This is a genomic window from Pseudomonadota bacterium, assembly GCA_008501635.1.
Taxonomy (GTDB): domain Bacteria; phylum Pseudomonadota; class Gammaproteobacteria; order QQUJ01; family QQUJ01; genus QQUJ01.
The window spans coordinates 1-57,671 of record QQUJ01000027.1 but is presented as its reverse complement, the minus strand read 5'-3'; the positions used below and the strand labels follow the sequence as shown (position 1 = coordinate 57,671).

Below are 57,671 nucleotides of genomic sequence, written 5' to 3'. Positions count from 1 at the left end.
GTGGTTGGGTGGGGGGCTGTTGTTCGGCGTGTTGCTGTTGCTATGGCGTTCAAGGCCCAGAGCCGAGGCGGATCAGGAGGAGGCGTTGGTCGAGTGGCAGTTGGATCAGCTGGTCCCCGCGCCGGTCGGGGCGGCGCCGGGAGCGGGAACGCTTGGCGGTGAAGTGCCGGACCTTGCGCACAAAGAGACGGCGTTTCAGCTGGATCCCCTGGCTAACCTCCCCGAGCAGGATGAATCGCCGGAATCCGCGGCTTCTGCTGAAGAGGTTCCCACACTCGATCACGAATTGACCGCGCAGATGGAACAACGGGATCTCGTGATCGAGACCTTCGATTTTGAAGAGCGTGATGCCGCCGCCAAACCCGAGGTGGGCAACGTTCTGGTGCGCGCTGAATTCTACCTGCTGCTGCGCCAGCCGGAGAACGCCATCAAACTACTTCGCGAGACCATCGAGGGCGATGAACCGCTGGCCCGCGAACCCGCGCTGTGGCTGATGCTGCTGCGAATCTATCGTCAGGAGCGGATGCGCGAGAGCTTCGATCATTTGCGAGCCGAGTTCGCCAAGCTCTTCAACATCGCGGTGCCGGAGTGGGGGGAGATCACCAAGCCCGCAGCAGATGCGGCCTTGGAGCACGATTTCCCGCGCATCCTCAACCGCATCGTAAAATTATGGGATTCGCAGTTCTGCGAGGATTTTCTCAACGGCCTGCTGCGCGACGATCGTGAAGGATCGCGTCACGGCTTCGATCTCAACGTCGCCGAGGAGTTGCTGCTGCTAAAGGGCGTCTGGCGTATTCGGCGAACGATGTAGTTCAGTTCATCCAGGTGTTGATCTGCCGCAGATCGATCTCTTGCAGACTGCCCGCGGCCTGTTTCAGGCGCAGGCTGTTCAGTACGTAGTCGTAGCGGGCGCGATCGACGTCGCGCTGGGCACGGAACAGCTCACGCTGTGAGTCAAGGACATCGACGATGGTGCGGGTTCCCACCTCGAATCCCGCCTCGGTGGCTTGCAGCGCACTCTTGCTTGAAACCAGCGCCTGTTCCAACGCTTTGACCTGGCTGATGCTCGCTACCACCCCCAGGTAGGCGCTGCGGGTCTGCCGATCGACGGCACGCCGCTGCTGCTCCAGTCCCTCGAGCGCCTGCGTGTAAAGCTGCTCCGCCTGGCGAATCTGCGAACTCACCAGGCCGCCTTGGTAAAGAGGTACCATCAACTCCAGTTTCAGGGTCGAGGTATCCGTCTCCCGGGCGCCTGAGATGCCGCCGCCCACGTCACTGTGATTGCGGCTTGCCACCAGGTCCACGGTGGGATAGTGGCCGGAACGGAGGCGGTCGATCTCGGCACGCACACTCTCGCTGCTGAGCCTGGCGGCACCCACGGTGGGATTCTGCTCCAGGGCGGCTTCGCCCCAGGATTCCACATCGGCCGGGTCTGGCGTGGCCAACGGCACCTTCGCCGACAGACTGCGCAGATCCTTGTGATACTGTCCGGTCACCTCGCGCAGGCTCTCTCCCGCGTTGGCCAGCTGGTTGGTGGCAACTATCTTCTGCGCCACGCTCAGGTCAAACCGCGCCTGCGCCTCGTGGACATCGGTAATCGCGATCAAGCCCACCTCGAAGCGCTGCTTGGTCTGGTCGAGTTGACGGCGGATGGCTTTCTCCTCGGCCTGCGCAAACTCCAGATTGTCGATGGCGGCGAGCACATCGAAATAGCGTTCGGAGAGCCGCACCATCAGTGCCTGCTCGGCCGCGGTGAGATCGAGCTGTGCCCTCTCGGTCTGCAGATCACTTTGCGAGACTGCGACGAGACGGTCGCGACGAAACAGGGGTTGAGTCAGTGCCAGCGTCCAGCCGTTGCTCGAGTAGTCCCCGCTATCCTCGTCGATCTTGGCGGTGTTGGCGGTCAGGCGAACATCGGGATAGAGCACTGCTCGGGCCTGGTTCGCTCCCTCGCGCGTCACTTCGAAACCGGCACGCGCACTACGCAGCTGCGGATCGCTCTGTCGTGCGAGCTCGTACAGCTCGAGCAGGTCTGCGCCTGGTGCATTGAGGGGCAGAGCAGCGGCGAGAATGATCGCCAGGTGGAACAAGGTCGTGCGCATCATGGCTTCCTTATCAAATGAGAGTGGCTTGGCCCTCGGGGCCGGGCTCCAGCCGGTGGGTGCTACACAACTCGCCTCCACGCATAGCGTTGACAGGCCCTAGAACACAAAGCTTTGAGGCTGGGGAGCATTCACCAGTTCCGGTAGATCGGTTTCAAAGAGAGCCTCGGTGGACCAAGCGTTCTCTCCGGTACGGGTAATCAGCAACGCCTGGCGCACCGGTGAGGCGCCGACCAGTGCGATCAGGCGACCCTCGGGTCTGAGCTGGGCTTGGTACGCCTCCGGGATCAATCGCAGCGCGCCGGTAATAACGATGGCGTCATAGGGGGCGTGATCGTCCCAGGCAACCGCTGCGTCACCCGTCTCCAGCGTGACGTTGTGAACCCCTGCGCTGTGCAGTTTCCCGGTGGCCCGGCCTGTGAACTCGTCATAGATATCGACGCTGTAGACGTGCGCGGCCGAGCGGGCGAGACAGGCGGTCATATAGCCACTGCCGGTGCCGACTTCCAGCACGTGATCCGTGGGTTTGAGCGCCAGTGCCTGGAGAAATCGTGCCTCGACGCGCGGTGCCATCATTACCTGGCCATTGCCCAGGGGAATCTCGGTATCGGCAAAGGCCAGTTTGCGATACTCCTCGGGTACGAAGTGCTCGCGTGGTACCTGCGTCATCAGTTTCAGTACATCGTCGTTGAGTACCTCCCACGGACGGATCTGCTGCTCGATCATGTTGTATCGGGCTTGATCCAGGTTTGTCTCGGTCATTGGCGCTCAACCTTCAGAATATTAGCGAATTCTAATATAAATACTATGCGGCAATAAAGAGTACGGAGTTTGCCCAATCCTGACAAGGTAGCAAACCGGCACACAGGTGCTTTTTCCCGTTCCGTGTCGATGCCCGTGGCCGATGGACTTCGCCCTTGCATTGACACCCCCCATCGGCTAACTTCGTAGTGTCGTGGAATCCCGACCATATAGCTCTATTTTTTCATCTGGCGGGGGATCCATGACGGCTGAGCTGGGGGTGCTGCGCCCGTACGGCGGAGCTGAGAAAGACCCTTGGAACCTGACCCGGTTAACACCGGCGTAGGGAAGCTCTTTATCATAGAGCCTCCTCGCTTTCCCGCCCACGCCACCCTGCGCCACCTCCGCCACCCGCAGCTGCGAGAGGATTCGTCATGAGTGCCATTCCCCAGGAGTTCGTCAATAAAACAGACCGGTTGTCGGAAGAGGTTACGCGTCCATTTGTCAATTCGCGCAAGATTTACGTTGCCGGAACGCGCCCCGATGTGCGTGTGCCGATGCGTGAGATCGCTCTGAGCCCGACGCATACGGCCGAAGGTGCCGAGGAGAATCCGCCGCTCTACCTCTACGATACCTCGGGCCCCTATACGGATCCGGCCGCCAAGATCGATCTGCTCCAGGGCCTTGCCGATCTGCGTACCCCATGGATTGGCGAACGCGGCGACACCGAGCGTTTGACCGGTCCAAGCTCCGCCTACGGCCAGTCCCGCCAGGGTGATCCGGAACTTGCGCATCTGCGCTTCGAGCATATCCACAGTCCACGTCGTGCCAGGGCCGGCGCCAATGTGACGCAGATGCACTACGCAAGGCAGGGTACGATCACGCCCGAAATGGAGTTCGTCGCCATCCGCGAGAATCAGCGTCTCGACGAGTTGCGTCGCGATGCGCGCTACCAGTCGCTGCTGCGCCAGCATCGCGGCGAGTCCTTTGGCGCCAATCTGCCTGAATCCATCACTCCGGAATTCGTGCGCCATGAAGTGGCCGCAGGCCGCGCCATCATCCCCGCCAACATCAATCATCCGGAGTTGGAGCCGATGATCATCGGCCGCAACTTCATTACCAAGATCAACACCAACATCGGCAATTCCGCGGTCACCTCGTCGATTGCCGAGGAGGTGGAGAAGATGGTCTGGTCGGCGCGCTGGGGCGGCGACACGCTGATGGATCTCTCCACCGGCAAGAATATCCACGAGACCCGCGAGTGGATCCTGCGCAACGCCCCCATGCCGATCGGCACGGTGCCCATCTACCAGGCGCTGGAGAAGGTCGATGGTAAACCGGAAGAGCTCACCTGGGAGATCATGCGCGACACGCTGATCGAGCAGGCCGAGCAGGGTGTCGATTACTTCACCCTCCACGCCGGCGTGCGTCTGGCCTATGTGCCGCTCACCGCCAACCGGCTTACCGGTATCGTTTCGCGCGGTGGTTCGATACTCGCAAAATGGTGCCTGGCGCATCACCGCGAGAACTTCCTCTACACCCACTTCGAAGATATCTGCGAGATCATGAAGGCTTACGACGTCTCGTTCTCACTGGGTGATGGTCTGCGTCCCGGCTCGCTGGCCGATGCCAACGACGCAGCCCAGTTCGCCGAACTGCGCACCCTGGGCGAACTTACCAAAATCGCCTGGCGGCACGATGTACAGGTGATGATCGAGGGCCCCGGTCACGTGCCCATGCAGATGATCAAGGAGAATATGGACAAGGAGCTGGCCGACTGTTTCGAGGCACCGTTCTACACCCTCGGTCCGTTGGTCACCGATATCGCGCCCGCCTACGATCACATCACTTCGGCCATCGGCGCTGCGCAGATCGGCTGGTACGGTACCGCCATGCTCTGCTACGTGACGCCCAAGGAGCACCTGGGCTTGCCCAACAAGCAGGACGTGCGGGACGGCATCGTCACCTACAAAATCGCCGCGCACGCCGCCGACCTTGCCAAAGGGCTGCCCGGCGCGCAGCTACGCGACAATGCGCTCTCCAAGGCGCGCTTCGAGTTCCGCTGGGAGGATCAGTTCAACCTCTCACTCGATCCGGATCGTGCCCGCGAATTCCACGACGAAACCATGCCCAAGGAGGCGCATAAAGTGGCGCACTTCTGCTCCATGTGTGGTCCCAGCTTCTGTTCCATGAGGATCACCCAGGATGTGCGCGACTATGCCCGCGAGCACGGCATGAACGACGAGCAGGCGCTGAGCGAGGGCATGAAGGAGAAGGCCGAGGAGTTCAGAGCACAGGGTGGCGAAATCTACAAAGAGATCTGATCCGGTCTATCCGCTGTGCGACGGGGCCTGCCGGTGCAGGCCCTTTTGCCTATCAGGCTTGAGCGGCTATCCTGCCGCGCCCGGACAGTATGCGTCTGTCCCCCTCCCGGGTTCGGCTGCATCACCCCTGTTGCCGGTTTCACGCTTTCAAACCTTCGGGTTTGCACGACCCGATGATGTCCCGCTGTAACAATTTCGTAACAACTTCTCACAACCCGTAACCGGCGCGACACGTAATTCCCATGTCTACGCCGCAGCCTCCTAGCCAGGAAGGTTTCCGCTGCAAATGACCGCAACGGGGCGCGTCCAATACGCGCGGGTGATCATGCCGGGGAGCTGTCGCGCCGTGCAAGCACCCGGTCCACCCGCTTCGCATGGGAAACCCTCGGGAACTTTCCGCGTTCAGGTTCGTTTATATACCCAGGCGTGGCTGATGCCACCGATGCCGTGGCAAGGGCTGCTGAGGTTCACAACGCGTGAATGAGATCGTCCAGATCCTTTCCGATGACTGCGAACGATCGGCAGTCGAGGCACCGGCACGCCTGTCAGACGAACAGTGCGTGTTGCGTTCACAGCGAGGCGACCCGGATGCATTCAGTGAGCTTGTGCGCCGCTACCAGAACAAAATCTATCGCTATGTACTGCGGGCAACCGGTTGTCCCGAAGAGGCGCGCGATCTCACGCAGGACACCTTCGTCAAGGCTTTCTGCCAGCTCGGACGGTGGCGTCCGCAGGCGCTGTTTCGAACCTGGCTTTTTCGCATTGCAAGCAATGCCACGATAGATCTTTTGCGGCGCCGCCAGGTATGGAACTGTGTCCCAATTGAGGAGATCAGCGATGCACCCGGTCATGGGGTCGACATCGGGACGACGCTGGACAGCCGGGATCGGTTAGCGCACGTGATTGGCGCATTGTCGGAGCTGCCCCCGGCTTTTAGGCAGGCGTTGTTGTTGCGCGAGTTGGAGGGAATGTCCTATGCCGAGATCGCTGAGGTGCTGGCGGTCGCAGAGGGCACCGTTAAATCGCGTGTCGCGCGAGCCCGTCGCATGTTGCTGGCACGAGTAGAGGCCGTGGTGGAGAGTTAAGGAGATGACGATGGAGCGTAGCGAGTGTCCCGGTTTCGCAGATCTCTCAGCCTGCATCGATGGCGAACTCAGCGCGGATCGACGTGCCGCGGTGGAAGAACATTTACGTGGGTGTGATGAGTGTCGCCACCAGGTGGGGGAATTGCACGCCGTATCCCGGGCAATGAGAGCCTCGCTGGAAGGTATAGCCGCGATCGATGTGGTGGAGCAGGTGCGTTGGCGTGTTGCCGAACAGTCACGTGATGTTGGGCGTCGGTATTCGGCGTTCGGCCTGGTGCCGCTGGCGCTCACGGCCTCGCTTATCCTGGGCGTGGGCGTCACACTTGGAAGTCGTCTGGCGAGTCCACTGCCGAGCGCAGATATTTCCACAGCGGCGCGCATGGCCCCATTCGTCGCTGTACCGCCAGGCAATGTCTGTCTGAACTACCCCTCCTGCTATTTGAGGTAAAGGATGATATCGCGTCGAAATCTGCTTCTGCTCCTTGCGTTGTCGCTGCTGCTCAACGTGGGTGTGATGGGCGGCGTGGTTCTCCAGGCTGTCGCCAATGACGACGCTGAACAAGTGGCGCAGCGCGGACATACGTTTCTCGCCAACTATCTGCAGCTCAGCGAATCGCAGCTCTCTTTGTGGCGGGCGAAGGAGGGACGTTTTTTAAGCGAGCTCGACATGGCTTGGCAGGATATCGCCGCGCATCGGATGCGCATGATCTGGGAGATCTTTTCCGATCAACCCAATGCCGAGCGCGTGGAAGCCGAGCGAGCGGCTATTGCCCGGCTTCAGGAGCAGCAACAGCGCGCCGTGATCGCACAGCTGATGGAAGAGCGCGAGATCCTTAACGCGGCGCAGCGCGACGCGCTGGCCGACTATCTCATCGAACAGAATCCGTTCGGTTCGCTGGAACAGATGCTTCACGAAAGACCCAATTCAAAGTGAGGTAGTGGGGCACATCGCAATTTTCGGGAACTTTTCTTTAGTCTGTTCGTTTGCAAGTTAACACTCCGTAAGAGGGTGTCACGGCGCAGGGTATGCGTCACCGAATAACACAATGAAAACATTCAGAGGGGGAGTTATGCAGAAGAAGACTCTGCTCATGCTGCTCGGCCTGATGGCGGGCAATCTGCTCAATGTTGCTCATAGCGCCAACTGGATCATGATCCAGGGCACTGAACCGCCCAAAGTCAAGCATCGTTTCTTCGGTGCAGTGGCACTTACCTACGCCAACAACCTGGGGTGTGATCGCCTGGAGGGGCTGGCGGCACCCAACGGCACTCCGACCGGCAATACCAATGCCGGACCGGGCTTGAACAACGGGTATTTCGTCAATAACTGCCGGGTCGGTCCCGAGCTGCGCAACAGGCGCGACGGGGTCAATCTCGATGCGCTGGTCATGGGCGCACGCGGTAACATCGTGCCTTCGCGTATCAACTATCTGATGGCCGCAAACTTCGGTCAGAATGCAGCGACATACAAACCGTTGAAGACCGATCGCGAACGCATGGGGACGCTCACCGATGCCAGCGTGACATTCAGCTATATTCCCGGCGTAAGGGTGCGGGCCGGTTTGTTTCAAAAACCCGGGCCTGAAGAACTGACGGAGTCCCTGCAGGCCAAGGATTTCATTTTCCCCACCGACTTCGTGCGTCGCGACCAGATCGAGCGGTTTATCGAGGGCAACGCCAAGGGAACGAATCCCATTGCCGGACAGGGGTATGTCGACAATGTATCCACGTATGGCTACGACACCGATGTGGGGCGTGATTGGGGCGTGCAGTTGTTCGATTCGTTCAAGACCGGCAAGTGGACGCACACCTACGCGGCGATGCTTGGCAACGGCAACGGCATCCATCAGACCGATAACAATAGCGAGCAGGATCTGAACCTCTTTTTCTCCTCTGAATACGATCTGTCCGGCGGCAAGGGTCCGCACAAGAACGGGGTCAAGCTCTACGCCTATCATCAGAAAGGCGTGCGCAACTTTATCGTTGATGCCGCCGGTACACCGAGCGCCGATTTTGACCGAATCCGCTACGGTTTCGGCGTTCAGGCACTGGGGCGCTTTTTTGGCGAAGACGGGCACAAGCACCGTTTCGGGATGGAGTTGATGTATGCCGAAGGCATGGTGTTGCAGGCGGCGACCACCAGCTGTACCGACTGCCCCTACGGTGGCCTGATTCAGATTGCGGCCGAAAAGGAGAACAAGGCCCGCGGTTTGACCATGGAGTACGGCTTCTATCTCAACAAGAAATGGCAGTTCGATGTGCGCTATGCGCGTAACGACCTCTTGTATGAGACGGTCAACAACAGCTACTGGTCAGCGTCTGACGAGCGCGTGATCGAAGAGCTGGCTCTTGGTTTCAACTACCACATCAGCCCTAAAACCCGTGTCACGGTCAACTACGTCTTTCGTGATAACGAGGCGCCTAATCCAGCAGTGCCAGCCAACAGTACTGCGGCACAGATCAACAACGCGGGGGTCAAGACCTCTAATGCCAATATCGCAACGGGTTCTGTAGGCGACGTACTGGGCGTGCGACTGGTCCACTTTTTCTAGGAGGGCGTCATGGTGCGTTTGATGACACTAGTTCTTGCGTTGCTGACAGTCGGTTGCAGCGCGGGCGGGCCGGGTGGCGCCGTTAAGCCAGAGGTCTCGCCCATGGCGTTTCCCTGTCTGAGCTATACGCTACCGTGCAGCACAGTGGCCGTGCGTGAGCCACAGCAGCCGATGTTGGACGGTTCTCTGGAAGGGGATGCAGGACGCGGCAAAAAGTTGGCGTTCGCCCGCAACAAGGGCAACTGCCTCGCCTGTCATGTGCTGAAGGGTGGGACGCAGCCCGGGAGCCGGGGACCCGACCTGAGCGGCTACGGCACCTGGGGCCGCAGTGACAGCGAAACTTATGGCCTCGTCTACGACATGCGAATGCGGATACCTGATACGGTCATGCCGCCCTTTGGTACCAATGAGGTTCTTTCGTCTCAGGAGATTCGAGATGTGGTGGCCTTTCTGCAATCGTCCAGGTGAGGGAGGAGTCATGGCCAAGTTGAAATTTTTTACCAGTCTGGCAGTGACGGTACTGATCGCGAGTGCCGGTTACGCCGCTGCGGAAACCGATTATCAGAATTATCCGCGCGCCGCCATCGACCCGATGCTGGGTGTCGAAGGCGATTTTTCTGAAACCTATGTCTACTGGAAGGATGTCGAGGCGCTCAACCGGAATATCACGATGGCGGCGGACGAGGCGCAGGCGTGGAAGCTCAACTGGAAACAGTTCGACCTTGATGTCGACGAGATGAGTCCCGGGGCGTTGGTCGTCGATCAGGGCAAGCAGCTGGTTGAGCTATGGGAGAAACGCGAACCGGGTTTTGTCGCCTGTTTAAGCGAAGGTCGTGGTGATTTTCGCGGGCTGGCGGCACGCTATCCCGTATTCGACAAACGCTTGGACGAAGTCATGACCATCGAAGCGCGCGTCGAACACTGCGCCAAATCGGTGCTTTGGGAAAACTTCAAGCAAGGTTCGGAGCCCAACGCCGCAATCACCACCTTCATCAAATCGCTGAGCGATGGTCAGGCGACCGCAATGGATCTGAAGGTTCCGCAGTTGCGTGCGGCCTACGACCGGGGTGAGAAGTTGTTCTACAAGCGCATAGGTCAGCTCAATTTCGCCTGCGCCTCGTGCCATACCCCCAACAGCATCATGGGGCACCGCTTGCGCGGCGAAACTCCGACAACGCCCTTTGGCGACGTATCTCATTTTCCCACTTATCGTGTTCCTGTAGGCGAGATCGAGGTGCTGCACAAGCGGTTTATGCGTTGCCTCAAGCAGATGCGCTCCAAACCTCTACCGCCCGGCGATCCAGCCTACGTGGATCTGGAGGTTTTCTATACGGCGCTATCCAACGGTTATCCGATCAAGGTTCCCTCCATTCGTTGATACAGAGGATATTTTTATGAGTGTGACCCGAAGAGAATTCCTCCGCGGTTTGACCGCAACCAGCGGTGCCTGCCTCGCTGCGGCCATGGGGTGGCTCGCGCCGCTGCGGGTATTCGCCGCGGCGGATCGCGCGGCATTTGCGGCGGACGGGCTGGAGAAGGTGCTTGCCGAGCTCGGTGCGACTGGGGCGACGGAAACCACCGATGTGATTATCGATGCGCCAGCCGTTGCCAACAACGGTGCCATGGTACCGGTGTCGGTGGACAGCCGCATTGCGGGCACCGAGTACATCGCGCTCATCGCCGAAAAAAATCCTTTGCCGCTCCTTGCGGAGTTTAGCTTTGAACCGGGCGCGGATGCCTATGTGGCGACGCGCATCAAAATGATGGAGAGCGCTGCGGTCAAGGCCGTGGTCAAGGCGCAGGGCAAAGTCTATATCGCCAGCCGGCGGGTGGAAGTCACCATCGGCGGCTGCGGCGGTTGAGCCGCACTCATCTACGAGGACACAATTCATGGCTAACACGATGAAAATGCGGGTGGTGCGCGCGGACGGCTATATCGAAGTCAAGGTGATCATCCAGCATCCGATGGAGACCGGGCAGCGGCGCAACCCGGGTACCGGTGAAAAGATTCCCGCACACTTCATCCACACGATTTCCGCGGCGGTGAATGGGCGCAACCTGGTGACGAGCCGTTGCGGCGGGGGAATCGCACGCAACCCGTTCTTTGCGTTCCGATTGCGCGACGTCAAGGCCGGCGATCGGGTTACGGTGAGCTGGGAGGACACAAAAGGCGAGTCGGGTAGTACCGACGCAGTGGTCGGTTGAGGTGGAGAGACGGGCATGATTCATAAGCGGTTGAAAGCGATAGTGGCGGTGGTGGTGCTGAGCGCGGCGAGTGCGGGCATGGCTGCCGGCGGCAACACGGGTGGCGGCGATCCCGACACGCGCGAGATGCTGCGTCTGCCACCCGATGAGCGCCACCTGGTGCTGCTCGAGATGCGTAACTTCGTGGTCGCGATGCAGCAGATCATGGAAGGGCTGGCAAAGGATGATATGCAGCAGGTGGCCATAGCCGCCCAGCGCATGGGTAGCGGTGCGGCCAATGAAGTTCCTCCCGTTGTCGTTGCGAAGTTGCCCGATACCTTCAAAACTCTGGCGGGCAAGGTCCATGTCACCTTCGACACCATCGCCCTCGACGCCGAGGCGATGAGCGACATTGGTCATACCGTGGGTCAGATGGCGGAACTTGCACAGTTTTGTGTCGCCTGCCACGCCATCTACCAGATCGATCGCGAGGCACCAGGCATGGCGCAGCAATAAAGATCAATCCAAAGACCCTTGCATCGAAGATGAGGCTGCAGTCACCACTTCACATTCCATGCAAACATAGAGCAGCCTCGTCAGCAAGGGTCGGGTTTGTGCAATAGTTTTGTCTCTTGCGGCCGCTGGTTGTCGAACGCCTCTGCGGTTCCTGGTAGTCTTCGCGGGCAACGCTGCAGACCGACGGCATAGTGCCAATACCAGCCCTGAAATTGTTCAGGGCGCCACGCTGTGCCTCACAAGGCAACTCCTAGACTCCGCATAGAGTTGTCCGGCCCCAACACCGCTACTCGGTCCCGAATCCATCTGCGGGTGCCTGCCTCGCAGGCGTGCGAGCGCCGTTTTATCGGATGCTCGATACGCTGTCGATGTCTCCGGTCGTGTTGCCACGAGCATATCCTCCCAGAATTCAGCTGATCGATCGCCATCACGCGGTGGTACACCTGCGGTAACCGTTCTCGGCAGGCGACAATGCAGTCCGTTGGGGTATGCCGCGGAGTTTCAGCGGGAGCCGGTACCGCTCCTCATGAGATTGCAAAAAATCCCGCACCTTGGATCGAGCTCTAAGCGATTGCAATTTGTCCCCCAAGTACGGATTCTTGATTGCGGTAACTTGTTGTTCTATAAAGCAATACCATTCTGGCATGTTGACTGCATAGTAGTTGCCGGACAGTGCGGCGAATCGCTGCCAGTGCAGGGGAACCACCCGCTGGCAATGCGGCTCGGGAGCGCGGGGGGATGGTCGCCCGAGAGGTCGGAGGTTGCCAATTGAGCGGGCTGTACCGTCATTCCTGGAGCAAGCGGGGCATTGAGACTGGCTGCGAATGCAGTCCTCGTGGTATCCGTACTCGAAGGAGGTACAGATCCCATGAGAGTTTCCTGGCTGAGGCGTTTTCGTAAAAGGGACCCGGTGCCACCGGCTCCTGTTGTGACGCGAGATATCGAGTTACCTGGCCTCGGTTCGATTACGGTCTCGCGCAGCATCGATTGTACCGGTGACAGTTGCCCGAGGCCGCAGCTGCTGACCATGAAGACGCTGGAGCAGATGCGGGAGGGGGAGATCATGGAATTGCTCTCCGACAATCCGGCCTCGGTGGAGGCCATTCCCGCCATGATGCTCGTTTTGTACAGCACGCATTTGGCGACGATAAAAGGGGACGGTGGCTGGCGTATCTATGTGCGCAAGGGATTGTAGATACAGGGTCGGCACCGGTTACAACGCTGCATCGCGATTGCAACGACATCGCAGTGACATTTAATGAGTGGAGAAATGAGCAAGAATATCGAAGCCGTCGAACTGAGTGCGCCGAATACCGAAAGCGGTTGGATGGGGCGTAAAGGCGCGATCTACGCCGTGGCAATTGTAGTGATGATCATACTTGGCTCCCTTTACGCTCTGGCGCGGGATGCCCGTTTCGTCTATCTGCTGGCCTATGTCTGGTTCGGCTTGATCTACGGTCTGCTGCTGCAGTACGGGCGCTTCTGCATGGCCTCGGCGGTGCGTGATCTGTTCGCGGTCGGCGTACCGCGCATGGCCGTGGGAGTAATGATCGCGGTGGTGCTCTACTCGATGACCTCGGCTGCGGTGAGCATCGCTGGATTTTCGACATTTCATCCCCATCCGATTGGGTGGCATGTAGTCATCGGCGGTCTGATATTCGGCTTCGGTATCGTCTTTACGGGAGGCTGCGCCTCCAGCTCGCTCTACAAGAGCGGTGAGGGAAATGTCGGATCGATGCTGGTGCTGGTCTCCATCTCATTCTCTCAGGCCGTCATCGTAGCAACGGGTGGCTGGCTGGATCGTCTGGTACCGGCTGCGTGGACCGAATCGGCGGCAGCCAAAGGGATGCCGGAATCGTTGAGCGTCACTGAGGGCTGGTTCGATCAGTTTATCGCCGGATATATATGGGACCTGAAGGGTGCGACGTTGGCCGATCGGCTCGGCATCGGTGACGGGGCGTACGGCGTTTTGGTGGGTAATATGCTGCTCGGCGCGATTGTGCCGACGCTGCTGATTCTGCTTTTCCTCTATGTGGCCAATTATCGTAGGGGTTATATGCGCCGCCAGCGCATCGAGCAGCCGACTCTCCACGATCACGTGCGTGGCATCTGGGCCATGTTTACCTCATCGAAAAATACCGCCATCGCCGGTTTGGGTCTGGGTGTTTTTGCCGGGATGCAGATGTGGGTGACGGGCGCGTTGCGTGATCACTATCAGGTGTTCAATTTCGGTGAACTGCTGGCAAATATGGGGATTAGCAAAGGACTATCCATTCAGGACACCGTGTTCGATCCCGGATACTGGTACATCACCACACAGGAAGCCCAATGGGGCGGCTGGGTGCTGGAGCGCGTGGGCATCAACATGACCGACAACGTATTTTTCGGTTTGGATAACGGCCTCCCCAATCCGCTGATCAACGCCCCCGGCTTCATGTCGATCGGCATCATTCTGGGCGCCGCGGTATTGGCGAACATCAAGGGCGAATTCAAGTGGAAGATGCCCAATATGGAGACGGCGGTACTGGCAATCGCCGGCGGTTTTTTAATGGGGCTCGGGGCGCGTATCGGCATGGGCTGCAACATCGGTGCGTTCTTCGCCACCGTCACCAACGGTGATTTGAGTGGCTGGGTCTTTCTTGTCGGCATGGTGCTTGGGGGTTATTTGGGGGTGAAACTGTTCAGCTGGTGGATCGACTGGCGCGCAAGCCGTCAGGATGATTTTGCCCTTTAAGGGAAGGTCTGAATGAGTCCGTCCCAGGCTTGTTCATGTCACGAAAAACGAAAAGTGTGATTTTCACTTTTTATATGCCGATGATTCAGGGTTGTTGGTAAATGTGGGCACTCCCTGTGCCGCGGAAACTCCGTATTTGTTTGGAGCGCGATAGCGGGGCCAGCAAAGTCGGTGGGCATCAATTTCGGGTTTCCTACAGATCAAGCAGGAGATGAAAGATGGCGGTGAAGTTCGAACGGGTCAGTGATGGGGAATTTCTACTCGATGTGTGCAGCTATGTCTGTCCTCACCCGCAAATGTACACCAAGAAGGCGATGCAGAAGATGCAATCTGGCGACGTGCTTACGCTGATTTTTGACAATCCGTCGTCTGGCGAATCGATCATTTCCATGTGTGAATCCGAGGGCAACGATTTGATCGAACGCGACGATAGCGGCGGCACCTTCACCTGGAAGATTCGCAAGGGATGATGCGGTGAGGCTGGGGATAGTCGTTACCGATGATCGCTACGGACGGCAGGCCGAAGGGCTGCTTCGCGCTGCCGCCGCGCGCGGTTGGGAGGTGCGTTGTTTTCTGACAGACAAAGGAGCGAAGCTGCTGGGCGTTTCGAGCTTCGCCGATTTCATTCGATCCACCGACACATGGGTGGCGGTCTGCGAACTGAGTTTGGAACGACTGGGCGATGTCGGTATCGCCAGTGATCTGCTCGAGGATCGGATCGTGGTGGGTGGCCAGTATCAGAATGCCGAACTGGTAAAGAAGAGCGAACGGGTGCTGGTGTTTTAACGATCTGCGGGAGATTTGCATGTCGGAAGCTGCAAAAAGCGTGCTGGTGATCGCCCAGAACAACAAGACGGAGGCCTTGCGCATGGCCAGCGGGCTGACACTGCTCGACGACGAGGTGAAAGTCGCTGTACTTGGCACCCTTGATCAGTCGCACGAGGTACAGATTCAGCTCGAATCGCTGGATTTCGCCGAAGTGCCCATCAGTTACCTGGAGCCAACCGAGGATGCGGTACAGCTCGCCGCGAGTATTCAGGACGCCGATGTGGTGTTCGTCGTATGAACCGCTCCAGGTGTGTTTTGTTTTTGTATCCCGAGGGCATTGCCCCGGGGGCGGGCACCGGATTGGGCCGGACCGCGATCGTTCTGCGCGAACAAGGCGCACCGGTGGAGGAATTGACCATCGACGATAGTTTCGACGCGGTGCTGGATCGCCTTGCGCACGGGATGATTCCCGTTGTAGTCAAGCCGGAACCCTGATGGCGGCTATGGCCAACCACCGCTCGCACCGACCGTGATATTGCAGAATGGCGATAACGCGGGTTCCAGTGACAGCCTGCAATCGTCCAGCGATCGGTGCAATCGATGATAAGAGGAGCTAACTGCCCGTAGCTTAAGCAATAAAGTGACCCATGGGCGTACTGGTACGCGAATTGCTGATGATGCCTTAGGTAGTGCTAATTGCGAGGGGCCTATCTAGGCGATGGTGGATTGTGGTGAAGGGGGAGAGTAACAATGCAAACAAGTAACAGGTGGATAGCGGCGACCCGACAGCTGCGTTTGATGTTGGGATTGTTGACGGCGGCGGTGATGACTGCCGGTCTTGCCGGGTGCGGGGGAAGCGAGGATACGCTGGCGCTTGCCATTACCGATGCCAGCGGCAATCCGGTCGCAGTACAGATCAATACCGCGGCACAGATTGCGCAGGTGTCGGATGACGATTATGACAACAATCTCAATGGCCTGATAACGGGTGCGACGCTCAAGCGCTGGAAGGACAACTGGGTTACCGAGCGTCCCGCAGGTGTTACCGGGAAGCTGGTGATCCTGCAGCTCGCCGCCGGTGCAGCTGGCAATGAATACATCAGTTCCAGTGACCCGAACGTATACACCTACCTGATCTCCAGCTCGGAGCTCGTGCAGACCCGTTCCAACGGCGTGGTCACGACGGTGAGCATGGTGCCGGACGGCGCAACCGTGGATGCATTCCTGGCCACTTACAACATCGATCCCACGCGCGACATGATCGTCTGCGCCATGGGTGGCGGGAGTAACCCACTTGCCATGCAACAGGGTCGCTGCTGGTACATGCTCCGTTACTGGGGCGTGGCCAAGGACCATTTGGCGCTGCTCAACGGTTCGAATGCCTGGCAGGTTACCAGCGGCGGTATGGTGGGCGGGGATTTTGCGGCCACAGCGGATACCGCGCCCGGCACGGGAACCGCCTCGGTACGCCAGTTGCCGCAGGACAATACTGCGCTGCAGGCCACGCTGCAGGATGTGATGGCGGTGACTACAGCCATCGATCAAAACAATCTCAACGATGGGGTTTTCATCTGGGATGCGCGTAATGCTGCCCAGTACGGCGGCACCGGTTTCCAGAACAACGGTTCGCGGGCTGGTCACCCCAACGGCGCATTGTTGCTTGATTACAGCAACCTGCTAGTGGCGGCCGAGGGTTATCGCTACAAGGACAAGGCGGATCTGCAGAACTATCTGAATGGGGATACCGATGGGGGTGGCAACGGGTTCGTAGATGCCATCGGTCTGCTTGGTTCCGGTAACGCCTATCAGTCGGGTGACACCGTCATCACCTACTGTGAAACCACCTTCCGCGCCATGGTCACCGGCGTAGCGACCGGTGTGATCCTGGGGCTGCCCACCCGCTTCTACGACGGCGCCATGACGGAGTGGAACTCCATGTCGAATATCGTTGCCTGGGATGGTATGCCCATCCTGCCAGCCGATTCGCAATGGCGTACAGATACGGTTGATCGCTCGTTCTTTATCCAGGCGGCGGATCCGAACAACATTGCGCCACGCACCATTGACGATCCCTATGCAACCAACGCCCAGGCCATAATTCTCGCCGACAAGAACTATAAACGCGGTTCGAGTGGGGGTAGCGGGAGTGGCGGCGGAGGCGGCCTACCGCCCAATCCCTGCGGCGGTTGAGGCGCTGTCGGTAACAGAGGGCACGGCCCGCAGCGATGCGGGCCGTGCTCTTTTTTTTTACCGATGGGCATGACTGTTCATTGCGATAGCTGTACGTGAGAATGAGGTGATCTATTTTCCGATGGTGCCTGGCAATGTCACGCAATGAAGTTTTTTCAGGTTGGTCGGTGCCCAGTGCTCGGGGAGGCATCCATGCGCATTGAGCAGCGCTTGGCGGCAGGCATATTGTTGGCAGTCGTGGTAGGCGTGACTGTTTGGCTGCTGGTCGATTCATCCCGATCGCGGACCACACAGTCCAGCGTGCGACAATTCCTGGATACCCACTGGCAGCATCCGTTGGCGCCGCAGGGTGATCCACCGGCGGAATTCACTCCCGTGGAGGCTTCCCTGGCCCCCGGCGATTGCGGCCAGTGCCACACGGATCAATATCGCGACTGGTCCTCCAGCCTGCATCATCAAACCATGGGACCGGGAATTCAGTGGCAGTTCGATCTGATGGCGCCCGCCGAAGCCAATCGTTGTCTGCGTTGCCATGCTCCGTTGGCCGAACAGAAGGCCCTGGTGGCTCGGTCGCGGGACTGGCCCAACGCACCGGCCGCACCTCCCCCCGACTATGTGCCCGCGGATCTTGCGCAGCAGGGGCTGGTCTGTGCCGCCTGTCATGTGCGAAAGCATCGCCGTTACGGCCCCCCACCCGGGGAGGAGAGGATTCAGAGTGCTGAAACACCCCACGGAGGATTCGAGAGCGCCACGGCTTTCAGGGATAGTCTGTTTTGTGCCACCTGCCACCAGTTTCCCGACGACGGCCCGCGCTTGAACGGCAAGTTGCACGAGGATACTTATGCCCAGTGGAGTGCCAGCACCCATGCGCGCGAGGGGCGTACCTGCCAATCCTGTCATATGCCGGAACGACGCCATCTCTGGAGAGGCGTTCACGATCCAGCGCTGATACGGCAGGCTTTGGAAGTTGACCTCGATGTGCGTCGATCGGGCTCTGGAGTGGCATACGTGCGCGCGACACTCGTTAACAGGGGGGCGGGACACCATTTTCCGACCTACATGGTGCCCAAGGTGACCGCCATTCTGTATTTGGTGGCGGCGCACGATCACGATCCCATCGAGTTGACACGCGGTGTTATCGGCTGGCACGTCGATGTGCAGCTAACCACGGAGCGATTCGATACACGAATTCCGTCCGGCGGTCAGTTTTCATTGGAAGCGCCGCTGGAGCTGCCTGCCGATTGGACAGGATGGGTGGAACTGCGATTGAAGGTCCATCCGCGCGAGCACTATGCGCGGGTATTTCGCTACATGCTGGGACAGGGTGAACAGGTACCGGCGTCGACACAGGCAACCATCCGTAGCGCATTAAGCGCAGCCGAGGGTGCCAGTTTCGATATCGTGATGGCACGTCAGGCGGTGGAGGCGATTGCAAATTGAGTCTGCGAGATGTGTGCGTCGGGCTATGCAATCAGCAGGGAAGCACCGCATAAGCCACAACCTTCTGATTGCATGCAATAAAAGCAAGTTGGCACACGAAATGCCTAATATTTTCGAGGGGAGTATCTGCGGAAACCGGAGCATGCAACGCATTTTGGGACCGATGGTGATCGTGCTGCTCTATCTCTCGGCACTGGGGGTATCGCCGGTTTCAGCTGTGCATAGCGCGGAGGCGAAGAGTGTAGCACCAGGTGTCGACGGAAAACCGACGCCGTCTCAGCGGCTCAAGTACCGACGCGGCCCGGTCTGCATGTGCGGCGTCAACGGAATCAGTGAACAGGACATAAAGGCAGCAGAGCGCCGCCGACTTGAAGAAAGCATGCGCGTAGCACCGGCGAGTGACGATGCTCAGGATCGCCATGACTGATTTGCATCAACAATGAGGAGAAGATAAGCATGTCCATCAACCGATTCTTGCGGGTAACGCACCTGATGCGCCGTATGCTGATTGGAGTGTTTGCGCTGGGGGTCATCACTTTGGTGGCGGGCATCATGCAAGGTGAATCGACGCTCTCGCAGCAGGCGGCCGTTGGGGGTTCCGCTGAGCATGCTGCTCCGGGGTGGGGCGCAGAGGCGCTTAACGATGATCGCGGTGATCATCGCGTCACGTTCAACATCATCCGGCCCGCCAACGCCTGCGGGCTGGGCGCATCCAGCTGCTTCAAATGCCATAACGGCAATCGTGCGGTGGCGCCGGGAATGGATGCCGAGTCCGATCGCTGGCACACGGATCATCGCAGCGTGAACAACTCTTGTGCGGGATGTCATCAGGGCAATCCACGTCTGATGAAGGAGGCGTTGGCCCATACAAATATGCTGGCGAATCCGCTGACAAATCTGGATCAGGCGTGCGCCAGTTGCCACCGAAATACTGATGTCAATGAATTGGCGAAGGCGTATCAGGCTAAAAGTGGGGGGAAATAGGTCATGACAAATAAAGAGAAACAACCCGGCAGTGGGACAACCGGCACCGCCGGTGAGGGCGGTCTGATGAAAACGGTACTCGGCTCCGCGACGCTGGTCATGGGGATGGCAGCGCTTCCCGTACATGCGGGCCCAACCATTCCCTTCGGGGAGCAGGGTTTTATCACTATCAACTACGCGCTACAGACCTGGATGCAGTACCGCGACTTCAGGTCGGCCACCAATAATGCCGACGGATGGGATACATTTCTGCGGCGCAACCGGGTGACACTCTCGGGTCAGTACAACGATTCCATTGGTTTCTACGCTCAGCTCGAAGCCAACGGCGACAGTCGCAATGGCGTGGACGATCGATCGGTATTCTATCGCGACGCCTACATCACCTACGATAAAAGCGATGCAATGCGTTTCATCGTAGGGCGCTTTAAAAACACTTTTTCACGCGAAAACCTCGAGGCATGTCTCGAACCGCTGACCATCGATCGGGCGGAAGTGATCAGCTATACACCTTTTGGAGGTACACGCGATACCGGTATAGCCATGTGGGGTAATCTCGCTGATGCGAGCTTTCAGTACCGCGTCATGCTGTCAGATGGCCGAGAATCCAACAACGTGGCCAAAGACTCACCGCGCGTTACCGCGCGCGCGCACTGGTCGCTATGGGATCCTGAGTATGATTACGGGTACCGCGGCACGTACCTTGGTACACAGAAGGTGCTTACTTTCGGCATTGGTTACGATTTTCAGGCAAACGCCGCCTATGCCGATTTCACCAACCGCCGGGACGCCCAGGACTATTCGGCCTGGACGGCAGATGTATTCATGGAGTACCCCACCGTCAGCGGCGGTACATGGACCGCCTCTGCGGCCTACTTCGACTACAGTGCCGGTAACGCGATCAACCAGGATCCCGATCCCGAACTGCCGCAAAACAGCGAACTGGAGGCGTATTATCTGAAGGCTGGATATATGCTTCCCGGTAACGTGGGCCCGGGTCGATTGCAGTTCTTTTATCGGCATGAAAATTCTGACTATGCGAGCACCTCCCGCTATTACGACAATACCTGGAACAGCATAGGTTTCAATTACTACATCCACGGTCAACAGCTGAAGGTCTCGTTTGAGTATGCTGATGTCAGTTTTGACAGGGAACACCCCAGCAATCCTGCGCTCCAGGATTACAATCAGGCCACTCTGGGGCTGCAGTTTATTTTCTAGGCGGTTGCAGGACGATGCCATTCTGCGTAGTGGCCGTACCCGAATTCGGGTACGGCCACTACGGTTTTAATGGCCTGATTGGTCTGCCATGTCGACGTATCTGGGGGGTATGCCGATTCAAAAAACGGGAAACTCGGTGTAGCAACCGATCGATACCAATTCACTAGCAGAAAATATCTGTCCGCAATTGGTCTCGACGCCTTAGAATAGGTACCGCGAACGAAGTAGTTGATTGAACGCCGATTCATGACCTCGAACCACCGCTGCGCATGAGGTCGGAGTGTGCACCATTTTGTGACACTGCCTTCAGGATTCATACCCTGGCAGCTCTGTCAAAGCTTATCTGGTAGGCCGCTAATGCAGTTTGACCTGATCGTCATCGTCGCACTCCTCGGTTTTTCGCTGGTGCTGGCTGTACTTCAGATACGCAGCAGGGGGCGCCTTCGCGAGCTGCGTCGACATATAAGGGAAGCGCAGGAAGGTAAGCTCGAATCGGTTGCGCAGGCCGGGGGAAGCGGACGCTTTATTTCGGGCCTTATCGACGATTACAACACGATGATAACCACCCTGCATACGATGTTCCGTACGGTCGAGGAATGTCAGGGGAGGGTGCTCAATGAGCGCAACAAGATAGAGGCGATCCTGCAAAGTCTTCCCGGGGTTCTATTAAGCGTTGCCGATGATCTGAGACTCACTACGGTCAACAAGAAAGCCGAGGAGCTGTTCGGTTGCCCGCAAGAGCAGTTGGTGGGCAGAAGCCTTTTCGATTTGTTGCAGCTTTCCGAGGGGGACCGCGAGATCCTGCGCGACGCCTTTCTCTACAAGCTTCAGGTCTGCAACCAGGAAATCGCACTTCAGCTCAACGGACAGCTGCACTGGTTCTCACTCAATATGGCCTTCATCAGCGCCAGTGAAAGCGATATGGGTGCAGTGCTCATTCTGCAGGATATGACAGAGTACAGACAGCTGCAGGAAAGCATGGCCATGCGCGAGAAACTTGTCGCGATGGGCCAGTTGGCCGCGGGCGTGGCACATGAGCTGAATACGCCGCTGGGCAACATTCTCGGGTACTCACAGCTTATCCAAGAGAAACTGGATGATAAGAAAAAACTGATTCGCTACGCACGCGTGGTCAGCGACGAAACCAAACGCTGTTCGAGGATAGTGCAGGATCTGCTCAATTACGCGCGCAAGGAGCAGTGCCATGGTGATACCTGTGAAATCAATGGTCTGATTCAGGAATTGATCGACACATTCATCAGTTGCCGTATGAAGCGCTACAACATCGATATGTCTCTCGACTTGGCACAAGGTGATCTCGTGGCCGAGGGTGACTGCGGCCAACTGGACATCGTACTGACCAATCTGCTGCTCAACTCGGTCCACGCCATCGAGGGGGTAACGGCACCGCGCATCACGATGCGAACCGGTCTGGATGACCACGGGTTTGTACAGATTACGATCGAGGACAACGGACCCGGGGTGGCATCGGATATGCGCGGACGGATATTCGACCCTTTCTTCACCACCAAGGAGGTAGGTAGCGGAAGCGGACTCGGGTTGTCGATCAGCCAGGCGATGTTGTCCAAACGTGGCGGATTCATCAAATACGATCCCGAGTTCCAGGATGGCGCGCGATTCATCATCAAACTGCCCGCGGTTCGGTCAGGGGGGCACTACCTTGCAGGCACCGGATGAACTCATGAATGCTTTCGCGTCACGCACGAGTGATCGGGCAACCATTCTGGTCACCGAAGATGACGCGAACATGCGCGAGTTGGTAGTCAGCGTTCTGGAGGGTCTGAACGCGGATGTGATCGCCGTCGACAACGCACAAACTGCGCTGGACTACCTCGAAAATCATGAAGTAGCGGTGGTGATCACAGATCTTCGCATGCCCGGCGTCGACGGCATAGAGGTGCTTAAATTCGCAAAGAATCATGATCCGATGACCCAGGTGCTGGTGATAACCGGCTACGCTACGGTGGAATCGGCGATTCAGGCGCTGAAGATCGGTGCCTACGATTATGTTCGCAAGCCATTTGACAATGTGGAGCTCTATTGCACGGTTGAGCGCGCGCTTGAACACTATGAACTGAGTCGGGAAAACCAGCGGCTGCGCGCGCAAAACCGCATCTATTCCGAAAGCAACACTCTGATAGGTCGCTCGCAGGCCATGGAGTCGGTGAGTCGCCTGATCGACTCGGCAGCGGCCTATGATTGCAGCGTATTGATTTCGGCACAGAGCGGTTGCGGCAAAGAGCTCGTCGCGCGGCAGATACATCTACAAAGCAAGCGCAACGAGAGACCATTCGTGGCCATCAATTGCGCCGCGATACCGGAGAACCTCATCGAGAGCGAACTCTTCGGTCATCGCAAGGGGGCATTTACAGGGGCAGACCGGAACAAGCCCGGGCTGTTCGAATCGGCCGACGGGGGCACGATATTCCTCGATGAGATCAACAACGCATCCCTGCCGCTGCAGGCGAAACTGCTGCGGGTTCTGCAGGATGGCAGCTACTACTCCATGGGCGACACAGAACTGCACAAGGTCAGTGTGCGGGTATTGGCTGCAAGCAATCGGCCGCTACCCGAACTGATACAAAAGGGAGAGTTTCGCGAGGATCTGTTCTACCGTCTAAAGGTCATGGAGATCGTGATCCCGCCACTGTGCGAGCGGCGGGACGACATTCCTCTGCTTGCGCACTACTTCCTCAATAAGTTTGCGCGCCTGTTTCAAAAGGACGTCAAGGGAATCACAACCCAGGTGCTCGGGTCGCTGCTGCGCTATGATTGGCCGGGCAATGTCCGTGAACTGGAGAATCTCGTTCAACGCATGATAATCCTGACGGAGCGGGACATGATCGATGTCGATGTCCTGCCCCCGGAGCTGAATTCGGCGAAGACGGTGCAGGGGCGCGCGCTGGACTATATCCCGCCGCAAAGCCTCGATGAGATCGAAGCCTATTTCATCCAGAAGACGCTGCGCGAAACAGAGGGCAACAAAGCATTGTCGGCGGAAATTCTCGGCATAGACAAATCGACATTGTGGCGCAAGATCAAGCGCTACGGGCTGGAGGGATGATGAGCTTGCGAACCATGCGCGGTTTAGGTAGCGGCGGTGTCATGCTACTGCTGGCGCTGTCGGCACCTGACGGGGCAACTGCCGGCGATACCGAGGATCGTCTACAACGACTGGAGCGCCAGGTAGAGATGATTATGAATATTCTGTCGGATCGAGGGTTGCCCAAGGATGGCCCCGATGCGCTCCCCGCCGGCCCTGTTACTCCGGATTCAGCGCTGAGCAGGCCGCTGGGTAGTCAGCGTGTGTCACCTGCCACGACGGTCCGTGAAGTCACCGTCGCCTACTATCTGAGTACCACTGCGCTGGATAGGGATGGGCCGCCGCCTACCGCTCCGTCGAGCAGCGGAAAAATTGGTTTTAACGATGCCGTCAGTTTCGATCCGTCGCACTACGATTTGCCGTCGGGCATCTTTTCAGCGTATCAGGATCCGGCCCGGTATTCGGATGTTGGAGTGCTGCTCACTGGCACCATGTTGCTCGATGAGGATGGACCGTATGACTTCGTCCTCCTTCCCAAGCCCGCGCGAGCGGGTGGCTCTGCGGTGGGAACGTCAATGGCAATGCAGCTAAGTGTTGATAACCAATTGTTGCTTGAAAGCGAACCATCGGGCAGTTGGAAGCCGGTGCGTATCCAGGCATCGCTGAAAAAAGGCGAGCATTCGGTGAAGCTGTGGGCAGTGACGCACTCACCAGGATACGGGCCCAGCCCTACCGCCTCACGCCTGGTGGTGTCTATCAAGGGGCCCAGGGATGCGAGTCCGAGACCCTTGCCGTTGGTGGTCACCGAACGCTGAACCATAGCTGGACGCATGGTGGGTATACGGCCCGCCTCAGCTGCAGCGCTGGACGTTGCGGGGTTCCACTGGGGATTGTCCAGTATCCGTCGAATTGACAGCGAGTTGGAGCTTGACGGTACCGAGAGTGGATTTCAGGCGAGGTTTGCCATCGTATCAAGATAGGCTGCTCTGACACTACCACCTCGCCCTATTCGGAGTTGTATCCAAACGCGTGGTGCTGTTGCAGAATTCCAGGACCGCTAGCTACTGAGCCGCCGCCATGGATGCCTACGACGTCGTTCCCTACGATAGCCTGCCGATCCGCGAAACCCATCCTGAACACCTGGCGGTGCTGGGCCGGCTCTACGGCCTGGAGACGCCCGATCCACAGCGCGCGCGGGTTCTGGAACTGGGCTGCGCCAGCGGCGGCAATCTCATCCCCATGGCCTTCTACCTGCCCGATGCGCGATTCGTGGGAATCGATCTCTCCGCGCAGCAGATCCTGCAGGGTCAGCGGCGCATCGCGTCCCTGGCATTGGGCAACATCGATCTGCGCCAGGGTGATCTCGCCATTCTCGGCGAAGAGGATCCGGGCGAGTTCGATTACATCATTGCCCATGGCGTCTATTCCTGGGTGCCGGAGTCGGTGCGCGAAGCGCTGCTCGCCCTGTGCCGGGCACGTTTGTCGGTAAACGGCGTTGCCTACATCAGCTACAACACCCTGCCAGGTTGGCGTATGCGCGGCATGCTGCGCGATATCGCGCTCTACGCGGCGCGTACGGGCGATACGCCTTGCGCCAAGGCCCGGGCGGTGCGGGCGGGGCTGACGCGACTACAGGCGGCGCTGGGCGATCTGGGTGCGTTGAGTGCCCGTTACCTGCGCGCCGAGATACCTGTGCTACTGGACAACCCCGACAGCTACCTGCTGCACGAATACCTGGCGGAGAACAACACCGCCTTTCTCTTCAGCGACTTCTTCGCCGCAGCCGAGCGGCATCAACTGACCTACCTGTGCGATGCCGAACTGCACACCGAGTTCCCGCAACTGCTGGGCGATGCGGCGGAAGCGGCGCTGGCCGATATCGACGATGCCATCACGCTCGGGCAATGGCTCGATTTCGTGCGGGCGCGCAACCTGCGCCGCAGCCTGCTGGTGCGCGACGACGCGCAGCTGGGCGAGGGGATCGATCTTGACGCCTTCACGCAGTTCGCCTTCTTTGCGGATCTCGTGCCGCCCGCCAAACTCGATCTGCGCAAGGCGAAGCGAATCCCCTTCAGACGCCCGGACGGTGAATCCTTCGACGTTGAGCATCCACTTACCAAGGCCGCCCTTGTGGAACTGTGCACCCGCTATCCCGACGCCGTGCGGATGAACGACCTGTTGCCGGCAGCTTCCCAGCGGTTGGTCGCCGAGGGTGGCGAACGCTACGTTGCGCAGAGCGGGGAGCTGTTTGCGGAGTGGTTTGCGCTGTTCACGCGCGGCGCGGTGCGCGCACGTCTCGCGCCGTTTCACCATCGGCGCAATTCAACGGTAGCTCCCAGACCGAATGCGTTGGCAAGGGAGCAGATCGACGCGGGTGAAGCTCAGGTAACCACGCTGCATCACGAGGCGTTTACGCTCGACGCGTCGATGCACAAATTCTTGCGTTCGCTCGCTGGAACGCCGCCTTCGGCGTCGGCAGAGAAAACGCACTGGCTGGAACAGTTCGCGCGTTATGGTTTGCTGGAGTAGGGTGGTAGGTGCAAAAGCCCGGGTCAGAGCACAATTGACGCTGATATTCGCAACCATCCCTCTATTCCAGGACTGATCCGAGCAACGCAAAACTATAGCTAACAGGGGTTGGCGAGAATCCGGGTGTGTTCTCCTCTGATTTTCTTCCTGCCCGTCGTCTCGTGCCGAAAGGAACGTAGCTCCCGTGAGTCACAAGCATCGCAATCCGCCGTGTGCAATCTTTACCGATCCCATCAGCGGCAACATCCATTGGCGCGAGGTGGAGTCGCTGCTGCACCACCCCGGTGCAGCGTTGAAATCGCACTCCGGAACCACGGTGCCTTTTGGGGTCGGACGGTGTCGAAGCGGTGTTACATCGGCCGCATCACACCAGTGTGCTCAATCGGCAACACATCGGGCATCTGCGCGAGTACCCGGCGCGTGCCAAGGTGATCCCTTCGCAATACGAAAGCACGGACTAGTGTTCAACACTCAAGAACTCTCGACAGCGGTGCTCGTTGCCACACTCTCGGATTTGGCGATCCTGCGCCGCGCCATCAGAGTATAGACTGCCGGGATCACGAACAGCGTAAAGAAGGTCCCCACCAGGATACCGCCGACAATGACCCAGCCGATCTGCTGGCGGCTCTCCGCGCCGGCACCGGTGGCAATGGCCAGTGGCACGGCGCCGAGGGTCATGGCGCCGGTGGTCATCAGGATCGGGCGCAGTCGCAACACCGCGGATTCGATCACCGCAGAGATCTTGTCGCGGCCCTGTTCCTGCAGCTGATTGGCGAACTCCACGATCAGGATGCCGTGCTTGGTGATCAGTCCGATCAGCGTCACCAGACCGACCTTGCTGTAGATGTTGAGCGTGCCGCCGCTGAGATACAGTGCCAGCAGCGCGCCTGTCATGGCGAGCGGAACGGTGACCATGATAATCAGTGGATCGACGAAGCTCTCGAACTGGGCGGCGAGCACCAGGTAAATGAAGCCCAGCGCCAGCAGGAAGGTGATGGCAAGACTGGCGCTCGATTCCTTGAATTCGCGCGTGATGCCGGCGTAGTCGATGCGCACATCGGGTGGCAAGATCTCGCGGGCAACCGCTTCGAGCTGTTGGATCGCCTGGCCCTGGGTGTAGCCGGGATTGAGGCTGCGTGCGGTGATGGTGGCCGAGCGCATCTGGTTGAAGTGGTTGAGCTCCTTGGGTGCGACCGTCTCCTCGACGCGGATCAGGTTGGCGAGCTGCACCATCTCGCCCTGGCGGCCACGCACGTAGACCTCGCTCAGCGCCTGCGGATCGGCGCGATCCACGTCGGCCACCTGCACCATCACATCGTACTGCTTGCTGTTGAGCTTGAAGCGCGTCACCTGACGCCCGCCAAACAGCGTCTCCAGCGTGCGTCCCACCTCTTCGACCGACAAGCCCATGTCGGCCACCTTGTCGCGATCCATGGTGATGCGCAGCTGCGGCTTGTTGAGCTTGAGATCGCTGTCGAGGTTGTTGAAGGCGGGTTGCTCCAATCCCTTGGCGATGATCTGTTCGGCGTATTCGGCCAGCTCGGAGTAGGGGCGTGAGCCCTGAATCACCAGGTCGAGGGGGCTGGAGCGCACGCTCTGGCCGAGCGGCGGCGGATTGCTGGCGAAGGCCATGACACCGGGGATACCGCCCCATAGTTTGCCGCGCAGTTCCTGGGCGATCTCCTGCTGTTTGCGGGTGCGCTCTTCCCAGGGCACCAGTTTCACAAACATCAGGCCCTGCGAAACTGTGGGGAACCCGGAGACCACGAAGTAGCGGTTGACCTCGGGTATCCTCGCCACGATGCGCTCACCTTGGCGTGTATAGCGGTCGGTGTAGTCGAGCGTGGCGCCCTCGGGACCGAGGAAGACGACGAAGATGGTGCCCTGATCCTCGACCGGGGCGAGTTCCTCGGCGAGTTGTTGATAAAGCGGAATGCCTGCGGCGAAGACGGCAATACCCACGGCCACCATCAGCCAGCGCAGCCGCAAACCGACGGTGAGCAGGCGCTGGTATCCACGGGTGATACCGCTCAGGGATCTCTCGATGATGCGATAGACGACACCGTGCTGGGTTTGGTGGCGCAGCAGTTGCGAACACATCATCGGCGTCAGTGTCAGTGCCACGAATCCGGACACCAGCACCGCGCCCGCCAGGGTCCATGCGAACTCGGTGAAGAGCTTGCCCGTCGTACCGCCCATGAACCCTACCGGAACGTAGACTGCTACGAGGGTCAAGGTCATCGCCAGCACGGCAAAGCCGATCTCTTTCGAACCGGCGAAGGCGGCGCGCACCCGCGGCTCGCCGTTCTCCATGTGGCGGAAGATGTTCTCCACCATGACGATGGCATCGTCCACTACCAGGCCGATGGCGAGCACCAGCGACAGCAGCGTCAGCGTGTTGATGGTAAAGCCGAAGGCGTACATCACTGCAAAGGCGCCGATCAGTGAGACCGGTATGGTGACCATCGGGATCACTACCGCGCGCAGCGAGCGCAGAAAAAGGAAAATGATCAGTACCACCAGTACCACCGCTTCGGCGATGGTGGTGTAGACGTTCTCGATCGACTTCTCGATGAAGACCGATTTGTCATGCGCGATCTCCACCTGCATCCCGTCGGGCAGAGTCTGGATAATGGTGGGGAGCTCGTCGCGCACCGCGTGGGAAACGTCGAGCGGATTGGCGGTCGCCTGCTTGACCACACCCAAGGCCACGGCGAGTTCACCTTTGAAGCGCACGTTGCGGCGTTCGTTGAGGGGGCCGAGTTCGGCCCGCCCGACATCCTTGAGGCGCACCAGGTAGCCTTTCTCCTCGCGCAGGATCAGGTTGGCGAACTGCTCGGGGGTGCGCAGATCGGTTTCCGAAAGCACGGTGAACTCCCGCTGCGCACTTTCAATGCGCCCGGCCGGAACTTCCACATTTTGACGACGCAGCGCGTTTTCCACATCCTGCGGCGTGACGTGGTAGGCGGCCATGCGCGTGGGATCGAGCCACAGGCGCATGGAGTAGGTGCGGTCGCCGAAAATCATCACCTGCGCCACGCCTGCCAGGTTCTGCAAACGCTCCTTGACGTAGCGGTCGGCGTAATCCGTTACCTCCATGGCGTCGTGGCGGCTGGAGGAGAAGGCAAGGTAGATGATCGGCTGGGCGTCGGCCTCGGTCTTCTGGATCACCGGCTCGTCGATCTCGGCGGGCAGCTTGCCGCGTACCCGGCTGACCCGGTCGCGCACGTCGCTGGCGGCGCTGTCGGGATCGCGGTTCAGTTTGAAATTGACGGTGATCTGGCTCAACTCCGAGCGGTTGTTCGAGGTCATTACATCGATGCCCTCGATGCCGGCCAGCGACTCTTCGATCACCTGCGTGACCTGCGCCTCGATGAGTTCGGCGCTGGCGCCCTTGTAGGTGGTCTGCACGGTGACCACGGGGGGGTCGATGTTGGGGTATTCGCGCACCGACAGGCGATCGTAGGCGATGAGGCCGACGAGCAGTACCAGCAGGCTCAGCACGGTGGCAAAGACCGGACGACGGATGCAGATCTCGGAGATGACCATGTCAGGAATCCTGTGCAGGGACCACGCGCACCGGCGCGCCGTCGCGCAGTTTCAGATGGCCCGCGCTAACCACCTGATCGCCGCCGTTGAGTCCTTTCACGACCTCGACCTGAACGCCCTGGCGCAGGCCGAGCGCGATTGGTGTGAGCATCGCCTTGTCCTCACGCACCACATAGACGAAGCTCTCGGCGCCGCGGGCGAAAATGGCCTGCTCGGGGATCAACAGCGCATCGCTGCGCTGCTCGGTGACCAGCGAGACGCGGGCGAATAGCCCCGGGCGCAGTTTGCCCTCCCGATTGGCGATACGCGCGCGCAGTGCCACGCTGCGACCCTGGGCGTCGATGCGCGGGTCCAGCGCGTAAACCTCACCCTCGAATACCTCACCGCGGTAGGCATCCACCTGAACCTGGATCGGCTGACCGGTGCGCAACCTGGCGAGGAAGATCTCGGGTACCCGAAAATCCACCTTCACCGGGTCCACATCCTCCAGGTTGACGATCGCCTGACCTGGTGTCACGTATTCGCCGACGCTCACCTGGCGTAATCCCAACAGGCCGCTGAAGGGGGCGACGATGCGCGTTTTTTCGAGCTTGGCATGAGCGAGAGCAACGCGCGCGGTATCGGCCTGCAATGCAGCGAGACTCTCGTCGCGTGAGCGGGCACTGCCCGAGCCTTTGCGGAAGATATCCAGCGCGCGGTCGTAGTTGCTCTTGGCCAGACTCAGGTCGGCTTCCGCCTGGTCGAGTTCGGCACGTGCGATGGAGTCGTCGAGGCGCAGTAACAGCGCCCCCGCCTCCACCGGCTGGCCTTCGCTGAAGGCGACCTGCGCGATGCGCCCGGCTATTTCAGGCCTGATCACCACCGATTCGTCTGCCTGCAGCGTGCCTACGGCGGTGATGGTTGCAGTGACGTTGCCGGTTGTCACCATGGCTACCTCGACGCTGGTCGGAGGCGGTCCTTGGACCGTGACTGGTTTCTTGTCGTCAGCGGCACTGCCAGGGCCGATTGCGGCCAGGGTTGCAGTGGCGATCAGCAGCGGGACGATGGCGGGTTTGATGGTCATCAAGGTTTCGCTTTCTTTAGGGGAGCCGAGTCCGGGTGGGCAGCTCCAACGAGCAGTTGCGTAACGCTCCGCGTAAAGGCCTGCGGAGTGCGCAGTGCAGGGTGGTCTCCGAGTTTCGGCAGAATGTTGTGCAGTTGAAAGTAGAACAGGTTGGCCCCCAACAGGGTCATTGCCAATGTCGTCGTTTCGCTTTGTCGGGGCACTACATGGGCATTGCGCAGCTCATCGATGGCGCTGATAACAGCCATCATGACTTCGCTGGCGATCTCTTCGGCCAAGCGGCGCTGGGTGGTGGGCTGGGGATCGGAGAGCGCACGCAAAAACAGCCAGGTGGTGCCCGGATCTTGCAGCAGTTGAATCAGGTGCCGAAGCGAAAATTCACTGAGACCGCTTGCCGTGGTCTGACTGGAGAGCGTCGCGAGCAACTGGCGAAACTCCTCCGCGGCCTCCTCGAGCACGGCGCGATAGAGGGCCTGCTTGGTCGCGAAGTGATGGAAGACGTTGGCCTTGCTGACCTCAGCGGCATCCGCGATCTGCTGGATAGAGACGCCGCTCAGCCCGCGCTGGGCAAACAGGGTGCGCGCCGCGGCCAAGATGCGTTCGGCACCGGGGCAGCGCGCGGCAGGCGTGACTGCCTCAAGGGGGGTTGTGGTAGGCATGGGTTGTCCGCTGACCAATCGGTCAGTAGCTTAGTTGGCCAGTGTGGTAATGACAAGACGCCGCTGTGGAATCATTTAGCGGTCGGTTGATCGGTCTCCGTTGCCGAAGTATCGGGTGCATTGTTCGCAAAACCACTACTGCCGTTGTGTTTGGTGGGTGGCTTATCCCCCGATTGGCCACTCGGTGACGGTGTTACCGTCGCGCGATGGATGGTCACCCCTGGGTTGGGATTGGCGAGAGGACGATAGTCTGATCGACCAACCGCACGTTCGCGGTGGCGGAGTGTCCGCGGGATGCGCTGTTTGGCAGTATCAACGGTTTCGGCATCCGCTCCGCCCGCCGCACCCTGGGGATTGCCAGTTTGTGTCCGACCGGTAGGCGGGCGTCGTCCCTGCCGCCCGTCGCCGAAGCGCACCGCGCCGGATTCGGTATCGATCTGATAGCTCGGGGCGCTAACCGTACGGTGTTTCGCCGTGTGCTTGGCAGCTGGAGCCGGCGGCGCTACGGACGACTGGGAATGGGCACTGGCCATCGTCGCCAGCGCCAGCAGAGCGCAAGTTGAGAGCAGGGAGCTGCGTGCCGGCATGAGGCGATCCCAATGGAGTATGGGACTCAGTATAGCCATTGTCGCGGCGTGTGCGGAAAACCGCCCGTTCAAAAAAGAAGAACCCCGCACCGGGCGGGGTTCTCGATAATCAGGTACTTCGCGAAAAACGGGTTTACGCCGGAACGACGTTGCTCGCCTGCGGGCCCTTGGGGCTGTCCTGAACCTCGAAAGTGACCTTCTGGCCTTCCGCCAGAGTCTTGAAACCCTGAGCCTGGACGGCGCTGAAGTGTACAAACACGTCGGATCCGCCATTGTCGGGGGTGATGAAGCCGAAGCCTTTAGATTCGTTGAACCACTTAACGGTACCAGTTGCCATAACTATTCCTAACCAAGAAAAAAAGGATCTATCCGGGCAGATACGAGGTGAGATGTTCGGAGGCGACACAGCGGGGACCAACCAAAACGTCAACGACCTTAAACTGCCGCGCAAGAACTATACGATACTCCCCCCAAGTCAACCAATTGTTTTTTAATCGTTCAGGAATAAGCGGTTGTTGATGTAGGCTTGACTTCAGTAGTAACCCATTCGGCTGTTTGCCGATCAATTTTGAGGGAGGTTATGGCGTGACTGAAGTACAGTTTGTTCCGGGTGATGTGGTGTTGTTGCAGGGTGAGGCCTACCAGGTGCTTGAAAACCTGGGCGACGAGGGGATGGTGATACCTTTTCCTTCGGAGGAGGTCGAGCCCTTCCGACTGGAGTGGATAGTTGAGGGTGAACGGGCGCGACGGATCGGCAACGAACCGCTGCCGGCGCCGACGCCCTGTTCAAGTGGCGAGTGCCCGACCCAGGGTAATCCGGTCAAGATGCATTTTACTCCCCGCAAGCAGCAGTAGGGCTACATGGAGCGCGACGCTCTCGGGCGTTTGCTTGGTTTGCTGGGACAGCCCACGGCGCCCTTTCGCGAAATGTGGGTCGCGGCTGAGGTGGAGCGACAACTCAGCGAGAAGAGGGTCCCGTTCTTCACCGATCCCCATGGCAACCGCGTGGTGGGGGTGCGATCGGCGCGCGAGTACCGGGCGCTGGTGCGATCATCTGTCGCCGAACCGCTGCGCTTCTTCATCGCGCATATGGATCATCCCGGGTTTCATGGTCTGCGCTGGCGCGATGAGCGCACTCTGGCAGTACGCTGGTATGGCGGCGGTCCCGTGCGTCACCTCAGGGGCGCCCGCGTGTGGCTTGCCTCCGATACTGCTCAGCTGGGCGAGGGCCGCATCATCGCAACGCAACTTGCAAAAAGCGGCCGCTCGCTGGAGCGCGCCGAGATTCGCGTGAATGATCCGGCTTTGGAGCAGCACGCCGGCCGCGCCACCCGGATCTTCGGTGGATTGGACTTCAGAGCGCCGGTATGGCGGAGTGGCAAGCGGCTGCACACGCGTGTCGCTGACGATCTGGTGGGCGTGCATGTCATTGTCGAGATGGCGCGGGAGATCCATGCCACTCGCCGTAAATCGCCTGCCCCGTTCATCGGTCTGCTGACCCGCGGCGAGGAGGTCGGTTATGTCGGCGCGATACGTCATCTGGAACTGGGCTGGCTGGAGCGTGCGCGCCGGCCGCTGTTGGCGGTCAGTCTGGAAGCGTCGCGCACCCTGCCGGGTGCAGAGATCGGTAAAGGGCCGGTTGTGCGCCTCGGTGATCGGCGTACTGTGTTCTCGGCCACCGCGCTGCAGCAACTGACAGAGATGGCGGCCAAGATACTGCCCAAGCGCCATCAGCGCCGCTTGATGGACGGCGGCGCATGCGAGGCGAGTGCTGCGATGGCCTGGGAAATCCCTACCGTGGGGATCTCGGTGCCGCTGGGCAACTACCACAATCAGGGATTCGAGGGGGGACCGGATTGCGTTAAAGCGAACGGACCGGCACCGGAATTCGTCCATCTCGACGACGTCGGCGATACCCTGCGATTGTGTCGGGCGCTGGTGGAGTGTCCGCTTGCCGACACGCACCCCTGGCAGGCAGTCAGACAACGGATGCAGCGCAACGCTGATCGTTATCGCCGGCAGCTGGCGAACCTCATCTGACTGATTTTCAATAACCGCCTTTGCGACGGCTCTCGGGTAGCCCCGCGATCTTGCCGCCCTGCTTGCTTGGCATGCGGGGAAAGAGATCGTAGAGATCCTTGCTCGATACCCGTCCGCCCCAGATTTCGCCCATGGCTTTGAGAATGGTGCGCTCGTTGGGCTGGTTCTGGCCGTTGTTGATGTACTCGTCGCGCAGATAGCGAATCACATCCATATGCTTGTCGGTCAGTTCGATCTCCTCCGTCGCAGCGATGACCGGAGCCAGCTCTTCTGACCAGTCGTTGATATCGGTCAGATAACCGTTGGCGTCGCACGCGATGGGGGTGCCGTTTAACTCATAGGGCATGGGTTCGATCTCCTCGTGGTTTCAATGAATACAGGCATCCATCTAAAGTAGGCAGCGGCACGGAAAGAGACTACCTGCCTGACGGTGAAGGTGGGCTATCCCTTTTAGGGGAGGGGCTCGTCACGGCTCGTCTCGACGATCCGGCATCCGCGCGGTAGAGTGTCGCCCAGTCGGGCAATCGCCCAAAGCATACCCTTCCAATCTACAGGGAAACCGTGTGACGACTGCCACACAGACCATCCTCTTTACCGATCTCGCGGGTTACACCGAGAGTGTTGCCGGTGTCGATCGAGAGGGACTGCGGCGCATCCTCAAGCAGCACGAGGAGCGTGTGCGCCCCATCGTCGAAAACTATGGCGGCCGCGTGGTCAAGAATATCGGCGACTCGTTTCTCTGTCTCTTTCCCTCGGCCACCGACGGCTTGCGGGCGGCGCTCGATATTCACCATCTGCGCCAAACCCAGGAGAGCCTCGAACTGCGCCTCGCCCTGAATACCGGGGATGTGGAGATCATCGATGGCGATGCCTTTGGCGATCCTGTCAATCTGGCGGCGCGTATCCTCGCGCGCACCCCGGCGGGAGAGGTCTGGTTCAGCAATGCCACGCGCTTGTGCATGAACGCCTCCGAAGTGCCATGGGAGCCGGTGGGCTCATTCCGCCTCAAGGGCGTACCCGGAGAGATCGCCTGTTATCGCCTGGTGCCCGAAGATCGGGTCTGGCTGCCGCAGCGGGTGAGCATCGCGGCAGGGCAGGGGCGGCTGGTGAGTATTACACCGGACCATCCCACGCCAAAGCTGCCTCCCGATCCGATCATACTGTTTCAGGGTTTTGAACCCGGTTCGGCACGATTGGCCGAAGCGGTCGATGCGCTGCCGGTGCTGAGTCCGGATGTGCTCTATTTGGCGGACTATCGAATTGCCGCTGGTGAACGGCAGGCCTGGCTCGATGCCGGTTGCGGGTTGATTATCGGCACACCGACCGCAGTCACGTTCGCGCTGGCGGAATTTTCTCGCGACAGGCGCGACAATGGCGATTCAGGCGATGGCGCGCAGCTGACGGTGCTCGTCAAACGCATCGAAGAGATCACCCTGGAGATAGTGTTTGGTGGTTTGGCTCTCCCCAGGGTGCCATTGGCAGACGTGGTGGCCGCCTACCACTACGAACTGACACCTGACGGAGATTGGGCGACCGAGTCGGATCGTGCGCTGCTGCGCATCGCCGTAACCAGGGAGGGAGTCGAACTTCATGCGCGCTGCAGTGAAATCGCGGTCGGGGGAGGGGCGCTGGCCGAGGATGAGAAGGTGATGCTTGCCAAACGTCAGATCATCAATACGCCGGCAGGGGGGTTCGAATTCCTGCCTCTGGAGGGAGAGTACTGCGGCGCATTGCTGCGCGACACCACGCTCAAGTTGGGTGTCGGACGGGGACAGACCGTCGAGTTGGGCCGGCAACCGCGGGCACCGGGCTTCGCTTTCCCCAGGCGTCCTGGGCAGACCAACATACGCTGGTGTGCCGGGAGCAAGGCGCGCCAGGCACGCGAGCAGGATTTCACGCTGGATCGCGGACTGGTGGGGAGGCGGCAATTCGCGATTCGGGTGGGGCACGGGTCATTGGAACTGGTGCCGATGCACAAGGAGTGCACGACCTACGTATTGCGTGATGGTGGTTTGGTGGAGATCCTCCAACCGGTGCCGGTACGTTTTGGCGATCAGGTAATTGCGGGAACCACCGTCGTCGCGCTGCGCCGGCCGTGAGCCTGCCCCATTGCGCTGGTTTCCGCTAAACGAACCGATTATCATCGCAAAAAACAACGGCCGCTCAAGCGATTAGCCTGCTGCCTGGGGTTCGGCGGCATGCGCCTTTCCCCACATGTTGTACCGCACAGTTACGGAGTGTTCAGCCGCTTCACGGACGGCTTGCAAAACCTATGGCGATGGAAATACCCGGCTACCAGATCATCCGCGAACTCGGCAAGGGCGGGATGGCGACCGTCTACCTGGCGATTCAGGAGAGTTTCGGTCGCGAGGTGGCGTTGAAAATCATGTCGTCCAGCCTTTCGGCGGATCCCGATTTTCATGAGCGGTTTCTGCGCGAGGCGCAGATCGTCAGCCGCCTGGTACACCCCAATATCGTGACCGTCTACGACATCGGCGAGCGCGACGGGCACCACTATATGTCGATGGAGTATGTAAAGGGTAAGGATCTGCGCCACAAACGCGACCAGCTTTCGCTCCTGGAACGGTTGCGCATCATCAAGGAGGTCGCGCTGGCGCTCGATTATGCCAGCAAGAAGGGTTACATCCATCGCGACGTAAAACCCGACAACATCATGCTGCGTGAAGAGGATGGTCGCGCGGTGCTGATGGATTTCGGTATTGCCCGCGCCGTCGAGGTCGATGTCAGCATGACGCAGACCGGCACCGTGATCGGCACGCCTCAGTACATGAGCCCGGAGCAGGCACGCGGCACCCGGGTCGATCATCGGGCGGATCTCTACAGTCTGGGCGTCGTGATGTTTCAGCTGCTTGCCGGCCGCGTGCCCTACCATGCCGAAACGCCTGTGGCGGTTGCGCTCAAGCACATCACCGATCCCTTGCCGCAGTTGCCCAACAAGCTGCGTGTCTTTCAGCCGGTGATCGACAAGGTGCTGGCCAAAGACCCCGATCATCGTTATCAGAGCGGCGCCGAAATGGTGGTGGCGTTGGATCGCATCAGTGCGGCGTGCGAGCGTGCATTACTGGCGCGCAAAGGGCAGAACGGCGTCGAGGATGAAAATGGCGCTGGGGATACGCCGGCGCGCACGCCGACGCTGGCAATGAAGCCCAAGGTCGCGATCAAGACCAATAGCCAGGATTCGGCACCCACTGCACCGCAGGATGCAGTGCGTGTCCCGGCCGATTACCGGCGCACGCAAACCAGCACCAGATCCGGCGGCGGGGCCGGGCTGTGGTTGTGGTTGTTGCTCATCGTCACCGGCGGGGTCGGAGCGGCCTACTACTTGGGGTATCTCGATCCGTGGCTGGGGCGATGGCAAAACCCGTTTGAAACCGCACAGGCACCGGGCAGGGACGCGAAATCACCGCCGGTGAGTGCAGGTGAGTCAGCGGAACTCCCCGCAGCGCCCGCCACATCGGCACCGACCGTCAGTGGGACTTCGCCGCCGCTTGCAACCGATACCGCGGAGACCACGGATGCGGCACCCGAGTCCACGCTGTTGAACACTCCCCAGGAAACGTCTGCCGCAGATCCGGCCGCAACGCTCGTCTCCAAGATCGAGGCTCAGGCGCAGGAGTTGGAGTTGCGGGTGGCGAGTGATCTCAGCGTTGCGCCCCAGCTTGCCCAGCTCTACCTGCTGGTGCTCTCCGATCAGCCTGATCAGCCCTGGGCGACCAACGGCTTGGCGGCGTTGCAGGAACGTCATCTGGAGGCTGCCCGCGCGGCGTTCGCCAGCGGTGACACGGGCAAGACCCGTCAGTACCTGGAGTGGGCGACAGCCAGTTACCCTGACACGCGACGTCTGGCCGGTTTCGTAAGCCTGGGGGAGCAACTCAACAAATCACAACGGGTGAGCGAACTGCTGCAACAGGCCGAACAGCATCTGGCGAACAATGCGCTGACTTCACCCGCCGGCGCCAACGCGTTGGAAAGCTTTCAGGCGGCGCTGACCGAGGATGCCGGAAATACTGCGGCGCGTTTGGGTATTACGCGCATCGCCGAACGTTACGCTGCCCTGGCCGAAGCACACCTCGATAAAGGGGAGCTCGATAAGGCAATGGCGATGGTCAAGCGTGGTCTGAGTGTCGATCCCGACCAGATCAAACTCAAAGAGCTGGGTTCGCAGATCACCTCCCTGCACACCCGCCTGCAGCAGGTGCACGACCTGTTGAACCAGGCGAGAACACTGCAAACGGCAGGTAAACTGATCCAGCCCGGCGGCGCAAACGCTTTCGAAAGCTATCGTCGCGTGCTCAAACTGGATGCCGGCAATCGCGAAGCCAATCAGGGATTGCGTGCCATTGAGGCTGAATTGGCACAGCGTATTCGAACGGCGATGAGTGCCAGCCAATTGGATGATGCGGCGCTGTTGCTGGCGGAGGCGCGCGAGCGATTCGCGCAGAGTTCCACACTGTTGGAGTTACAGAGCCGTCTCGATGAAGCACGCGAATCGGCGGTTCGAGCCGCGGCCGAGGCCATCCGCCCGAAAGTCACGCGGCTCAGGGTGAGCGGCTCCGCATTGCAGGGACTGGAGGGTCCGCAGCCATCGAGTTTCAGGGCCGATCGCACGCTGCACATCGGTTTTGACTATCAGAATCTCCAACAGGAGACGACGGTCATTCAAGCGATCCTCTACGATGGTGCGCGCAGCATGGAGATCGCCCAGGTGGGGGTGGTGGTAACCGGCGCAAATGGAATCAAGTTCTTCCAGATAGCGCGTCCTGTCGAGGGCTTTCCCGAAGGGGGTTATAATCTTGACCTGGTGTTGGAGGGCGAACGGCTCAGTTCGGATGCCTTCAGCGTCGAAAAATAGCGCGCCGCCGCGAGGATCGCGGTATGGTCCAGGGCAGGCGTGCCATCGGAAAGAGATTCAGACATGATCCGTAAATACTTCGTGGTAGCAGCATGTGCTCTTATCGTGGTGGGGTGCCAGGTTCCCGCTAACGTCAAAGAGTTGAGCGACGAGAACCAGACCCTGAAGGGGCAGTTGAACAACGCTAACCAGCAGATCTCCCAGCTCAAGGCCCAGGAGCGACTGCTGCAGAAAGACATCGCGGAACTCAATCGCGTGGTCACCGTACTGGATGCCGAAAAGGGCTCACGGGTTCGCGAGTCGTCGCAGTTGCGGGGTCAGATCCGCAAGTTCCAGCAGCAGCAGATCGATGAGCTGAAGGAATTTCTGGTGCGCGAGGATCTCCTTGACTATATCGGCGGCGAGCTCGTCGAACGCGCCCAGGTCGAGGAAAAACCGCTGTTGATTGTCGATCTTGCCCACGCGGTGCCGAAGAACGGGACACTGACAGGCGTTGGCGGGTACTTTGCCAAGCCGGCCCCCTTCAAGGTCAAAGTACTGCGGCAGGTGGAAAACGATCTTGTGGTGATCTGGGAGAGCAAACCGCTTACGCCCAAGCAGCCGGGCCTCAATCGCATCAACTTCCCCGTGACGGTCGGCGTCGAGCAAGGTGACGTGCTTGGCTACTACTTCCCCACCCTGACCGGTGTCACCTTCGATACGGGCAGCGGCGACACCCGCTATCTCCAGTCGGATCTGCGGCCAGGCGGCAAGGTGCGGCGTTCGGCTCTGCTGGGTGATGGGAAGAAACGGGCCTATTCGATCGGGGTCTATGCGCTTCTGAACTGACGCACAGCGCACGATCGCCAAATCCGATCGCAGCCATTTCGGGATGACGTGGCGTCGAATTAGTCGTTTGGTTGATGCAGATCAACTCGGGCACTGGAATCTTTCAGCGCGAACGATATCGTTACCACTGTAGTATCAGTATGCGTCCTCCATACCCCCGGTGGTTCCCCCCCTCCCCCCCAATTGACCACCGGGGGTTTCTTTACCTGCAATCCCTACCCGATAGGCTCCGGGCGCAAGCTTCGCTAGCGCTCCGCAACCGGATGCTGCCGTGCCAGGCCATGGGGGATTCGTTCAGAGCGTGATGATTTGAAGCGATTCATAGCGCAGGACGCTGCGCTGCTTGTCGCACCGCTGACTGCGCGGCTAGTTCGACTCCTTCCGTGTCCAGCCGCCGCTCTTGCCGCCGGATTTTTCGAGCAACTGCACCGAGTGAATCTGCATCCCGCGATCCACCGCTTTGCACATGTCGTAGACCGTCAGCAATGCCAACTGAACGGCCATCAACGCCTCCATCTCCACACCAGTGCGCTCGGCGGTTTCGGCCCGTGCCACGCAGTGGATGTCGCCGCTCTGGGAGTCGGGTGTAAGGTCGATGGAAAGATGCGTGAGCATGATCGGGTGGCAGAGCGGAATAAGATCCGAAGTACGTTTGGCAGCCATGATCCCGGCGATGCGAGCGATGCCCAGGACATCCCCTTTTTTGTGATCGCCCGCGATGATTTTCTCCAGGGTCGCAGGCTGCATGTGTATGCGTCCCTCGGCGACCGCGATGCGATGCGTGGCCTTCTTCTCACCCACGTTCACCATATGGGCGTCACCGGCCTGATTGAAATGGGTCAACTCGCTCATGGTTGAAGACTCCCCGATGGTGGTTGGCTCACTCCCGCGGCAGTTCGCGGATCTCGAACCGCAGGGTTTCGAGGTCGCCTACGGCGTAAGTGGGCGGGGCTCCTATGCCTGCTACCGTGCCGGGATTCAAGAGCACGGCAGCCCCTTGCTTGTGCTCGACCGCAGAGATCTCGCTGGTGTGGCTGTGCCCACAACAGAGTAGGTCATAGCGGCCCGACTGCGCCATTCGTTGCGCCCGATGCGGATAGTGCGAGAGAAAGATGCGGCGTCCCGCGAGTACGAAATCGGCTTCGGCGCCGTAGTAGCGGATACCGCTGTTGGCGCGGGTCGCCATGGTGCGCAGCTCATCGAGATTGCCGCTGTTGTTGCCATGCACGAGATAGATGGGCTTGCCCAGGCGTTTGAGCTCCGTCAGCGTTTCGGTCGCGATTAAATCGCCGCAGTGGAGGAATGCCTCGGCGCCTTCGTCCAGCGCGCTTTGCGCGGCAGCGAGCATGCGATCGATGCGATCGTGGCTGTCGGAGAGGATACAGACAATCAAGGCGCTCTCCTTAGAAACGGGGCTTGTCGGGGTCGCTATCGTAGCGCTTGATGCTATCGAGCACCTCTTTTTTGGCCGCTTCGACACCCGCCCAACCATCGATCTTCACCCATTTGTCCGGATCGAGGTCCTTGTAGTGTTCAAAGAAGTGGCCGAGCAGATCGAGGACGCCTTTCGGAACATCGGTGATCGAATTGGCCTCCTCGTAGTGGCCGCGCAGCCCTCGGGCGGGCAGTGCCAGCACTTTGGCGTCGGGACCCGCTTCATCGGTCATTTTCAACACACCCACCGGGCGGCAGCGGATGACCGATCCGCTGATCAGGGGAGCCGGGGTGATGACCAGCACGTCCACCGGATCACCGTCTTCGGACAGGGTGCGCGGCACATAGCCGTAATTGCAGGGATAGCGCATCGAGGTCTTCAGGAAGCGGTCCACGAACATCGCTCCTGTCTCTTTATCCACCTCGTACTTGACCGGCTCGGCGTGGGCCGGGATCTCGATGATAACGTTGATCTCATCCGGCGCCTGTTTGCCGGGGCTGACTCTGTCCAGGTTCATATGCCTTAATCCTGCTGGGTTCTTTAGGGGGTTGGTGGGGATCTTAACTGGTCAAAGCGACTTCACTACGTATATACTCCGCAACCGAATTTCTAATCGGGTCATGGGTTTTTCGTCGATTCGACCGACGAAGCAATCTGGGCAAACGCTGGGATTTCAAAAGGGGTAACCGGCGGGAGCAGGGCGCCTATTCTCCAAGGGCCTGTCCATCGCGTCAATCCCGAGCTGTATCGGGCGCATACCCCGCGGGTCTTGACCCGGAAATCCCGAATGCATTTGCCACCCCAGGATTCGCCGTGTCTGCAGGCTGCATCTGGCGTCTGCGAACACCTGTTTTCATTCAACTGTAGGGAGCATTGGGGAGATGACAGCGTTACCACCCATTCTAGGTATTCTCGGCCTGGTGGTGGCTTACTTCATATATCAAGCGATCATGAAGTACTCCGCCGGTGAGGATAAGGTCGCCAAGATCGCCGAACAGATTCATATCGGCGCCATGGTGTTCATGAAGCGCCAATACAAGATGCTGGTGATGTTCGCCGGTGTTCTGGTAGTGATCCTTTGGTATCTGCTGGGTTGGAAGACGGCCGTGGCCTTTATTGTCGGCGCGCTGGCTTCAGGCACCGCCGGTTATCTGGGCATGTTTACCGCGACCAAAGCCAATGTGCGTACCACGACGGCGGCGCACACCAACGGCGCGGCCGAAGCGCTGACCGTCGCCTTCTACGGCGGATCGGTCATGGGTTTGGCGGTGGCCTCGCTGGGGTTGATTGGTCTCGGTGGTCTCTACCTCTTCTTTGGTGGAAACCCGGAAACGGCGCATACCATCGAAGGCTTCGGCATGGGCGCCTCAACGGTTGCATTGTTTGCACGTGTTGGCGGCGGCATCTTCACCAAGTCCGCCGACGTCGGTGCCGATCTGGTGGGTAAACTCGAGGCGGGTATACCCGAGGATGATCCGCGCAATCCTGGCGTCATCGCCGACAATGTCGGCGACAATGTCGGTGACGTTGCCGGCATGGGCTCCGACATTTTCGAGTCCTATTGTGGCGCCATGATCGCCACCATTGCCATGGCAGCTACGCTGTCGGCAGCGTCGATCGCAGCATTGGGCGATCGCGGCATGTTGATGTTCTTACCCCTGGCGCTGGCCTCCACGGGGTTGATCTGTTCAGTGTTGGGTATCGGCATCGTGCGCAAATTCAGCAACAAAGCACCCGAAGTGGCGCTGCGTTCGGGCACCATCGGTGCCACCCTCCTCTTCATTCTTGCCGCATTGGTGGTGGTGCTGGTCGCCGGAGTGACCTACAAGGTGTGGCTCGCGGTGCTGGCCGGTGCCGTCGGTGGCATCATCATCGGGTTGGTGACCGAGTACTATACTGCCAGCAAGCCGGTGGAGAAGATTGCGGCAGCAGGTGAAACCGGTGCTGCGACCGTGATGATCACTGGTCTGGCGATCGGCATGCAGTCGGTGGTGATCCCGTTGCTGACCATCTGCGCCATTATCTTCGTTACCACTGAGTTGGTGGGCCTCTACGGTGTGGGTATCGGTGCGGTTGGAATGCTGGCTACTGTCGGCATCACCATGGCCATCGACGCATACGGCCCGGTAGCCGATAACGCCGGCGGTATTGCCGAGATGGGTGGTCTGGGTGCGGAAACCCGCAAGATCACCGATTCGCTGGACGAGTTGGGCAACACCACCGCCGCCATCGGCAAGGGCTTCGCCATTGGCGCGGCAGCCCTGGCCGCACTGGCCATCATCACCGCCTTTGGGCAGACCGTAACGCTGCACAATCCCGACTTTGCGTTGGAATTGGGTAGCCCGACCGTGCTGATTGGGCTCTTTATCGGCGGGTTGATTCCGTTCCTGATCGCAGCCATCACCATGACTGCGGTCGGCGACGCCGCCTTTGACATGATCAAGGAGATTCGTCGTCAGTTCCGCGAGATCCCCGGTCTGCTGGAAGGCACCGGTGAGCCCGATACCGCACGTTGCGTGGATATCGCCACCACGGCTGCCTTGAAGCGGATGATCCTGCCCGGCGTGATCGCGGTGGGCATGCCCTTCGTGATCGGTTTCGGCATGGGCCCTGAAAGCCTGGGCGGTATGCTGGGTGGGGCGCTGCTCTCCTGCGTGCTGTTGGCGCTCATGATGGCCAATGCAGGTGGTGCCTGGGACAACGCCAAGAAATTCATCGAGAAAGGCAACTTCGGCGGCAAGGGTTCCGATGCCCACAAGGCGGCCGTGGTGGGCGATACCGTGGGCGATCCCTTCAAGGATACCTCCGGCCCCGCCATGAACATTCTCATCAACGTCATGGCCATCGTGTCATTGGTTATCGCACCGTTGCTCTGAGAAATCGAAGCGCTGTTTGAACAGAAAGGGCCGGTGTCACCGGCCCTTTTCTTTGGTGCAGGGATGAAAGCGGGGCCGCTGTGTCTATGCTTTAAGGAGGCAAGGTTTCCCATCGCATCGCAAAGGAGCCATCCATGAAAGTATTCATGCTGATGACCGGCAGCGGGCCCCTGGTAATTCTGACCTCCCATCAGTCTATCGAGGATGCCATGTTGCTGAGCAAGCTGGCCGCCAAGGGGATGACCAAGTTCATCGCCCACGAGATCCCGCTGGATCTGGCGCGCACGCGCTACGGCGGGCACTTCGATGTCGCCTCCAAGGATCTTTACGAATCCGACGATCTGCGCGTACTCGACTACAACGGCGAGCGGGCATTCCGCCTGTTTCGCTTCGAGGAGCTGGGCCCGGAGCTGCGCCACGAGGGCACCGGCTAACACCCGCTCCGCACCTTCATGCGGGCAAAGGGCCGGGATTGCCGGCCCTTTGCGTAATGACCTGGTGGTGGGCTATTTGAGTTTGTACGTGGTGCTGAGCTTGGTGGGTACCGCTACATTTTTCAGACGCACATACTGGGGCAACCCGTTCTTGTAGGGGGGGTAGTCCTCACCCAGGATGAGGGGTTCCAGATAGGTGCGGCACTGCTTGGTGATGCCGAAACCATCCCGGGTGATGAAGCTCTTGGGCATCATCTTCTCACGATTGGCCACTTTGGCGAGCGGGGCAACCCCCACTTTCCAGCGATAGGGCTTGTTGCTGGTGCGCACCACGGTGGGCATCACAGAGTTCTTTCCGGCCAGCGCGAGCTCCACCGCGGCCTTGCCCACGGCGTAAGCCTGCTCGACATCGGTTTTGGAGGCGATATGGCGGGCGGCACGTTGCAGATAATCCGCAACGGCCCAGTGATACTTCAAGCCCAGGCCGTTCCTGACCATCCCGGCGACCACGGGTGCCACGCCGCCGAGTTGGGCATGGCCGAAGGCATCGCGCAATCCCTGGTCAGAGAGAAACTTGCCGTCCGCCCCTTTCACCCCCTCGGAAACCACGACCGAACAGTAGCCGTGTGCGGCCACCTTCTTTTTGATGGTGGCGAGGAATCGCTTCTGGTTGAACGGTACCTCGGGAAAGAGGATCACGATCGGCAGTTCATAATCGGCACTGCTGGCAAGCCCACCCGCCGCGGCAATCCAACCGGCATGGCGCCCCATCACTTCGATGATGAAAACCTTGGTCGAGGTTTTGGCCATGGAGGCGACATCGAAGCTCGCTTCGAGCACCGAGATGGCGATGTACTTGGCCACCGATCCGAATCCCGGGCAGACATCGGTGATCGGCAGGTCGTTGTCGACCGTTTTCGGCACGTGAATTGCCTGAATCGGATAGCCCAGAGTTTTGGATAGCTGCGAAACCTTGAGACAGGTGTCCGCCGAGTCGCCGCCGCCGTTGTAGAAGAAGTAACCGATGTTGTGCGCGGCAAACACTTCAATCAACCGCTCGTATTCGGCGCGATTTTCCTCCAACCCTTTCAGTTTGTAGCGACACGAGCCAAAGGCGCCTGAGGGTGTATGTCGCAGTGCGGCAATGTCGCGCTTGGACTCTTTGCTGGTGTCGATGAGCTCTTCGGTCAATGCGCCAATGATGCCGTTGCGCCCAGCGTAGACCTTGCCTATGCGGTCTTTGTGCTGGCGCGCGGTCTCGATCACACCGCATGCCGATGCGTTGATAACCGCGGTGACGCCGCCCGATTGGGCATAAAAGGCATTCATCTTTTTTGTGTTGCGGGTGTTGCGAGTCGTCATGGTTGATACCCTCTGGGTCACTTGTTCCTATGAATCGGTCTGAAGCGGCGCTTGCATGGTGCCCTGGGAATTCCGGATACGGGCCGCGGGGGGGCTGCTGCATACCCTTCTGTGGTGAGGATGGGCGTATCCCCCAACGCCGGCATTCACTGTAATTTTTCGCAAGGAAGTTTCTCCTTCGAGGTGGATGAGGTCAATGTCTCCAAATCGGGAGTGATGTTTCTATAGCTAATTGGAGAGCAGATATCATTATGTAATGCGCGCACTGCTGTTCTTAAAATGAAAAGGTTGTGCTATATAGGGCGGGAATTAGGAAGTTCGCGTAAGCATACATCGAAGTTTGCAGTTCCCGGCGCGGATTTCACGGGGGGTACATCAACAAAAATGCGGGGTAAGCATAACCATGAGAATAGTACTTCTGGGGGCACCCGGATCGGGTAAGGGCACACAAGCCAAGCAACTCGTCGATAAATTCGCGATACCACAAATCTCCACCGGTGACCTGCTGCGCGCAGCGGTTGCCGATCGCACACCTCTAGGACTACAGGCCAAAGCTGCAATGGAGGCCGGTCAGTTGGTCTCTGACGAGATCGTGCTCGGCATGATTCGTGAGCGGCTTTCGCAACCCGACGCCAAGAAAGGTTTCATCCTCGACGGATTCCCGCGCAACCTCGCCCAGGCGGCCGCGCTCAATCAGATGCTCGACGAGCTGAATCAACCGATTGATGTGTCACTGCTGATCGATGTCGATTTCGATGTTCTGATGCAACGCCTCACAGGCCGCCGTACCTGCATGTCGTGTGGCCAGATGTACAACGTCTATACCACCCCGCCCAAGATCGAGGGCCAGTGCGATCGTTGCGGCGGTGAACTTCATCATCGCGCTGATGACAACGAAGAGACTATCGGCAATCGATTGAGAGTGTATGAGAATCAAACATCGCCTGTGGTCGAGTACTACCGCGGCCAGGGCAAACTGAGCACTGTCGAAGGGGTCGGCGATATCAAGCAGATATTTTCCTCCATCCTCAAAGTGTTAGAAGGTGCAGCTAGTAAGCCAGCAGTGGCCAAACCGGCAACTGCGCCCATGATACCAACTGCCAGAAAGGTGCCAGCCAGCAGCAGGCCGGTGCCAGCAAAGGCGGTTACCCAGAAGGCGAAACCAAAGCAAGCGGAGGCCAAGAAGAAAGTGACTGACGAGACAACTACCACTGAACCGGCGGCTGAGGCTAAGGCTCCAGCCAAAAAGAAACCCGCACCTAAAAAGGCGACTGCAAAGAAGAGAACAGCCGCTAAAAAGGCCGCACCGAAAAAGAAGGCCGCTGCCAAGAAGAAGGCTGCGCCGAAGAAAAAGGCCGCTGCCAAGAAGAAGGTAGCCACCAAGAAGAAGGCTGCGCCGAAGAAAAAGGCCGCTGCCAAGAAGAAGGCCGCCGCCAAGAAGAAGGCTGCGCCGAAGAAAAAGGCCGCTGCCAAGAAGAAGGCCGCCGCCAAGAAGAAGGCTGCGCCGAAGAAAAAGGCCGCTGCCAGGAAGAAGGCAGCCGCCAAGAAGAAGGCTGCGCCGAAGAAAAAGGCCACTGCCAGGAAGAAGGCAGCCGCCAAGAAGAAGGCTGCGCCGAAGAAAAAGGCCGCTGCCAGGAAGAAGGTAGCCGCCAAGAAGAAGGCTGCGCCGAAGAAAAAGGCCGCTGCCAGGAAGAAGGTAGCCGCCAAGAAGAAGGCTGCGCCGAAGAAAAAGGCCGCTGCCAGGAAGAAGGCTGCGCCGAAGAGAAAGGCCGCTGCCAGGCGGCGTTAGGCGTCAGCCCTGGCAATGACCTAAGGTGGGCGCCTCTGGCGCCCACTTTTTTTTCGCTTCGCCAATCCTTGTCCGGTAATACGAAATAGCCAGCTATCCACAGTACCCCAGATCCGTTCCTGCAGTCGTTTCCACCAAGGGCGTTGCCGCCAGCGCGCCGCACTTATCTCGCGGGCGTGCTCGAAATCGTCGCGGAACATACGCTCGACGACGGCAGCAAAACGGACATCATCGATTTCCTGATTGGCATCGAGATTCCACAGCTGATTCCAGCGATCCAGATTGCTGGAGCCTATAGAAACCCATTCGTCGCAAAGCAGTACCTTGGAGTGCAGGAACTGGGGGCGATACTCGAAAATACGCACACCCGCGCGCAGCAGGCGTCCGAAGTAGCGTCGACCAGCGTATCGAACACCCGGATGGTCGATGAGCCGGCCGGGCAGCAGCAGGCGAACCTCAATGCCGCGTCGAGCTGCTGAGCAGAGGCTGCGGCGTAAGCGATTGGTGGGGATGAAGTAGGCTGTGCTCATCCAGACCCGGTGTTTGGCCGATTTGATGCGGCCCACGAACGAACGCAGTATCTCGGGTTTGTGTGCGCCACTCGCTGTCACGAGTCGTCCCGCCATGTTGCCATCCACCGCAGCGATACGCTGGGGGAGGCTGGGGGGCAGCGCGCAGCAACGCTGCCATGTGGAGGCGAACAGGTGTGCCCAGTCGTCGAGCACGGGTCCGTGCATGGCTACCATGGTTTCGCGCCAGCCAGAGTGCCGTGACTTCTGCGGGAGCACGGTATCGCTGATGGCGGTACCACCGGTAAACCCTATTCGCCGATCAACCAGCAGCAGTTTTCGGTGGTCACGCCGCAGGTTGTGGCGCCATTTGTGGTAGGCAAGGGGGTTGTACAAGGTAAGGGCGACGTTGCCGGCGCGCAGCCGGTAGCGATCGTGAGCGCTGAGGTTGCGGGCGCCGAAGGCATCGAGCAAGACACGTACGGTGACCCCCCGTTGAGCGGCTGCACACAGTTGCTCGATGAAGTGATCGGCTACGGCGCCCGTTTCGAACAGGTACATCTCGAGCAGCACCTCGTCGCGTGCCGCTGCGATTGCCTCCAGCATCGCAGCAAGGAAATCCTCGCTCGCGGTGTAGAGTTCGAAGTGGTTCCCATCGCGCCACGGGAATCCACGCTGTAATGAAGGGGAGACCATCGGGCGGTGTTGGCAGGAGAGAGTCAGTCGGTTCGGGGGGTTAAAACCAGGCGTCCGGCCTCGACGCACAAATTGGACCGACCCGTGAGCCAGTCGCGCAGCGTTCGTCCGGCCAGCTCGGCGCGCCAGCCGTGCAGCAGGGATATCTCATCCGAGCCCCGCACCAACTCCTCCAGATCGTTGCGCGATGCCAGCGAACCGGCGCTGACTCCAGCCGTTGCAGCGCACAGACGCAACAGCGCCATCAGCGAATCGACGACGGCCCCTTGAGCCTCATCGAGCGGTTTGGCGCGCGGGAGATGCGGCCAACTCTCGCGTGGGGTGTTGAGAGCCTGGCCGATGATCGTGAGCAGGCTGGCGCCGTCCCGATCGATGGTTCCCTGCTCCAGGCCGCGCACCTGACTCAGCGCGGCGCGGTCAGCGGGGCGTTGGCGGGCCAGATCGAGCAGCAATTCATCGCGCAGAATCCAGCGGCGTGGGCGGTTGCGCTGGCGTGCCTGTTCTTCGCGCCAGGCGGTCAGATCCTGCAGCACCTTGAGCTGTACGCCCTTGAGTTTGCCGGCACCCTTGACACGGCGCCACATGGTCGCGGGCGGATTGGCATAGGTTGCCGGATCGGTGAGCGTTGCGAAATCCTCCGTGAGCCAGCCCAGTCGACCCAGGCCGGCGAGCTGCGCGTGCAGTTTTTCGTAAGCGGATACCAGGTAGGTGACATCGTCCGCCGCGTAGCGAAGCTGCTCTACGCTGAGCGGGCGGCGACTCCAGTCGGTGCGCGTGTGAGTTTTAGCCAATTGCACACCGAGCAGCTTTTCAACCAGCGCAGCGTAGCCGATCTGTTCGCCAAGGCCAGCGAGCGTGGCGGCGACCTGGGTGTCAAAAATGGGTGTGGGCACCGATCCGCTGCTGTCGTAGAAGAGTTCCAGATCCTGGCGCGCAGCATGCAGAACCTTGAGGCAGTTGGGATCGTAAAGCAGCGCCGTCAGCGGCGAGAGATCCTTGATCGCCAGTGTATCGATGCAGGCGACGACATCGTGGGTGGCGATCTGGATCAGGCAGAGTTCGGCGAAATAGGTCTTTTCGCGCAGGAACTCGGTGTCCATTGCGATCCACTTTGCGTCGCGCAAGCGCGCGCAGAAGACCTCCAACCGCTCGGTGGTATTGATAAACTCAGGATTCATTTTTTGATTCGATGCCGTTATCCGATGCCGTGTATTATCCCCGGTCAGTGCCATCAGTGATACGGTGCATGAAGCGTAGCCCTGGAATCGCCGAGCTGTGACACAACTCATACGACTGTTCTTCGATATCTGCCTGTTTCGCCGCGGGCCACAGGATGTTCCGGTTTCCGTGTGGCTGTTACGCGCGGTGCTCGTGATCTATCTGGTCCTGGGCGTGGCGGTGCTCTCGCTCGACAACGGATTGGAGTGGCGGAGCGCGGCGAAGGTCTTGGTCGATCTGGCGTTGCTCGCGGGTATCACTTGGGGCACGCTGAGCTGGCGGCGGCACCAGGCGCGCTTTACCCAGACCCTGACCGCGCTGTTGGGTACGGGCATTGTGCTCTCGATAATTGCTCTTCCCGTGGTGCGCTGGCTCTATTTGAGCTCTGCGGCAGGTGGTGTCGATCCGGCAGCAGCCATGATCTGGTTCGTTCTGCTGGTCTGGAGTCTGGCGGTGATGGGCCATGTGATGCGACACGCTCTGCAGGGCTCGTATGCCTTGGGGGCATCGGTTGCGGTGGGTTATCTGGTTGCGCAGATGACACTCCTCGATCTGCTTTTCCCCGAGTCCGGCTGATGCACCTCCATATTCTGGGGATCTGCGGAACCTTCATGGGCGGCGTGGCGTTATTGGCACGCGAACTGGGCCATACGGTGACCGGGCAGGACGCAGCGGTCTATCCACCCATGAGCACCCAGCTTGCGACCGCGGGTATCGCGCTGCACGAGGGTTACGATACAGAGCCGCTGCGTACGGCGCCCGATTGTGTGGTGATCGGCAATGCACTGACGCGCGGTAATCCAGCCGTCGAACATGTCCTGGCGCGCGGTATTCCCTACACCTCGGGGCCGCAGTGGCTGGCAGACAATCTGTTGCGCGAACGCTGGGTCATCGGTGTGGCGGGAACTCACGGTAAAACGACCACCGCCAGCATGGTGGCCTGGATCCTCGAATACGCCCAACTGCAACCAGGGTTTCTGATCGGCGGCGTACCGGAGAATTTCGGCCTCTCGGCCCGCTTGGGCGCGACGCCTTTTTTCGTGGTCGAGGCCGACGAATACGACACCGCCTTTTTCGATAAACGCTCGAAGTTCGTCCACTACCGGCCGCGCACAGCGGTCCTCAACAACCTCGAGTTCGATCACGCCGATATCTTTCCCGATCTCGCGGCCATTCAACGCCAGTTCCATCACCTGGTGCGCACCGTTCCCGGCAACGGCCTGATAGTGGCACCGGTTGCCGATACCGCCTTGCAGGTCGTCCTGGAGCAGGGCTGCTGGACGCCGGTGGAGAATTTTCAGGTTTGCGAGGGCGGAGGGGCCGTCTGGCAGGCGCGGTCGTTGGCCGCCGATGCGAGTCGTTTCGAAGTCGTGTGTGAGGGCCGCGCTGTGGGTCAGGTCGCGTGGGATCTGGCCGGGCAGCACAATCTCGCCAACGGCCTGGCCGCGCTCGCTGCGGCCCGTCATGCAGGCGTGCCGGCGACAGTGGGTGTGGAGGCATTGAGCGGCTTTCGCAACGCCAAACGCCGCATGGAGTTGCGCGGGGAGGTGGGGGGTGTGACGGTCTACGACGATTTTGCGCACCATCCCACCGCGATCGCTGCCACTTTGGCTGCACTGCGCGCGCGGGTCGGCAGGGCACGGATATTCGCGGTGCTCGAACCGCGCTCCAACACCATGCGCATGGGGGTGCACCGTGAAACACTCGCGGATTCACTGGGCATCGCGGATCGGGTGCTGCTGCTCCAACCGGAAGGTCTGAAGTGGGATTTGGACGAGGTGGCACGCCGCATCGGAACGCAGGCTGCGGTGTTCGGCAACGTGGAGGCAATCGTGGCGGCCATCACAGTCGCGGCCAGACCCGGTGATCAGGTCATGATCATGAGCAACGGCGCTTTCGGCGGCATCCACGGGAAAATGCTTGCCGCATTGACCGCGGCGCAGTAGCCCCGCAGGAATATCAGCGGAGCCCAGGAGAGCTTGCGGACCTTGTGCTAGTCTTGGCTAAGGCCGCCCGAACCCAGCCCTCGCGTCGGATCCAGGGTGTGACGATCCGCAGACTGCTCGGGCGCTGACCGTTGGGTTGCGGGCTTTAATGACACTTCAGGCGGATTCCGTGTCTGACAACAACGATAAGCTGTCGCACCGACAAGAGATCAAAATCACCCCCGTACCGCACCGGCGAAACGGCGGCCCGTTGTTTAACCCAACCGTGTCATCGCACCATCAAATTCATAGGCCATACTGGCACCATGCGGGTCTTGTGGTACGGGACCTGAGACGCTGTCCAACAAGGAGGATACCCCCAATGCATCGTTCCAAAACTCTACTGGCTGGTGTTGCGATACTGACGCTGTCGCTGGGATCTGCCAATGCAGAAACCCTGCGCCTGCTTACCTGGGGCGGTTATGCCCCGGATGATGTGATCGCCGATTTCACCAAGGAGACCGGCATTACAGTCAGTGTCACCAAATCCAACAATGAAGACATGATCTCCAAACTGCGTGCCACCGGAGGCTCCGGCTTCGATCTGGCACAGCCCAGTCAGGATCGCATCGTCGGCGCGCAGACCGACTACGACATCTACAAACCCATGGACCTGTCGAAGATCGACGCGGCGCAATTCATTCCCTCGATGATGGATGCCACGCGTAAGAACACGACCTTCAAGGGCCAGGTCTACGGTGTGCCGCATATCTGGGGCACCAGCGGCCTGGTGCTCGATCGTTCCAAGGCAGGCAATGTCGGCGATTACACCGACCTCTGCAATCCAGCGCTGGCGGGCAAGGTTTCGTATCGACTGAAACGCCCGACGCTGATCGGATTTGCCTTCGCCATGGGTATGGATCCCTTTGCCGCGTATCAGGACAAGGGCGCCTATCAGAAGATCCTGGACAAGGTGGAAGCCAAGCTGGTCGACTGCAAGAGCAATGTGCGGGTCTACTGGACCGGCGGCGATGCGCTCCTCAACCTGCTGCGCTCCGGCGAGGTGGTCGCGGCCATGGCGTGGGACACCGGCGGGTGGAAGCTCAACAAGGAGAACGCCAATATCACCTTCGTCGCCCCGAAATCCGGAGCCCTCGGCTGGATCGACACCTTCGCGCTGCCGCGCAAGACCAAGGCTGAAGATGCCGCGTACAAGTGGATCAATTTTGTGATGCGCCCGCAGATCGCCGCGCGTATCACGGCGTCGGCCGGCAACTTCACCGCGGCAAAAGGCGCGGATGAATTCGTCGAAGAGACCTTGAAGAAGCAGTTCAAGGAGAGCTTCCCGCCGGCGGCCATCGACAACATCAAATGGTATCCCACCGTACCCGCGGGTCTGGAAGAGCTGGAGGGCAAGACCCTCGATCGCGTCAACGCGGCCAAATCGGGCTGAGGTGGGGTTGGTGATATCGCCTGTCAAGCGCGGTCGGCGGTATCGCTTTGTGAACCAAGAAAAAACCAGGAACCACTGAAGGCACCGAAAGCGCCGAAGGGGTGATTCGGTGACTTCAGTGCCTTCGGTGGCTCCTTCAGTTTTTATGCCATGGCCGGGGGATAGGCTCATGGGCGTTGCAGGGGCGCCAATCGTTTATGCCTGACACCTATGTTCTCGAATGCCGGGAGGTGACCCGGCGCTTTGGCGCTTTCGTGGCGGTGGATCAGGTTTCACTGGCGATCGAGAGCGGCAGCTTCTTCTCCATCCTCGGGCCGTCCGGCTGCGGCAAGACCACGCTGCTCAGGATGCTCGCCGGTTTCGATGAGCCGGAACACGGTGAGATCTACATCCAGGGCGAGTCGATGCGCGGGGTGCCACCCAATCACCGGCCGGTCAACATGGTCTTTCAGCATCTGGCCCTGTTTCCGATGATGACGGTGGCGGACAACGTCGCCTACGGCCTCAAGCGCCGCGGTGTGGCGCGTGGCGAGATCGGCACCAAGGTGGCGCAGGCGCTGGAGCGCGTGAGCCTGCCGGAGGCGGGCGGCAAGCGCATCAACCAACTGTCGGGCGGGCAGAAGCAGCGTGTCGCCATCGCCCGGGCGCTGGTACTGGAACCCACCGTGCTGCTGCTGGACGAACCGCTGGGAGCACTCGACCTCAAGCTGCGCGAGCACATGAAGGTCGAACTCAAACAGTTGCAGAAGCAGATCGGCACCACCTTCGTCTACATCACCCACGATCAATCCGAAGCGCTGGTCATGTCGGACCAGATTGCGGTCATGAACCATGGTCGGTTCGAACAGATCGGCACGCCGCAGGAACTCTACTTCGAGCCCGCGACGGCCTTTGTCGCCAGCTTCGTCGGCGAGGCCAATCGCTGGCGGGGAAAGGTGAGTGCGAGTGAGGGGGGGAACCTGACGGTTGAAATCGCCGGCGGCGTCGCACTTCAGGCGCATACCACCAACGGCATCGCGAGCCGCAACGAAGTGGAGATATTCGTGCGGCCCGAGGCCATTGGCTTGAGCCGTGAAGCGCGCCAGGATGTGGCCAACCAGCTGCAATGCACCGTCCAGGACATCCTCTTCAACGGCGCCAACACGCAGGTGCTGCTGCGCGAACAGGGCACCGGGCACACCCTGGTCGCCGCGCTCCCCGGAACCGGGGACTTTCTCACTATCAAGCGTGACGACACGCTCTTCGCGAACTGGGACCGGCGCCACACGCGCTGTTTCAGCGCGGACGCCGCCGAATGAAGTCGCACTACCGCATCGGCTTTTTTCTGCTGCTGGCTCCGCTGGGGCTGTGGCTGGCGTTGCTGGTGGTGATTCCCCACATCGACATGCTCACCATCTCGCTGCGCGACCGGGTGGCGCCGCGCGAGTACGTGTTCAGCTTCGTCAACTACCAGGAGTTCTTCAGCGAACCGCTGTACTGGAACACCTTTGTGCGTACCGCGACGATGTCGATCACCGCCACGGTACTGACACTGCTGATCGCATTCCCCATCGCCTACTACATCGCCAAGGTGCTGCGCGGTCGCAGCAAACGGCTGCTCTTCCTGATGTGTTTGATTCCCTTCTGGGTCAGCGAACTGGTGCGCACCTACGGCTGGATGATCCTGTTGCGTGAAACCGGCGTGGTCAGCAAGATACTGGTATGGGCCGGTATTCTCGATAAACCGGTCGAGATGCTCTACAACGACGCGGCGATCATGACCGGTCTCATCTACACCTCGTTGTTGTTCATGGTCGTGCCGCTGGTGACGACGCTGGACAGCCTCGACGACAGCCTCATCGAAGCCAGCTACGATCTCGGCGGCAATGGATTTTCCACGCTGCGTGAGATCGTGATTCCGCACGCCATGCCGGGTATCGTCTCCGGCAGCATCGTGGTCTTCATGCTGACGCTCGGCAACTATCTCACCCCCAATCTGCTGGGCGGAAAAGACAGCCTGTGGTTCACCGAGCAGATCTATACGCAGTTCATCACGCGGTTTAACTGGGAGTTGGGCGCGGCGTTCGGTTTTCTGTTGCTGCTGCTCTCGTCGGTGATCGTCTTCGGCGGGCTCAAACTTTCCCGTCAGACCTTGAGCGAGGCGTTGAAATGATCCTAGGAGCCGCAGTTGAACGGGCGCGTAGCGTGCGCCTTCGTGCGGCGAGCGGTATCGGAGGCACGGCGCGTTGTGGGCAATGGACGTTACAGCGACTGCCAAGCGGTCAACTGCGGTCCCTGGGATGATCCCCTCGCTTCCGCAGCCACGGGCGTATCGCGTCACCTATAAGGTCTACGTGACGCTGTTCTTTGTCTATCTCATAGCACCGTTGCTGGTAGTTGCGGTGTTCGCCTTCAACGATTCGCTGTTCCCGTCACTGCCCTGGAACGGATTCACGCTGGACTGGTTCATCGGGCGCGAGCAGCCCCGGCTGGGTATTTTTTACGATGATCCGCTGTTGAAGAGTATCAGCACATCGGCGTGGGTTGCCGTTTGGGTGACGCTGCTGTCACTGCTGGTAGGTACCTGCAACGCGTTTCTCTTTGAGCGCGAACAGTTTCCGTTCAGAAACCTGCTGTATATGCTGATGCTGACACCGCTGGTCATCCCCGGCGTGATACTGGGTATCTCGATTCTGATCTTCTCCAACTCGCTGGTGAACGGGATCGAGGAGTTGTTCGGCTACGAGATGGAGACGCTGCGGCCGGGGCTGGCGCTGGTGGTAGCCGGTCAGTTCGCCTTCATCACCACCATCGCCACGCTCGTTATCTCTGCCCGACTGCGCAAGTTCGACGCCAGCCTGGAGGAGGCGGCGATGAATCTCGGCGCCAGCAAGTTGACCGCGGTCTTCACCATTACCATTCCGTACCTCAGCCCGGCGCTGTTGGGCGCGGGGATCGTGGCGTTTCTCATGTCGTTCGAGAATTTCAATACCACGCTGATGCTGGTGGGCTCCGACGCGCCGCTGACCATCACCATGTTCGATCGCCTGCGCGAAGGCTCCACACCGGCCCTGAATGCCGTCTCACTGTTGCTGATGGCAGCCTCCGGGACGCTGGCCTTGTTCAGCATTCTGGTTCAAGGGGGTAAGGATGATGTTTAGTGTGAGCCGCCGAAGGCGGGCCTGTTGGGGTTGTTTAATCTGCCCCGGGCACGCAGCGTTGCTTGGTAGTGGTTTATAGGATGGGCCTTGAGGTAGCCCATGTTTCTCGTGAATTCTAGGGTTTCTACTGGGCGAATTGTGCGTAACTTGTTGCCAAAGGTACTCTTTACACTTTTTGTTGTGATGCCCTTGTTAGTGGTTCTAAGCGTTGTTTTTTTAAATAAGCAAATCCTACGTTCCAGTTCGCCAGGGTTCATTCAGTTAATTGTGAAATTGTTCTATTTGCCTGACGATTACTATTACCCATTAGTTGAAACTGAGTTAGTGGTATCTAAAGGAAAAGGAAGCAATACAGTTTTGAGTTTTGCGAATTCCTATAATGGAAAATACGGTGTAGAAGTTGTTTTTCATAATTTCGAAGCCGAACTCTATTGGAACAACAAGAGGATTAATATATCTGGGAGCATTGAGTGTAAACATGATGACAAGCTGGTTTATTCGAAGAGAATTACTCAGGGAAGTGCATTCCTGGGTAGGTTTGATAGCGGATATTTAGTCGATTACTACAGTGTCCCAAAAGATATCCCAATTGATATCAAACTCGCGTGTCAGTTCTATATTGAAATGGATGAGAGAAATGGACCCCGAAAATTGGACAGCGCGATAAGTGCGTCCTCGAGGGTGTTCAAAACTCTGTGTCAGCCAGTCTTCACAGTGCCATATGGTCGTCTAGGCGTCCCTGGAAGTGAATCGCCAGCTGTGACAATGTGAGATTCCAGTTTTGTACCGGATGCGTCCATCGCT

The 57,671-nt window shown here is 59.6% G+C and carries 54 protein-coding genes, 1 pseudogene and 1 riboswitch (1 of these 56 running past the window's edge); of the genes and pseudogenes, 41 read left to right on the top strand and 14 right to left on the bottom strand.

Features of this window, described 5'->3' with window-relative positions; translation table 11 throughout:
- On the top strand, positions 1-811 hold the 3' portion of the coding sequence (locus tag DWQ09_16170) for a hypothetical protein (protein KAA3626560.1). 1,178 nt of this gene lie to the left of the window's left edge; only the last 811 of its 1,989 coding nucleotides appear in the window; the start codon falls outside the window, past its left edge; its stop codon occupies positions 809-811.
- Position 812: 1 nt separating this feature from the next.
- Here the strand turns inward: DWQ09_16170 and DWQ09_16165 are convergent, their stop codons facing one another.
- Both DWQ09_16165 and DWQ09_16160 read right to left on the bottom strand, forming a co-directional pair.
- A complete protein-coding gene (locus DWQ09_16165) occupies positions 813-2,105 on the bottom strand; it encodes a type I secretion protein TolC (GenBank protein ID KAA3626559.1) in 1,293 nt (430 codons plus the stop codon).
- A 96-nt stretch (positions 2,106-2,201) separates the two neighbouring features.
- A complete protein-coding gene (locus tag DWQ09_16160; GenBank protein KAA3626558.1) occupies positions 2,202-2,864 on the bottom strand; it encodes a protein-L-isoaspartate O-methyltransferase in 663 nt (220 codons plus the stop codon).
- A 245-nt stretch (positions 2,865-3,109) separates the two neighbouring features.
- Positions 3,110-3,209: riboswitch (TPP riboswitch) on the top strand.
- Positions 3,210-3,277: 68 nt separating this feature from the next.
- On the opposite strand from DWQ09_16160, the gene DWQ09_16155 reads away from it, so the two are divergent.
- The 26 genes and pseudogenes from DWQ09_16155 (at position 3,278) to DWQ09_16030 (ending at position 26,892) form a co-directional block, all read left to right on the top strand.
- The gene (locus tag DWQ09_16155) at positions 3,278-5,167 is read left to right on the top strand and encodes a phosphomethylpyrimidine synthase ThiC (protein ID KAA3626557.1); all 1,890 of its coding nucleotides are present in this window, start codon (positions 3,278-3,280) and stop codon (positions 5,165-5,167) included.
- 494 nt (positions 5,168-5,661) lie between these two features.
- Positions 5,662-6,252 (top strand): RNA polymerase subunit sigma-24, encoded by a 591-nt coding sequence (locus tag DWQ09_16150; protein KAA3626585.1) that lies wholly within the window; start codon positions 5,662-5,664, stop codon positions 6,250-6,252.
- A 4-nt stretch (positions 6,253-6,256) separates the two neighbouring features.
- Complete coding sequence (locus DWQ09_16145) at positions 6,257-6,700, top strand: hypothetical protein (protein ID KAA3626556.1); 444 nt, start codon at positions 6,257-6,259, stop codon at positions 6,698-6,700.
- Positions 6,701-6,703: 3 nt separating this feature from the next.
- On the top strand, positions 6,704-7,186 hold the full coding sequence (locus DWQ09_16140; GenBank protein ID KAA3626555.1) for a hypothetical protein: 483 nt from the start codon (positions 6,704-6,706) through the stop codon (positions 7,184-7,186).
- Positions 7,187-7,322: 136 nt separating this feature from the next.
- Positions 7,323-8,804 carry a hypothetical protein gene (locus DWQ09_16135; protein ID KAA3626554.1) on the top strand — a complete coding sequence of 494 codons (1,482 nt, stop codon included), beginning with the start codon at positions 7,323-7,325 and terminating at the stop codon, positions 8,802-8,804.
- Between the two features lie 9 nt (positions 8,805-8,813).
- Entirely contained in the window at positions 8,814-9,272 is a 459-nt protein-coding gene (gene soxX, locus DWQ09_16130) for a sulfur oxidation c-type cytochrome SoxX (GenBank protein KAA3626553.1), read from the top strand.
- Positions 9,211-10,182 carry a sulfur oxidation c-type cytochrome SoxA gene (soxA, locus tag DWQ09_16125; GenBank protein ID KAA3626552.1) on the top strand — a complete coding sequence of 324 codons (972 nt, stop codon included), beginning with the start codon at positions 9,211-9,213 and terminating at the stop codon, positions 10,180-10,182. Before soxX ends, soxA begins: the two co-directional genes overlap by 62 nt.
- 16 nt (positions 10,183-10,198) lie before the next feature.
- The gene (gene soxY, locus DWQ09_16120; protein ID KAA3626551.1) at positions 10,199-10,666 is read left to right on the top strand and encodes a thiosulfate oxidation carrier protein SoxY; all 468 of its coding nucleotides are present in this window, start codon (positions 10,199-10,201) and stop codon (positions 10,664-10,666) included.
- 28 nt (positions 10,667-10,694) lie between these two features.
- Positions 10,695-11,009: a thiosulfate oxidation carrier complex protein SoxZ gene (soxZ, locus tag DWQ09_16115; GenBank protein ID KAA3626550.1), complete on the top strand. Its 315-nt coding sequence runs from the start codon at positions 10,695-10,697 to the stop codon at positions 11,007-11,009.
- Positions 11,010-11,024: 15 nt separating this feature from the next.
- Entirely contained in the window at positions 11,025-11,504 is a 480-nt protein-coding gene (locus DWQ09_16110) for a hypothetical protein (GenBank protein KAA3626549.1), read from the top strand.
- Positions 11,505-12,372: 868 nt separating this feature from the next.
- Positions 12,373-12,699, top strand: coding sequence for a sulfurtransferase TusA family protein (locus DWQ09_16105; GenBank protein KAA3626548.1), 327 nt, complete (start codon positions 12,373-12,375; stop codon positions 12,697-12,699).
- A 132-nt stretch (positions 12,700-12,831) separates the two neighbouring features.
- Positions 12,832-14,238, top strand: coding sequence for a YeeE/YedE family protein (locus DWQ09_16100; protein ID KAA3626584.1), 1,407 nt, complete (start codon positions 12,832-12,834; stop codon positions 14,236-14,238).
- 218 nt (positions 14,239-14,456) lie between these two features.
- The gene (locus DWQ09_16095; GenBank protein KAA3626547.1) at positions 14,457-14,708 is read left to right on the top strand and encodes a sulfurtransferase TusA family protein; all 252 of its coding nucleotides are present in this window, start codon (positions 14,457-14,459) and stop codon (positions 14,706-14,708) included.
- 4 nt (positions 14,709-14,712) lie between these two features.
- Complete coding sequence (locus tag DWQ09_16090; protein ID KAA3626546.1) at positions 14,713-15,024, top strand: hypothetical protein; 312 nt, start codon at positions 14,713-14,715, stop codon at positions 15,022-15,024.
- 19 nt (positions 15,025-15,043) lie between these two features.
- Complete coding sequence (locus DWQ09_16085) at positions 15,044-15,304, top strand: hypothetical protein (protein KAA3626545.1); 261 nt, start codon at positions 15,044-15,046, stop codon at positions 15,302-15,304.
- Positions 15,301-15,501: a hypothetical protein gene (locus DWQ09_16080; GenBank protein KAA3626544.1), complete on the top strand. Its 201-nt coding sequence runs from the start codon at positions 15,301-15,303 to the stop codon at positions 15,499-15,501. Before DWQ09_16085 ends, DWQ09_16080 begins: the two co-directional genes overlap by 4 nt.
- Before the next feature lie 303 nt (positions 15,502-15,804).
- Complete coding sequence (locus DWQ09_16075; protein ID KAA3626543.1) at positions 15,805-17,196, top strand: sulfurtransferase; 1,392 nt, start codon at positions 15,805-15,807, stop codon at positions 17,194-17,196.
- A 144-nt stretch (positions 17,197-17,340) separates the two neighbouring features.
- A complete protein-coding gene (locus tag DWQ09_16070) occupies positions 17,341-18,636 on the top strand; it encodes a hypothetical protein (GenBank protein ID KAA3626542.1) in 1,296 nt (431 codons plus the stop codon).
- Positions 18,637-18,778: 142 nt separating this feature from the next.
- Positions 18,779-19,063 carry a hypothetical protein gene (locus DWQ09_16065; GenBank protein KAA3626541.1) on the top strand — a complete coding sequence of 95 codons (285 nt, stop codon included), beginning with the start codon at positions 18,779-18,781 and terminating at the stop codon, positions 19,061-19,063.
- A 29-nt stretch (positions 19,064-19,092) separates the two neighbouring features.
- On the top strand, positions 19,093-19,620 hold the full coding sequence (locus DWQ09_16060; protein KAA3626540.1) for a hypothetical protein: 528 nt from the start codon (positions 19,093-19,095) through the stop codon (positions 19,618-19,620).
- Positions 19,621-19,686: 66 nt separating this feature from the next.
- Complete coding sequence (locus DWQ09_16055; GenBank protein KAA3626583.1) at positions 19,687-20,838, top strand: porin; 1,152 nt, start codon at positions 19,687-19,689, stop codon at positions 20,836-20,838.
- Positions 20,839-21,195: 357 nt separating this feature from the next.
- On the top strand, positions 21,196-22,536 hold the full coding sequence (locus DWQ09_16050) for a PAS domain-containing protein (GenBank protein ID KAA3626539.1): 1,341 nt from the start codon (positions 21,196-21,198) through the stop codon (positions 22,534-22,536).
- A 4-nt stretch (positions 22,537-22,540) separates the two neighbouring features.
- A complete protein-coding gene (locus DWQ09_16045; GenBank protein KAA3626538.1) occupies positions 22,541-23,923 on the top strand; it encodes a sigma-54-dependent Fis family transcriptional regulator in 1,383 nt (460 codons plus the stop codon).
- Positions 23,923-24,717, top strand: a complete 795-nt coding sequence (locus DWQ09_16040; GenBank protein ID KAA3626537.1) for a hypothetical protein — start codon at positions 23,923-23,925, stop codon at positions 24,715-24,717. Before DWQ09_16045 ends, DWQ09_16040 begins: the two co-directional genes overlap by 1 nt.
- Before the next feature lie 262 nt (positions 24,718-24,979).
- Entirely contained in the window at positions 24,980-26,431 is a 1,452-nt protein-coding gene (locus DWQ09_16035; protein KAA3626536.1) for a methyltransferase, read from the top strand.
- A 184-nt stretch (positions 26,432-26,615) separates the two neighbouring features.
- Positions 26,616-26,892, top strand: a pseudogene (locus DWQ09_16030) (type II toxin-antitoxin system HicA family toxin).
- A gap of 10 nt (positions 26,893-26,902) precedes the next feature.
- On the opposite strand, the gene DWQ09_16025 reads toward DWQ09_16030, so the two are convergent.
- From DWQ09_16025 to DWQ09_16005, 5 genes are all read right to left on the bottom strand, one after another.
- Positions 26,903-29,980 carry an AcrB/AcrD/AcrF family protein gene (locus tag DWQ09_16025; GenBank protein KAA3626535.1) on the bottom strand — a complete coding sequence of 1,026 codons (3,078 nt, stop codon included), beginning with the start codon at positions 29,978-29,980 and terminating at the stop codon, positions 26,903-26,905.
- A 1-nt stretch (position 29,981) separates the two neighbouring features.
- Entirely contained in the window at positions 29,982-31,043 is a 1,062-nt protein-coding gene (locus DWQ09_16020) for an efflux RND transporter periplasmic adaptor subunit (GenBank protein KAA3626534.1), read from the bottom strand.
- Positions 31,043-31,702, bottom strand: coding sequence for a TetR/AcrR family transcriptional regulator (locus DWQ09_16015; protein ID KAA3626533.1), 660 nt, complete (start codon positions 31,700-31,702; stop codon positions 31,043-31,045). Before DWQ09_16015 ends, DWQ09_16020 begins: the two co-directional genes overlap by 1 nt.
- A 71-nt stretch (positions 31,703-31,773) precedes the next feature.
- Positions 31,774-32,289: a hypothetical protein gene (locus DWQ09_16010; GenBank protein KAA3626532.1), complete on the bottom strand. Its 516-nt coding sequence runs from the start codon at positions 32,287-32,289 to the stop codon at positions 31,774-31,776.
- Between the two features lie 133 nt (positions 32,290-32,422).
- The gene (locus DWQ09_16005; protein KAA3626531.1) at positions 32,423-32,626 is read right to left on the bottom strand and encodes a cold-shock protein; all 204 of its coding nucleotides are present in this window, start codon (positions 32,624-32,626) and stop codon (positions 32,423-32,425) included.
- A gap of 248 nt (positions 32,627-32,874) precedes the next feature.
- Here DWQ09_16005 and DWQ09_16000 point away from each other — a divergent pair, with 248 nt between their 5' ends.
- A complete protein-coding gene (locus tag DWQ09_16000) occupies positions 32,875-33,144 on the top strand; it encodes a hypothetical protein (protein ID KAA3626530.1) in 270 nt (89 codons plus the stop codon).
- 6 nt (positions 33,145-33,150) lie between these two features.
- A complete protein-coding gene (locus DWQ09_15995; GenBank protein KAA3626529.1) occupies positions 33,151-34,329 on the top strand; it encodes a hypothetical protein in 1,179 nt (392 codons plus the stop codon).
- A gap of 7 nt (positions 34,330-34,336) precedes the next feature.
- Here DWQ09_15995 and tusE read toward each other — a convergent pair whose 3' ends face one another.
- Positions 34,337-34,675: a TusE/DsrC/DsvC family sulfur relay protein gene (gene tusE / locus DWQ09_15990; GenBank protein ID KAA3626528.1), complete on the bottom strand. Its 339-nt coding sequence runs from the start codon at positions 34,673-34,675 to the stop codon at positions 34,337-34,339.
- 97 nt (positions 34,676-34,772) lie between these two features.
- Between tusE and DWQ09_15985 the strand changes: the two genes are divergently transcribed.
- From DWQ09_15985 to DWQ09_15975, 3 genes are all read left to right on the top strand, one after another.
- Positions 34,773-36,428, top strand: a complete 1,656-nt coding sequence (locus tag DWQ09_15985; protein ID KAA3626527.1) for an adenylate/guanylate cyclase domain-containing protein — start codon at positions 34,773-34,775, stop codon at positions 36,426-36,428.
- 173 nt (positions 36,429-36,601) lie between these two features.
- Complete coding sequence (locus DWQ09_15980) at positions 36,602-39,202, top strand: serine/threonine protein kinase (GenBank protein ID KAA3626526.1); 2,601 nt, start codon at positions 36,602-36,604, stop codon at positions 39,200-39,202.
- A 63-nt stretch (positions 39,203-39,265) separates the two neighbouring features.
- Positions 39,266-40,030, top strand: coding sequence for a hypothetical protein (locus DWQ09_15975; protein ID KAA3626525.1), 765 nt, complete (start codon positions 39,266-39,268; stop codon positions 40,028-40,030).
- A gap of 366 nt (positions 40,031-40,396) precedes the next feature.
- Here DWQ09_15975 and moaC read toward each other — a convergent pair whose 3' ends face one another.
- From moaC to DWQ09_15960, 3 genes are read right to left on the bottom strand one after another with little or no spacing between them, the layout of a single operon-like run.
- Complete coding sequence (moaC, locus tag DWQ09_15970; protein KAA3626524.1) at positions 40,397-40,882, bottom strand: cyclic pyranopterin monophosphate synthase MoaC; 486 nt, start codon at positions 40,880-40,882, stop codon at positions 40,397-40,399.
- Positions 40,883-40,910: 28 nt separating this feature from the next.
- The gene (locus DWQ09_15965) at positions 40,911-41,423 is read right to left on the bottom strand and encodes a YfcE family phosphodiesterase (GenBank protein KAA3626523.1); all 513 of its coding nucleotides are present in this window, start codon (positions 41,421-41,423) and stop codon (positions 40,911-40,913) included.
- Between the two features lie 10 nt (positions 41,424-41,433).
- On the bottom strand, positions 41,434-41,982 hold the full coding sequence (locus tag DWQ09_15960) for an inorganic diphosphatase (GenBank protein ID KAA3626522.1): 549 nt from the start codon (positions 41,980-41,982) through the stop codon (positions 41,434-41,436).
- Positions 41,983-42,346: 364 nt separating this feature from the next.
- Between DWQ09_15960 and DWQ09_15955 the strand changes: the two genes are divergently transcribed.
- Positions 42,347-44,341: a sodium-translocating pyrophosphatase gene (locus DWQ09_15955; GenBank protein ID KAA3626521.1), complete on the top strand. Its 1,995-nt coding sequence runs from the start codon at positions 42,347-42,349 to the stop codon at positions 44,339-44,341.
- A 134-nt stretch (positions 44,342-44,475) separates the two neighbouring features.
- A complete protein-coding gene (locus tag DWQ09_15950) occupies positions 44,476-44,775 on the top strand; it encodes a hypothetical protein (protein ID KAA3626520.1) in 300 nt (99 codons plus the stop codon).
- Positions 44,776-44,847: 72 nt separating this feature from the next.
- Here the strand turns inward: DWQ09_15950 and DWQ09_15945 are convergent, their stop codons facing one another.
- A complete protein-coding gene (locus tag DWQ09_15945) occupies positions 44,848-46,104 on the bottom strand; it encodes a 6-phosphofructokinase (protein KAA3626582.1) in 1,257 nt (418 codons plus the stop codon).
- 436 nt (positions 46,105-46,540) lie between these two features.
- Between DWQ09_15945 and DWQ09_15940 the strand changes: the two genes are divergently transcribed.
- On the top strand, positions 46,541-47,926 hold the full coding sequence (locus DWQ09_15940; protein ID KAA3626519.1) for an adenylate kinase: 1,386 nt from the start codon (positions 46,541-46,543) through the stop codon (positions 47,924-47,926).
- 20 nt (positions 47,927-47,946) lie between these two features.
- On the opposite strand, the gene DWQ09_15935 is transcribed toward DWQ09_15940, so the two are convergent.
- Together DWQ09_15935 and rnd are read right to left on the bottom strand one after the other, a co-directional pair.
- Positions 47,947-49,131 (bottom strand): phosphatidylserine/phosphatidylglycerophosphate/cardiolipin synthase family protein, encoded by a 1,185-nt coding sequence (locus DWQ09_15935; protein KAA3626518.1) that lies wholly within the window; start codon positions 49,129-49,131, stop codon positions 47,947-47,949.
- 23 nt (positions 49,132-49,154) lie between these two features.
- Complete coding sequence (gene rnd / locus DWQ09_15930; GenBank protein KAA3626517.1) at positions 49,155-50,309, bottom strand: ribonuclease D; 1,155 nt, start codon at positions 50,307-50,309, stop codon at positions 49,155-49,157.
- 97 nt (positions 50,310-50,406) lie between these two features.
- Here rnd and DWQ09_15925 point away from each other — a divergent pair, with 97 nt between their 5' ends.
- The 6 genes from DWQ09_15925 (at position 50,407) to DWQ09_15900 (ending at position 56,867) form a co-directional block, all read left to right on the top strand.
- On the top strand, positions 50,407-50,925 hold the full coding sequence (locus tag DWQ09_15925) for a hypothetical protein (GenBank protein KAA3626516.1): 519 nt from the start codon (positions 50,407-50,409) through the stop codon (positions 50,923-50,925).
- Positions 50,925-52,295, top strand: a complete 1,371-nt coding sequence (gene mpl, locus DWQ09_15920) for a UDP-N-acetylmuramate:L-alanyl-gamma-D-glutamyl-meso-diaminopimelate ligase (protein KAA3626515.1) — start codon at positions 50,925-50,927, stop codon at positions 52,293-52,295. Before DWQ09_15925 ends, mpl begins: the two co-directional genes overlap by 1 nt.
- Before the next feature lie 361 nt (positions 52,296-52,656).
- A complete protein-coding gene (locus DWQ09_15915) occupies positions 52,657-53,727 on the top strand; it encodes an extracellular solute-binding protein (GenBank protein KAA3626514.1) in 1,071 nt (356 codons plus the stop codon).
- 197 nt (positions 53,728-53,924) lie between these two features.
- Positions 53,925-55,025, top strand: a complete 1,101-nt coding sequence (locus DWQ09_15910; GenBank protein ID KAA3626513.1) for an ABC transporter ATP-binding protein — start codon at positions 53,925-53,927, stop codon at positions 55,023-55,025.
- On the top strand, positions 55,022-55,879 hold the full coding sequence (locus DWQ09_15905) for an ABC transporter permease (protein ID KAA3626512.1): 858 nt from the start codon (positions 55,022-55,024) through the stop codon (positions 55,877-55,879). Before DWQ09_15910 ends, DWQ09_15905 begins: the two co-directional genes overlap by 4 nt.
- A gap of 127 nt (positions 55,880-56,006) precedes the next feature.
- Positions 56,007-56,867 (top strand): ABC transporter permease, encoded by an 861-nt coding sequence (locus DWQ09_15900; protein KAA3626511.1) that lies wholly within the window; start codon positions 56,007-56,009, stop codon positions 56,865-56,867.
- Positions 56,868-57,671 lie beyond the last annotated feature (804 nt).

Coding starts and splice junctions, on each gene's coding strand:
- DWQ09_16145 (KAA3626556.1), top strand. CDS start 6,257: ATGACGATGGAGCGTAGCGAGTGTCCCGGTTTCGCAGATCTCTCAGCC.
- DWQ09_16110 (KAA3626549.1), top strand. CDS start 11,025: ATGATTCATAAGCGGTTGAAAGCGATAGTGGCGGTGGTGGTGCTGAGC.
- DWQ09_16060 (KAA3626540.1), top strand. CDS start 19,093: ATGTCCATCAACCGATTCTTGCGGGTAACGCACCTGATGCGCCGTATG.
- DWQ09_16165 (KAA3626559.1), bottom strand. CDS start 2,105: ATGATGCGCACGACCTTGTTCCACCTGGCGATCATTCTCGCCGCTGCT.
- DWQ09_16155 (KAA3626557.1), top strand. CDS start 3,278: ATGAGTGCCATTCCCCAGGAGTTCGTCAATAAAACAGACCGGTTGTCG.
- DWQ09_16095 (KAA3626547.1), top strand. CDS start 14,457: ATGGCGGTGAAGTTCGAACGGGTCAGTGATGGGGAATTTCTACTCGAT.
- DWQ09_15960 (KAA3626522.1), bottom strand. CDS start 41,982: ATGAACCTGGACAGAGTCAGCCCCGGCAAACAGGCGCCGGATGAGATC.
- soxA (KAA3626552.1), top strand. CDS start 9,211: ATGAGGTTCTTTCGTCTCAGGAGATTCGAGATGTGGTGGCCTTTCTGC.
- DWQ09_16160 (KAA3626558.1), bottom strand. CDS start 2,864: ATGACCGAGACAAACCTGGATCAAGCCCGATACAACATGATCGAGCAG.
- mpl (KAA3626515.1), top strand. CDS start 50,925: ATGCACCTCCATATTCTGGGGATCTGCGGAACCTTCATGGGCGGCGTG.
- DWQ09_16135 (KAA3626554.1), top strand. CDS start 7,323: ATGCAGAAGAAGACTCTGCTCATGCTGCTCGGCCTGATGGCGGGCAAT.
- DWQ09_16050 (KAA3626539.1), top strand. CDS start 21,196: ATGCAGTTTGACCTGATCGTCATCGTCGCACTCCTCGGTTTTTCGCTG.
- DWQ09_15900 (KAA3626511.1), top strand. CDS start 56,007: ATGATCCCCTCGCTTCCGCAGCCACGGGCGTATCGCGTCACCTATAAG.
- DWQ09_16080 (KAA3626544.1), top strand. CDS start 15,301: ATGAACCGCTCCAGGTGTGTTTTGTTTTTGTATCCCGAGGGCATTGCC.
- DWQ09_16020 (KAA3626534.1), bottom strand. CDS start 31,043: ATGACCATCAAACCCGCCATCGTCCCGCTGCTGATCGCCACTGCAACC.
- moaC (KAA3626524.1), bottom strand. CDS start 40,882: ATGAGCGAGTTGACCCATTTCAATCAGGCCGGTGACGCCCATATGGTG.
- tusE (KAA3626528.1), bottom strand. CDS start 34,675: ATGCCCTATGAGTTAAACGGCACCCCCATCGCGTGCGACGCCAACGGT.
- DWQ09_15945 (KAA3626582.1), bottom strand. CDS start 46,104: ATGAATGCCTTTTATGCCCAATCGGGCGGCGTCACCGCGGTTATCAAC.
- DWQ09_16105 (KAA3626548.1), top strand. CDS start 12,373: ATGAGAGTTTCCTGGCTGAGGCGTTTTCGTAAAAGGGACCCGGTGCCA.
- DWQ09_16035 (KAA3626536.1), top strand. CDS start 24,980: ATGGATGCCTACGACGTCGTTCCCTACGATAGCCTGCCGATCCGCGAA.
- DWQ09_15950 (KAA3626520.1), top strand. CDS start 44,476: ATGAAAGTATTCATGCTGATGACCGGCAGCGGGCCCCTGGTAATTCTG.
- DWQ09_16075 (KAA3626543.1), top strand. CDS start 15,805: ATGTTGGGATTGTTGACGGCGGCGGTGATGACTGCCGGTCTTGCCGGG.
- DWQ09_16140 (KAA3626555.1), top strand. CDS start 6,704: ATGATATCGCGTCGAAATCTGCTTCTGCTCCTTGCGTTGTCGCTGCTG.
- DWQ09_16085 (KAA3626545.1), top strand. CDS start 15,044: ATGTCGGAAGCTGCAAAAAGCGTGCTGGTGATCGCCCAGAACAACAAG.
- DWQ09_16065 (KAA3626541.1), top strand. CDS start 18,779: ATGCAACGCATTTTGGGACCGATGGTGATCGTGCTGCTCTATCTCTCG.
- DWQ09_16010 (KAA3626532.1), bottom strand. CDS start 32,289: ATGCCGGCACGCAGCTCCCTGCTCTCAACTTGCGCTCTGCTGGCGCTG.
- DWQ09_16055 (KAA3626583.1), top strand. CDS start 19,687: ATGAAAACGGTACTCGGCTCCGCGACGCTGGTCATGGGGATGGCAGCG.
- DWQ09_15910 (KAA3626513.1), top strand. CDS start 53,925: ATGCCTGACACCTATGTTCTCGAATGCCGGGAGGTGACCCGGCGCTTT.
- DWQ09_15915 (KAA3626514.1), top strand. CDS start 52,657: ATGCATCGTTCCAAAACTCTACTGGCTGGTGTTGCGATACTGACGCTG.
- soxZ (KAA3626550.1), top strand. CDS start 10,695: ATGGCTAACACGATGAAAATGCGGGTGGTGCGCGCGGACGGCTATATC.
- DWQ09_16040 (KAA3626537.1), top strand. CDS start 23,923: ATGAGCTTGCGAACCATGCGCGGTTTAGGTAGCGGCGGTGTCATGCTA.
- DWQ09_16025 (KAA3626535.1), bottom strand. CDS start 29,980: ATGGTCATCTCCGAGATCTGCATCCGTCGTCCGGTCTTTGCCACCGTG.
- DWQ09_15975 (KAA3626525.1), top strand. CDS start 39,266: ATGATCCGTAAATACTTCGTGGTAGCAGCATGTGCTCTTATCGTGGTG.
- DWQ09_16045 (KAA3626538.1), top strand. CDS start 22,541: ATGAATGCTTTCGCGTCACGCACGAGTGATCGGGCAACCATTCTGGTC.
- DWQ09_15980 (KAA3626526.1), top strand. CDS start 36,602: ATGGCGATGGAAATACCCGGCTACCAGATCATCCGCGAACTCGGCAAG.
- DWQ09_15940 (KAA3626519.1), top strand. CDS start 46,541: ATGAGAATAGTACTTCTGGGGGCACCCGGATCGGGTAAGGGCACACAA.
- soxY (KAA3626551.1), top strand. CDS start 10,199: ATGAGTGTGACCCGAAGAGAATTCCTCCGCGGTTTGACCGCAACCAGC.
- DWQ09_15935 (KAA3626518.1), bottom strand. CDS start 49,131: ATGGTCTCCCCTTCATTACAGCGTGGATTCCCGTGGCGCGATGGGAAC.
- DWQ09_16005 (KAA3626531.1), bottom strand. CDS start 32,626: ATGGCAACTGGTACCGTTAAGTGGTTCAACGAATCTAAAGGCTTCGGC.
- rnd (KAA3626517.1), bottom strand. CDS start 50,309: ATGAATCCTGAGTTTATCAATACCACCGAGCGGTTGGAGGTCTTCTGC.
- DWQ09_15955 (KAA3626521.1), top strand. CDS start 42,347: ATGACAGCGTTACCACCCATTCTAGGTATTCTCGGCCTGGTGGTGGCT.
- DWQ09_16015 (KAA3626533.1), bottom strand. CDS start 31,702: ATGCCTACCACAACCCCCCTTGAGGCAGTCACGCCTGCCGCGCGCTGC.
- DWQ09_15995 (KAA3626529.1), top strand. CDS start 33,151: ATGGAGCGCGACGCTCTCGGGCGTTTGCTTGGTTTGCTGGGACAGCCC.
- DWQ09_15905 (KAA3626512.1), top strand. CDS start 55,022: ATGAAGTCGCACTACCGCATCGGCTTTTTTCTGCTGCTGGCTCCGCTG.
- DWQ09_16070 (KAA3626542.1), top strand. CDS start 17,341: ATGAAGTTTTTTCAGGTTGGTCGGTGCCCAGTGCTCGGGGAGGCATCC.
- DWQ09_16100 (KAA3626584.1), top strand. CDS start 12,832: ATGGGGCGTAAAGGCGCGATCTACGCCGTGGCAATTGTAGTGATGATC.
- soxX (KAA3626553.1), top strand. CDS start 8,814: ATGGTGCGTTTGATGACACTAGTTCTTGCGTTGCTGACAGTCGGTTGC.